51 protein-coding genes, 1 pseudogene and 1 other annotated feature are annotated in these 55,467 nt (G+C 43.7%); of the genes and pseudogenes, 18 read left to right on the top strand and 34 right to left on the bottom strand.

The annotated features are described in order from the left end of the window. A partial coding sequence (locus EJA10_RS19455; protein WP_142999690.1) for a LysR family transcriptional regulator occupies nucleotides 1–126 on the bottom strand: 126 nt, incomplete at its 3' end. Between the two features lie 138 nt (nucleotides 127–264). Here EJA10_RS19455 and EJA10_RS19450 point away from each other — a divergent pair. Beyond that, nucleotides 265–1,551: an NCS2 family permease gene (locus tag EJA10_RS19450; protein ID WP_125481695.1), complete on the top strand. Its 1,287-nt coding sequence runs from the start codon at nucleotides 265–267 to the stop codon at nucleotides 1,549–1,551. A gap of 36 nt (nucleotides 1,552–1,587) precedes the next feature. Here EJA10_RS19450 and EJA10_RS19445 read toward each other — a convergent pair whose 3' ends face one another. Together EJA10_RS19445 and acnA are read right to left on the bottom strand one after the other, a co-directional pair. Next, nucleotides 1,588–2,145: a hypothetical protein gene (locus EJA10_RS19445; RefSeq protein ID WP_125481694.1), complete on the bottom strand. Its 558-nt coding sequence runs from the start codon at nucleotides 2,143–2,145 to the stop codon at nucleotides 1,588–1,590. A 362-nt stretch (nucleotides 2,146–2,507) separates the two neighbouring features. Further along, nucleotides 2,508–5,216, bottom strand: coding sequence for an aconitate hydratase AcnA (gene acnA, locus EJA10_RS19440; RefSeq protein ID WP_125481693.1), 2,709 nt, complete (start codon nucleotides 5,214–5,216; stop codon nucleotides 2,508–2,510). A 332-nt stretch (nucleotides 5,217–5,548) separates the two neighbouring features. Here acnA and sspO point away from each other — a divergent pair, with 332 nt between their 5' ends. Further along, entirely contained in the window at nucleotides 5,549–5,698 is a 150-nt protein-coding gene (gene sspO / locus EJA10_RS19435) for a small acid-soluble spore protein O (RefSeq protein ID WP_125481692.1), read from the top strand. Between the two features lie 158 nt (nucleotides 5,699–5,856). Here the strand turns inward: sspO and EJA10_RS19430 are convergent, their stop codons facing one another. After that, a complete protein-coding gene (locus tag EJA10_RS19430) occupies nucleotides 5,857–6,114 on the bottom strand; it encodes a hypothetical protein (protein ID WP_125481691.1) in 258 nt (85 codons plus the stop codon). A 114-nt stretch (nucleotides 6,115–6,228) separates the two neighbouring features. Here EJA10_RS19430 and EJA10_RS19425 point away from each other — a divergent pair, with 114 nt between their 5' ends. Further along, nucleotides 6,229–6,372 carry a small acid-soluble spore protein P gene (locus EJA10_RS19425; protein WP_023614207.1) on the top strand — a complete coding sequence of 48 codons (144 nt, stop codon included), beginning with the start codon at nucleotides 6,229–6,231 and terminating at the stop codon, nucleotides 6,370–6,372. A gap of 37 nt (nucleotides 6,373–6,409) precedes the next feature. Here EJA10_RS19425 and selA read toward each other — a convergent pair whose 3' ends face one another. Together selA and EJA10_RS24030 are read right to left on the bottom strand one after the other, a co-directional pair. Then, nucleotides 6,410–7,816: an L-seryl-tRNA(Sec) selenium transferase gene (gene selA, locus EJA10_RS19420; RefSeq protein ID WP_125481690.1), complete on the bottom strand. Its 1,407-nt coding sequence runs from the start codon at nucleotides 7,814–7,816 to the stop codon at nucleotides 6,410–6,412. A gap of 108 nt (nucleotides 7,817–7,924) precedes the next feature. Continuing rightward, a pseudogene (locus EJA10_RS24030) lies at nucleotides 7,925–8,113 on the bottom strand (Rdx family protein); the annotation flags it as partial. A gap of 223 nt (nucleotides 8,114–8,336) precedes the next feature. Here EJA10_RS24030 and selD point away from each other — a divergent pair. Beyond that, a complete protein-coding gene (gene selD / locus EJA10_RS19410; RefSeq protein ID WP_211340605.1) occupies nucleotides 8,337–9,356 on the top strand; it encodes a selenide, water dikinase SelD in 1,020 nt (339 codons plus the stop codon). Between the two features lie 29 nt (nucleotides 9,357–9,385). Here the strand turns inward: selD and EJA10_RS19405 are convergent, their stop codons facing one another. Then, the gene (locus tag EJA10_RS19405) at nucleotides 9,386–10,330 is read right to left on the bottom strand and encodes an L-threonine 3-dehydrogenase (protein WP_125481688.1); all 945 of its coding nucleotides are present in this window, start codon (nucleotides 10,328–10,330) and stop codon (nucleotides 9,386–9,388) included. Between the two features lie 98 nt (nucleotides 10,331–10,428). After that, nucleotides 10,429–11,619, bottom strand: coding sequence for a glycine C-acetyltransferase (locus EJA10_RS19400; RefSeq protein ID WP_125481687.1), 1,191 nt, complete (start codon nucleotides 11,617–11,619; stop codon nucleotides 10,429–10,431). A 382-nt stretch (nucleotides 11,620–12,001) separates the two neighbouring features. Between EJA10_RS19400 and arcA the strand changes: the two genes are divergently transcribed. Further along, nucleotides 12,002–13,234, top strand: coding sequence for an arginine deiminase (gene arcA / locus EJA10_RS19395; RefSeq protein WP_125481686.1), 1,233 nt, complete (start codon nucleotides 12,002–12,004; stop codon nucleotides 13,232–13,234). Between the two features lie 46 nt (nucleotides 13,235–13,280). On the opposite strand, the gene EJA10_RS19390 is transcribed toward arcA, so the two are convergent. The 4 genes from EJA10_RS19390 to EJA10_RS19375 form a co-directional block, all read right to left on the bottom strand. Beyond that, nucleotides 13,281–13,562: an AbrB/MazE/SpoVT family DNA-binding domain-containing protein gene (locus EJA10_RS19390; protein WP_125481685.1), complete on the bottom strand. Its 282-nt coding sequence runs from the start codon at nucleotides 13,560–13,562 to the stop codon at nucleotides 13,281–13,283. 354 nt (nucleotides 13,563–13,916) lie between these two features. Next, nucleotides 13,917–15,347, bottom strand: a complete 1,431-nt coding sequence (proS, locus tag EJA10_RS19385) for a proline--tRNA ligase (RefSeq protein ID WP_125481684.1) — start codon at nucleotides 15,345–15,347, stop codon at nucleotides 13,917–13,919. Nucleotides 15,348–15,394: 47 nt separating this feature from the next. Continuing rightward, nucleotides 15,395–15,605 (bottom strand) — a binding site (T-box leader). 36 nt (nucleotides 15,606–15,641) lie between these two features. Then, a complete protein-coding gene (locus EJA10_RS23540; RefSeq protein WP_125481683.1) occupies nucleotides 15,642–15,884 on the bottom strand; it encodes a hypothetical protein in 243 nt (80 codons plus the stop codon). Nucleotides 15,885–16,036: 152 nt separating this feature from the next. After that, nucleotides 16,037–17,440 (bottom strand): LVIVD repeat-containing protein, encoded by a 1,404-nt coding sequence (locus EJA10_RS19375; RefSeq protein WP_125481682.1) that lies wholly within the window; start codon nucleotides 17,438–17,440, stop codon nucleotides 16,037–16,039. Nucleotides 17,441–17,739: 299 nt separating this feature from the next. On the opposite strand from EJA10_RS19375, the gene abc-f reads away from it, so the two are divergent. The 5 genes from abc-f (at nucleotide 17,740) to EJA10_RS23835 (ending at nucleotide 22,731) form a co-directional block, all read left to right on the top strand. After that, entirely contained in the window at nucleotides 17,740–19,293 is a 1,554-nt protein-coding gene (abc-f, locus tag EJA10_RS19370; RefSeq protein ID WP_125481681.1) for a ribosomal protection-like ABC-F family protein, read from the top strand. A gap of 187 nt (nucleotides 19,294–19,480) precedes the next feature. Further along, the gene (locus tag EJA10_RS19365) at nucleotides 19,481–20,341 is read left to right on the top strand and encodes a putative selenate ABC transporter substrate-binding protein (protein ID WP_125481680.1); all 861 of its coding nucleotides are present in this window, start codon (nucleotides 19,481–19,483) and stop codon (nucleotides 20,339–20,341) included. A gap of 8 nt (nucleotides 20,342–20,349) precedes the next feature. After that, nucleotides 20,350–21,096 (top strand): phosphonate ABC transporter ATP-binding protein, encoded by a 747-nt coding sequence (locus EJA10_RS19360; RefSeq protein ID WP_125481679.1) that lies wholly within the window; start codon nucleotides 20,350–20,352, stop codon nucleotides 21,094–21,096. A gap of 1 nt (nucleotide 21,097) precedes the next feature. Then, nucleotides 21,098–21,898, top strand: a complete 801-nt coding sequence (locus tag EJA10_RS23840) for a PhnE/PtxC family ABC transporter permease (protein ID WP_170169197.1) — start codon at nucleotides 21,098–21,100, stop codon at nucleotides 21,896–21,898. After that, nucleotides 21,895–22,731, top strand: coding sequence for a PhnE/PtxC family ABC transporter permease (locus tag EJA10_RS23835; RefSeq protein WP_125481677.1), 837 nt, complete (start codon nucleotides 21,895–21,897; stop codon nucleotides 22,729–22,731). The genes EJA10_RS23840 and EJA10_RS23835 overlap by 4 nt, the downstream gene beginning before the upstream one ends. Before the next feature lie 41 nt (nucleotides 22,732–22,772). Here EJA10_RS23835 and EJA10_RS19345 read toward each other — a convergent pair whose 3' ends face one another. Then, the gene (locus EJA10_RS19345) at nucleotides 22,773–23,195 is read right to left on the bottom strand and encodes a hypothetical protein (RefSeq protein WP_125481676.1); all 423 of its coding nucleotides are present in this window, start codon (nucleotides 23,193–23,195) and stop codon (nucleotides 22,773–22,775) included. Between the two features lie 122 nt (nucleotides 23,196–23,317). Further along, on the bottom strand, nucleotides 23,318–23,464 hold the full coding sequence (locus EJA10_RS23535) for a hypothetical protein (RefSeq protein WP_170169196.1): 147 nt from the start codon (nucleotides 23,462–23,464) through the stop codon (nucleotides 23,318–23,320). A gap of 213 nt (nucleotides 23,465–23,677) precedes the next feature. Here EJA10_RS23535 and EJA10_RS19340 point away from each other — a divergent pair, with 213 nt between their 5' ends. Next, a complete protein-coding gene (locus EJA10_RS19340; protein ID WP_125481675.1) occupies nucleotides 23,678–24,763 on the top strand; it encodes an AI-2E family transporter in 1,086 nt (361 codons plus the stop codon). 42 nt (nucleotides 24,764–24,805) lie between these two features. Here EJA10_RS19340 and EJA10_RS19335 read toward each other — a convergent pair whose 3' ends face one another. Further along, nucleotides 24,806–25,534, bottom strand: coding sequence for an esterase/lipase family protein (locus EJA10_RS19335; protein ID WP_125481674.1), 729 nt, complete (start codon nucleotides 25,532–25,534; stop codon nucleotides 24,806–24,808). 176 nt (nucleotides 25,535–25,710) lie between these two features. On the opposite strand from EJA10_RS19335, the gene EJA10_RS19330 reads away from it, so the two are divergent. Continuing rightward, nucleotides 25,711–26,205 carry a YhcN/YlaJ family sporulation lipoprotein gene (locus EJA10_RS19330; RefSeq protein ID WP_125481673.1) on the top strand — a complete coding sequence of 165 codons (495 nt, stop codon included), beginning with the start codon at nucleotides 25,711–25,713 and terminating at the stop codon, nucleotides 26,203–26,205. A gap of 73 nt (nucleotides 26,206–26,278) precedes the next feature. Here the strand turns inward: EJA10_RS19330 and EJA10_RS19325 are convergent, their stop codons facing one another. Together EJA10_RS19325 and EJA10_RS19320 are read right to left on the bottom strand one after the other, a co-directional pair. Beyond that, the gene (locus EJA10_RS19325; RefSeq protein ID WP_125481672.1) at nucleotides 26,279–26,824 is read right to left on the bottom strand and encodes an HD domain-containing protein; all 546 of its coding nucleotides are present in this window, start codon (nucleotides 26,822–26,824) and stop codon (nucleotides 26,279–26,281) included. Nucleotides 26,825–27,048: 224 nt separating this feature from the next. Continuing rightward, nucleotides 27,049–30,513 carry a hypothetical protein gene (locus EJA10_RS19320; protein WP_125481671.1) on the bottom strand — a complete coding sequence of 1,155 codons (3,465 nt, stop codon included), beginning with the start codon at nucleotides 30,511–30,513 and terminating at the stop codon, nucleotides 27,049–27,051. 183 nt (nucleotides 30,514–30,696) lie between these two features. On the opposite strand from EJA10_RS19320, the gene EJA10_RS19315 reads away from it, so the two are divergent. Further along, the gene (locus EJA10_RS19315) at nucleotides 30,697–31,059 is read left to right on the top strand and encodes a hypothetical protein (RefSeq protein ID WP_125481670.1); all 363 of its coding nucleotides are present in this window, start codon (nucleotides 30,697–30,699) and stop codon (nucleotides 31,057–31,059) included. A 608-nt stretch (nucleotides 31,060–31,667) separates the two neighbouring features. Here the strand turns inward: EJA10_RS19315 and EJA10_RS19310 are convergent. The 15 genes from EJA10_RS19310 to EJA10_RS19240 form a co-directional block, all read right to left on the bottom strand. Beyond that, nucleotides 31,668–32,339, bottom strand: a complete 672-nt coding sequence (locus tag EJA10_RS19310) for a GNAT family N-acetyltransferase (RefSeq protein ID WP_125481669.1) — start codon at nucleotides 32,337–32,339, stop codon at nucleotides 31,668–31,670. Nucleotides 32,340–32,359: 20 nt separating this feature from the next. Beyond that, on the bottom strand, nucleotides 32,360–33,232 hold the full coding sequence (locus EJA10_RS19305; RefSeq protein WP_125481668.1) for a carbon-nitrogen hydrolase family protein: 873 nt from the start codon (nucleotides 33,230–33,232) through the stop codon (nucleotides 32,360–32,362). Between the two features lie 191 nt (nucleotides 33,233–33,423). Then, nucleotides 33,424–35,451 (bottom strand): sensor domain-containing diguanylate cyclase, encoded by a 2,028-nt coding sequence (locus EJA10_RS19300; RefSeq protein WP_170169195.1) that lies wholly within the window; start codon nucleotides 35,449–35,451, stop codon nucleotides 33,424–33,426. A gap of 164 nt (nucleotides 35,452–35,615) precedes the next feature. Continuing rightward, entirely contained in the window at nucleotides 35,616–36,422 is an 807-nt protein-coding gene (locus EJA10_RS19295; protein ID WP_170169194.1) for a serine hydrolase, read from the bottom strand. Nucleotides 36,423–36,431: 9 nt separating this feature from the next. After that, a complete protein-coding gene (locus tag EJA10_RS19290; RefSeq protein ID WP_125481665.1) occupies nucleotides 36,432–37,442 on the bottom strand; it encodes an ABC transporter ATP-binding protein in 1,011 nt (336 codons plus the stop codon). A 2-nt stretch (nucleotides 37,443–37,444) separates the two neighbouring features. Beyond that, nucleotides 37,445–38,374 carry a C40 family peptidase gene (locus EJA10_RS19285; protein ID WP_125481664.1) on the bottom strand — a complete coding sequence of 310 codons (930 nt, stop codon included), beginning with the start codon at nucleotides 38,372–38,374 and terminating at the stop codon, nucleotides 37,445–37,447. After that, nucleotides 38,361–39,467, bottom strand: coding sequence for a dipeptide epimerase (locus EJA10_RS19280; protein WP_125481663.1), 1,107 nt, complete (start codon nucleotides 39,465–39,467; stop codon nucleotides 38,361–38,363). Before EJA10_RS19280 ends, EJA10_RS19285 begins: the two co-directional genes overlap by 14 nt. Before the next feature lie 19 nt (nucleotides 39,468–39,486). Further along, a complete protein-coding gene (locus tag EJA10_RS19275) occupies nucleotides 39,487–40,407 on the bottom strand; it encodes a S66 peptidase family protein (protein ID WP_125481662.1) in 921 nt (306 codons plus the stop codon). Between the two features lie 163 nt (nucleotides 40,408–40,570). Then, nucleotides 40,571–42,190, bottom strand: coding sequence for a peptide ABC transporter substrate-binding protein (locus tag EJA10_RS19270; protein ID WP_125481698.1), 1,620 nt, complete (start codon nucleotides 42,188–42,190; stop codon nucleotides 40,571–40,573). 216 nt (nucleotides 42,191–42,406) lie between these two features. Then, nucleotides 42,407–43,402 (bottom strand): ABC transporter ATP-binding protein, encoded by a 996-nt coding sequence (locus tag EJA10_RS19265; RefSeq protein WP_125481661.1) that lies wholly within the window; start codon nucleotides 43,400–43,402, stop codon nucleotides 42,407–42,409. Nucleotides 43,403–43,407: 5 nt separating this feature from the next. Next, nucleotides 43,408–44,361: an ABC transporter permease gene (locus tag EJA10_RS19260; RefSeq protein WP_125481697.1), complete on the bottom strand. Its 954-nt coding sequence runs from the start codon at nucleotides 44,359–44,361 to the stop codon at nucleotides 43,408–43,410. Beyond that, nucleotides 44,361–45,293, bottom strand: a complete 933-nt coding sequence (locus EJA10_RS19255; RefSeq protein ID WP_125481660.1) for an ABC transporter permease — start codon at nucleotides 45,291–45,293, stop codon at nucleotides 44,361–44,363. The genes EJA10_RS19260 and EJA10_RS19255 overlap by 1 nt, the downstream gene beginning before the upstream one ends. A gap of 56 nt (nucleotides 45,294–45,349) precedes the next feature. Next, nucleotides 45,350–46,174, bottom strand: a complete 825-nt coding sequence (locus EJA10_RS19250) for a M55 family metallopeptidase (protein ID WP_125481659.1) — start codon at nucleotides 46,172–46,174, stop codon at nucleotides 45,350–45,352. Nucleotides 46,175–46,438: 264 nt separating this feature from the next. Beyond that, nucleotides 46,439–47,065, bottom strand: coding sequence for an NUDIX hydrolase (locus EJA10_RS19245; protein WP_125481658.1), 627 nt, complete (start codon nucleotides 47,063–47,065; stop codon nucleotides 46,439–46,441). 162 nt (nucleotides 47,066–47,227) lie between these two features. After that, complete coding sequence (locus tag EJA10_RS19240; RefSeq protein ID WP_125481657.1) at nucleotides 47,228–47,380, bottom strand: lmo0937 family membrane protein; 153 nt, start codon at nucleotides 47,378–47,380, stop codon at nucleotides 47,228–47,230. A 157-nt stretch (nucleotides 47,381–47,537) separates the two neighbouring features. Between EJA10_RS19240 and EJA10_RS19235 the strand changes: the two genes are divergently transcribed. The 3 genes from EJA10_RS19235 (at nucleotide 47,538) to EJA10_RS19225 (ending at nucleotide 50,373) form a co-directional block, all read left to right on the top strand. Continuing rightward, nucleotides 47,538–48,326 (top strand): Cof-type HAD-IIB family hydrolase, encoded by a 789-nt coding sequence (locus EJA10_RS19235; RefSeq protein ID WP_125481656.1) that lies wholly within the window; start codon nucleotides 47,538–47,540, stop codon nucleotides 48,324–48,326. 176 nt (nucleotides 48,327–48,502) lie between these two features. After that, nucleotides 48,503–49,105, top strand: a complete 603-nt coding sequence (locus EJA10_RS19230) for a helix-turn-helix transcriptional regulator (RefSeq protein ID WP_125481655.1) — start codon at nucleotides 48,503–48,505, stop codon at nucleotides 49,103–49,105. An 11-nt stretch (nucleotides 49,106–49,116) separates the two neighbouring features. Further along, complete coding sequence (locus tag EJA10_RS19225; RefSeq protein WP_125481654.1) at nucleotides 49,117–50,373, top strand: MFS transporter; 1,257 nt, start codon at nucleotides 49,117–49,119, stop codon at nucleotides 50,371–50,373. Between the two features lie 42 nt (nucleotides 50,374–50,415). Here the strand turns inward: EJA10_RS19225 and aspA are convergent, their stop codons facing one another. Then, on the bottom strand, nucleotides 50,416–51,840 hold the full coding sequence (gene aspA / locus EJA10_RS19220; protein ID WP_125481653.1) for an aspartate ammonia-lyase: 1,425 nt from the start codon (nucleotides 51,838–51,840) through the stop codon (nucleotides 50,416–50,418). Nucleotides 51,841–52,163: 323 nt separating this feature from the next. Between aspA and EJA10_RS19215 the strand changes: the two genes are divergently transcribed. Both EJA10_RS19215 and EJA10_RS19210 read left to right on the top strand, forming a co-directional pair. Next, nucleotides 52,164–53,462, top strand: coding sequence for a MerR family transcriptional regulator (locus tag EJA10_RS19215; RefSeq protein ID WP_170169193.1), 1,299 nt, complete (start codon nucleotides 52,164–52,166; stop codon nucleotides 53,460–53,462). Nucleotides 53,463–53,583: 121 nt separating this feature from the next. After that, nucleotides 53,584–54,504 carry a glycerophosphodiester phosphodiesterase gene (locus EJA10_RS19210; protein WP_125481651.1) on the top strand — a complete coding sequence of 307 codons (921 nt, stop codon included), beginning with the start codon at nucleotides 53,584–53,586 and terminating at the stop codon, nucleotides 54,502–54,504. Nucleotides 54,505–54,759: 255 nt separating this feature from the next. Here EJA10_RS19210 and EJA10_RS19205 read toward each other — a convergent pair whose 3' ends face one another. Then, a complete protein-coding gene (locus tag EJA10_RS19205) occupies nucleotides 54,760–55,350 on the bottom strand; it encodes a nucleotidyltransferase family protein (protein WP_246017879.1) in 591 nt (196 codons plus the stop codon). Between the last annotated feature and the right edge of the window lie 117 nt (nucleotides 55,351–55,467).

Raw genomic sequence — 55,467 nt, 5'->3', positions numbered from 1 at the left:
CTCTTCTTCCATTTGTTTCAACTGCAGGCTTAACGGCGGCTGGGACATATGCAGTTTATTGGCCGCGGCAGTTATATTCTTTTCTTCAGCGATTGCGATAAAATATCGCAGTTGTCTAACATCCATGATTTCTCCTGTATTTAAAAAAAGTATGATTTATATATAAATTATATATTTTATATATACCAAATGTCTATGGTACGATATTTTCATTCGTTTTAAATACGGAAAAATTTATCTGTAACAGAGAGAGAGGAGATAAAAATGGATAAATTGTTTCAACTAAGTGCTCATAATACAACAATCGGGAGAGAATTGTCCGCTGGACTGATATCTTATATAACAGTGGTTTATATCATCATCGTCAACGCGACAATCCTTTCAGCAGCAGGCATCCCGCTTGAAGCTGGAATAATCGCTACAATACTGACTGTATTCCTGGGCTGTTTGCTGATGGGATTTTGGAGCAATACGCCAATACTCGTGATTCCTGGTATGGGGCTTAACGCCATGTTTACATATACCATTGTCCAATCGGGGGGATTTGCATGGCAGGAAGCCCTTGCCATGGTATTTGTATCCGGAATTCTTTTTATGATCCTGGCGTTTACGCCTATCGCGAAAACCATTGTCGCATCAATACCTGATTCTTTGAAAGAAGCAATCACGGTCGGAATCGGTATTTTGTTGATCTTGATCGGCTTTGATAACAGTGGAATCATTACCAGCTCTGAGCATACGCTTCTGGCGGTTGGAAACCTGAGCAGTTCAACAGCACTCATCACATTGGTCGGTTTGATTGTTACAGTGATTTTGTTTCTGAAAAATATCCCTGGCAATCTATTGCTTAGCATCATATTTACAGCCATTCTTTCAATCGTGTTTGGAGATTTTGAGGGCAATGGATTTTCGTGGAGCATGCCTTCCTTTACTGAGTACACTTCAGTATTCGGTCAGCTGTCCTTTGCGCAGGCAGGCAACTTCGTTTTCTGGCTGACAGCATTTTCGCTCGCTATGGTCGTTATTTTTGAAAACATTGGCTTGATCCACGGACATACGAAAATGCTGAACCAGACGCAAAAGAATAAAAAAGCTCTCCAGGCAAATGCAATCTCCGTCGCAACTGCCGGAATCTTTGGAACAAGCCCTACCGTTTCATCAATTGAAAGTGCTGCCGGAATCGCTGCCGGCGGACGTACAGGTTTGACCAGTATTTTTACAGGCATCCTGTTTCTTGCGTCCCTCGTTTTAATCCCGGTAATCAAAATAGTCCCTGAAAGTGCAGTATCGCCGGTACTGATCTTGATTGGCGTATTGATGCTCCAGAATATCACCAACATTAAGCTGGATGATTTACTGGAGAGCTTTCCAGCTCTGCTGATCATCGTGCTGATTCCATTGACTTACAGCATAGCTGACGGGATGGCCATCGGTTTCATCCTCTACCCGCTTATGAAGCTGTTGATGGGAGAAGGCCGTGAAATCCAGCCGGCGCTGTATATGATTGCCTTGTTATTCCTGGGCAATTTCGTACTTCAGTATGCTTTATAATGAAAAAATAAACAGCCTTGGTTTCCCAAGGCTGTTTTAATGTGCTTTTTTCAGTACATGCGTTGTTGGCTGAGTATTGATGTTAGGAATAAACTTTGCTGCTTCCTTCAGCAAATGAATTTGTGCAGCCTGGGCCTGATCAACAGTTCCCATGCCATGCATCTTTAAGGACCGTTCCAGCACGAGCATCGGTTCTGCTCCATTCGCATAATAGAGGCTCTCCCCTGTTCCAGGATAATAGGACTCAAGAGGTTTCGAGTTGGATACGATGTGATATTGCGCTTCACCTTCCAGGGAGTAACCCGCAATCACTGCTTCAAATCCGCGTCCGCTTTCATAAAAGTTGAATCCTTTATTTATTATGGATGACTGAATCGACTCTGCAATTTCTTTTAAAGTAAAACCTTGCTTAACCAGCGTGTCAGCAGCAGTCATGGCCATGCAGGCATATTCCTCATCCCCCGCAAAGGCAATAAAGGCGGTATCTGGAATGATTTCTTTAAACCTGACATAATCCCCCATCATTTGCTGATTTCCGAAATCCGTGACCACCGAAATAAAATCTTCTCTAGCGACAATAGATACAAGGCTCATAGAGTTCACTCCTTCGGTTCCATATACCTTAAACATACCCTTTTTACAAGATTTTTCAATAGGAGAAGCTGTCGATTCATAGGAAGTTTACTCGATGTTTGTAGTTCTGGACGTGCATTGGGTTAAAACCATTGCCATCAGCGGAAAATTCGAGCTTGAATCTAACTTTAATAGACATTTCTGAGAGTTGAGCAAGAGAAACTGTCTAATAAACCCGCTTTAATAGAAATTCCAATATGAGTTGCACCTTCAATGTCTAATAACCCTTCTTCAATTCCCACCAGGGGCCTAAAGGATTCCTATTTACATAGAAACAAAGCAAAAACCCCCTGATAAGGACCAGGGGGATTCTGTATCTAAGATTACGCTTTTAATTTGTCGCGAAGAACCATTTGCAGGATTCCGCCGTGACGATAGTAGTCGATTTCTACTTCTGAATCGAAACGTACAAGAGCTTCGAAAGTTTTCTTGTTGCCTTCTTCGTCAGTAGCTGTCACAGTGATGATGTCGCGTGGGCGGACATTTTCATCGATCTGGACATCGAATGATTCTCTGCCTGTCAGGCCAAGAGTCTCAGCGTTTTCACCAGCTTTGAATTGAAGTGGCAGTACGCCCATCAATACAAGGTTTGAACGGTGGATACGCTCGAAGCTTTCGGCGATAACAGTCTTGATTCCTAATAGGTTAGTACCCTTTGCAGCCCAGTCACGGGATGATCCCATTCCGTAGTCTTTTCCTGCAATAACCATTAAGCCTGTGCCCTGCTCTTTGTACTTCATGCAAGCATCAAAGATGGACATGACTTCGTTCGTTGGCCAGTAAGTCGTGAAGCCGCCTTCTGTGCCAGGAGCGATTTGGTTGCGGATACGGATGTTAGCAAATGTTCCTCGCATCATGACTTCGTGGTTACCACGGCGTGAACCGTAAGAGTTGAAGTCACGTGGCTCTACACCCTTTTCACGCAGGTATTTTCCAGCTGGTGTGTCTTTTCCGATCGCACCTGCAGGAGAAATATGGTCAGTTGTGACAGAATCACCGAACTTACCAACAATACGCAAGTTGTTCAATGGAGCAACTTCCCCAGCCTCTGGAGTCAAGCCTTCAAAGAATGGTGGGTTTGCGATATATGTTGAATCCTCATCGAAAGTGTAAAGCGGATCGCTGTTTGTTTGGATCTCGTTCCACTTTTCGTTGTCAGTGAATACAGTTTCGTACTCTCTGCGGAATAGCTCTGGAGTTACTACGCGGTGAACGACTTCGTTCACTTCTGCAGTTGATGGCCAGATATCCTTGAAGAATACATCGTTGCCATCTTTATCTTTTCCGATTGGGTCATTCTGAAGATCGATGTCCACTGTACCAGCAAGTGCGTAAGCAACAACTAGAGGCGGTGAAGCCAGGTAGTTTGCTTTTACAAGCGGATGGATACGTCCTTCGAAGTTACGGTTACCGGAAAGAACAGAAGTAACTAGAAGATCGCTTTCAGCAACAGACTTTTCAATTTCAGGCTTCAATGGACCGGAGTTACCGATACATGTTGTACAACCATAACCAACCAGATTGAAACCAAGAGTTTCAAGGTAAGGAAGCAATTCTGAATCGCGAAGGTATCCAGTTACAACCTTTGAACCAGGTGCTAATGAAGTCTTAACGAACTTAGGAACTTCCATTCCCAGCTCAACCGCTTTTTTAGCAACAAGGCCCGCACCTACAAGTACGTATGGATTGGATGTATTTGTACAGCTAGTGATCGCTGCTATCGCGATAGCACCAGTTTTCATTGTAGTTTTATCGCCATTTGCGAACTCAACAACAGCTTCTTTTTGGATTTCCTTTTTGCCAAGGCCGAATCCCTGGTTTCCTGCAGGAGCAGTCAATGCTTCCTGGAAGGATTTCTGCATTGCAGAAAGCGGAATCAAATCCTGCGGACGCTTAGGACCAGAAAGGTTTGCTTCGATTTCAGAAAGATTGATTTCTACTACATCAGTATAAACTGGCTCTAATGAAGGATCGAAGAATAATCCGTTTTCCTTGCAGTATGCCTCAACCACTTTAATGTGGTCTTCAGAGCGGCCAGTTAAACGCATGTAATCCAATGCTTCTCCATCTACTGGGAAGAATCCGCATGTAGCGCCGTATTCTGGAGCCATGTTGGCAACAGTCGCACGGTCAGCAAGCGGAAGTGTCACTACGCCAGGTCCGAAGAACTCAACGAATTTACCAACAACGCCTTTGCTGCGAAGAACCTGAGTCACTTTAAGTGCAAGGTCAGTTGCAGTAGAGCCGTTAGGCATATCGCCTACTAATTTAACACCTACTACTTCTGGTACTGGGAAGTATGATGGCTGGCCAAGCATTCCAGCTTCTGCTTCGATACCGCCTACGCCCCATCCAAGAACGCCAATACCGTTGATCATTGTAGTATGAGAGTCAGTACCTACTAATGAATCTGGGAATGTTTCGAATTCACCATCTGCATTTTCTACAGCGTGGACAACGCTTGCAAGGTACTCAAGGTTCACCTGGTGAACGATACCTGTTGCCGGCGGAACAGCGCGGTAGTTGTCGAATGATTTCTGTGCCCAGCTTAAGAACTGGTAACGTTCAGCATTACGTTCGAATTCAAGTTCCATGTTCACATTAAGTGAGTCTGGAGTTCCGTATTTATCAACCTGTACAGAGTGGTCAATAACTAGATCAACCGGCTTTTCAGGATTGATTTTGTCTGGGTCTCCACCCATGTCAGCCATTGCTTTCCTTAGGGAAGCAAGGTCAACGACTGCTGGTACACCAGTAAAGTCCTGAAGAATGACACGTGAAGGCTTGAAAGGCACATCCACTTCTTTTACTTCGCTGGTTCCCCATTTTGCTAGATTTTCAACATGCTCTTTTGTGATTACAAAGCCATCATGCTGGCGAAGCACGGATTCAAGCAATACCTTAACAGAGTAAGGCAGTTTTGATACATTGCCGATTCCAGCCTTTTCTAATGCTGCCAGGCTATAGTAATGATAGCGTTTCCCGTCAACTTCAAATGAACTGCGGGCGTTAAAAACATCTTGGTTTGACATATGTTTACCCCCTTCTTCTACGTAAACATCATAAACTAAATATAAGTAATTGTCGAAAAGTTTGAATCTTGTATCCCATCCTAACTTTTCTCACAATTTCATATTAATATAACCTTGTATATAAGTAAATAACAAGAAAGTTATTGTATATGATAAGTTTTGCTTATGATAAATACTATCGCCATGATTAAAACAACCTAAATGCGTTTTTTGGAGTCTTTAAAATCAGCCGGAATAAACTTTTCTTTGTACTAATACTATTTTACGAAAATGAAAATCCCGGATTGTTATCCTGATTATAGGTAAAAATATGACGGATGGAGGTGAAATCTGTGGTAAAAAGAAAAGCAAATCATGTCATTCCCGGAGCAAATGCAGCAAAAGCACAGGGAAATGGTGCAGGCTATAATGAAGAGATGGCGAATGAGCCGCTAACAGAAGTGGAAAAGCAGGACAATAAAAAGCGGAAGAAGAATCAATAATTAAGGCCCTTTTTGTAACCCTATTGTTTAACGAGCAGCATTAAAACAGCTCTGAAGCCTACCAGGAACTGCGGTAAAGTGTTAATATGCGAAAAGCGTATATCAATTTTTGTATGGCCCTAATTCAAAGAGCGGAAGGTCACCCTTCCGCTCTTTTGCTATTCCATATTGACTTCATTGACAATGCTGCGCAAATCCTGCTGGAATCTTTCAAGCTGGGCACGCTGATGTTCTGAGGCGTTTTCAAGAGCGTTCTCGATTTGCTGGAATGCTTCATTCACTTCGTTTTTAAGGTGCTTAAGCTGGTGTCCGTAGCTGGCGCTGTCCCTGACAATCTCGGCATACAGCCCCTGTGCATCTTCAAATCCTTGCTGTGCTGCCTGGAAGGCTTGCTGTTTATCTTTATGGTAAGGCATGTGTGATTTCCTCCTGGTGTAATCAATCTATACCGTTAAATTGCTCAGTTGTATCAAAATTATTCGGTATAAATTCGCGTTAAATTCTAATCCTATACTCAGGAGGGATGAGCAATGAACAAAAATGATTCCAAGGATATGCGCAAAAACGCTCCTAAAGGAGATCAGGACAGTCAGCCGGCACCACTAAGCGGATCAAAAAAGGTAAAGAACCGTAACCATACCCGCCAAAAACATAATTCACACCATGATATGTAAAGAGAAAGGGCTGCCATTCATCTGGCCAGCCCTTTAATTATATTAGTGACAAAGCTTCCAGCAGATTATTCTCCTCTTCAGCTGTTACAGTTCTTAAATCGATGTGAATCTCTTCCTTTTGAATCCTAACGATAATGGCTGGTGAATATTCTGTCCTCAGCTTCCTGGCAATGTGTTCAGCGCTAACACTCGGGTGTTTTAACGCTGCAATGTAAGTCGGCAGCTGCACATCTGGCATTGTTCCCCCGCCTACCTGGCTCGTCCCCTTCATGATGGTTGCCAGTAAGGGTCCTTCCAATGTATTCACTTTATCCACAAAAAGCTGCGTTCTGCTTTCCAGCTCATCTAATGGAACAAGTAAATCCCTTAGTGTTGGTATGTTCAGGCGGCCGTTTTCACCTTTAAGGTATTCCATAAGTGTGCCTTCCAAAGCCGCCAAAGTCATTTTATCGACCCTGACAACTCGAGCCAGCTGGTGCTTTTTCAGTTGGTCGATCAGTTCTTTTTTTCCTGCTATAATTCCGGCCTGTGGGCCTCCAAGCAGCTTGTCTCCGCTAAAGGACACGATGTTTGCTCCCATTTCCAGCACTTCGCTGACCACAGGTTCGTCTCCTATTCCATGCTTTCTGTAATCATAGAGCACGCCGCTACCAAGGTCTTCGTAAAAAACGACATGTCCATGCTCGTTGGATAACCGCGCCAGGTCCTCGGTTTCCACCGTTTTGGAGAATCCATAAATTTTAAAATTGCTGGTGTGCACCTTCAAAATCATCGCCGTATCGTTATTGATCGCATTCTTGTAATCATGCAGATGGGTCTTGTTCGTTGTCCCTACTTCTACCAATTTCGCTCCGCTCTCTTCCATAATGGAAGAAATTCTGAATGAACCACCGATTTCGACTAGCTGGCCTCTTGAAACAATGACCTCCTTGTTCTTTCCCAGCGCGCTCAGGATCAGGAACACGGCAGCGGCGTTATTGTTCACCACCATCGCTGCCTCGGCGCCTGTGACCTCCCTTATGATGGCCTCCACATGGCTATGGCGGGATCCCCGTTCTCCCTCTTTAAGCTTATATTCCAGGTTGGAATAATTCATCGCAGTTTCAACAACATGTTTGATCGCATTATCACTCAAACGGGCCCTTCCAAGGTTTGTGTGGAGAATGGTGCCGGTTGCATTGATGGCTCTCTTCAATGTATAGTCCAAACGTTCAGTGGACATGGAATCAGCCAGCATGAACAGATGTCCGATAAATGCATCCGATCCCGGCTCCGGACCTTCCCAATTGCCGGCGAGGAACTCTTTTCTCAACTGATTCAGTACATTTTTCAACACTTCCGTCATATAGTCAGCATCTGCAGCATGCTTTTCAAGTAAATCTGCATACCTTCTATCCTTCTGCAATTCGTGAACCGCAGGAAGCAGCCTTAATAAATGTTTCATATCAATCTCCCCCACAACATCGTGCATTGGTTCATTATAACATTATTTCTCTCCCTGATTTTTTTCAAAACTGTGAATTAAAAAAAGCCCAGCTTTTTTAGCCGGGCATTAATTCATTGCTTCTATTTGTTTAATAATATCCTCAGTGTCAGGAAAAACACCTGTATCCAGTTTGGAGTATAGAAGCTGTCCGTTTACTGTTACTTCAAAAGCACCTTTCGAAGCAGGGATAAGCTCCATCTTTTCAATCTGGCTGCGAAAATGAGAAAATAACTCCTCCGCGAAACTCGCGGCTTTTGGTGCGTAGTTTCATTGCATGCAAAACTGTACGTGTACTTGAACCTTTTCCATTAGAAACTCCCCTTTGTAAAGCTGTATGTATGTATTTACTATCATTTTAGTGTAAAGTCTTTTTTCATGCAAATAATAGAAGCTTAAGGATGATTTTCAAAATGAGAAAGAGTATACTTCTGTTGAGGTGATCAAGTTGAATGAACATGAAAAAATCCGTTTGACATCGATGTCAACAAAAGCTGGCTGAGGATGCAAAATCAGTCCTGAGGACTTGACGCAAGTTTTGCGTCTATTACCAGAACAGCAGCCAGTACCTGAGCTGCTGGTTGGCCACGAGACATCCGATGATGCGGGTGTATATAAACTTACAGAAGATATAGCCATTATCCAAACCATCGATTACTTTACTCCAATCGTGGACGATCCATACATGTTTGGACAGATTGCGGCTGCCAATGCCTTAAGTGATGTGTATGCAATGGGCGGCGAACCGAAGACTGTGCTGAATATCGTGGGGTATCCGGTTAAAAAACTTGGTCCTGATATGCTTGCCGAAATTTTGCGGGGTGCTGGAGACAAGGTCAAGGAAGCCGGTGCCGTCACAGTAGGCGGTCATTCAATCGATGATCAGGAGCCGAAATTCGGGTTATCCGTAACCGGCCTTGCACATCCGGATGCTATCTGGAAAAACATTGGCGCTGTTCCAGGCGATCTTCTGGTAATTTCAAAACCAATCGGAGTCGGCATCTTGACGACAGGAATCAAGCGCGGTGCGATAACGGCTGAACAGGAGCAGGAAGTAACCGAAACAATGGCATTGTTGAACAAATCAGCAGCAGATGCGCTAAAAGGCTTTACCCCGCACGCTGTGACAGATGTAACCGGGTTCGGGCTGCTAGGACACGGAAGTGAAATTGCACGCGGCAGCAATGTCAGCTTTGAAATTTCCCTATCTCAAGTACCGGTACTTGAAGGTACCTTTGAACTTGCGGCAAAAGGTGTAGTGCCTGGGGGCTCCAAGTCCAACCATAAATGGCTGGAGGATGATGTGGTTTATGAGGACCTGTCTGTTGAAGAGCAGTTAGTTCTATGTGACGCTATTACTTCAGGAGGACTTCTCGTATCCCTGCCTGAACAAGAAGCAGAGCAATATGTTCAGGCTTTGAAAGCAAAAGGACTTCAACACGCTGCCATTATTGGCAAGGTAACGGAAAAGAAAGATAAATTAATCTATGTAAAAAGGTGAAATCATGATGATTTCACCTTTTTACATGTTTACAGTTTTGCTTTTAACTTCTCAAGCATATCCACTGTCATGCTTGAAAGATCATAGTTAGCCTTAAAACCCCACTCTTCAGCTGCAACTGATGTATCAATTGAATTTGGCCAGCTGTCCGCGATTGCCTGCCGGACAGGATCCACATCATAAGCGATTTCAAAACCAGGGATATGCTTTTTGATTTCTGCAGCAAGCTCCTCCGGATCAAAGCTCATTGCTGTGACATTGAATGCATTGCGGTGGATCAGCTTTGACGGATCTGCTTCCATCAGGTTGACGATCGCATCAAGTGCATCAGGCATATACATCATGTCCATGTATGTGCCCTTATCAATGTATGAAGTATATTTCCCATTCTTGATTGCTTCGTAATAGATTTCAACTGCGTAATCCGTCGTTCCGCCGCCTGGAGGTGTAACATAGGAAATCAAGCCAGGAAATCTGACTCCTCTTGTGTCAACACCAAAACGGTGGTAGTAGTAGTCGGCTAGCATCTCGCCAGCAACTTTGTTGACGCCATACATCGTTGTCGGGCGCTGGATTGTATCCTGTGGTGTATTGTCCTTAGGAGTGTTTGGACCAAATGCTCCAATAGAACTCGGTGTGAAGAATTGCAGGTTCAACTCTCTTGCTGTTTCCAGCGCATTCATTAAACCGCCCATATTCAGGTTCCAGGCAAACACAGGCTTGGATTCAGCTGTGGCAGACAGCAATGCAGCCATGTGCATGATCGTATCGACATTGTATTTTTTCGAAAGCTCCATCATTTTATTTGCATCCATAACATCAAGAAGCTCAAAAGGACCGTTGTTGGCAGCTTCTGTATCCGTCTTCCTGATGTCTGTTGCGATGACATTATCCTGGCCGTACATTTCACGAAGTTTAACTGTCAATTCTGAGCCGATCTGGCCGAGTGCGCCAGTAATCAAAATTTTCTTCATTATGTATTCCTCCTGCTTGATCCTTAAAAAGGGTGCCGGACTGGGTTACAAACCGGCACCTTCTTGTTTTTAAATAAAGCTCTTAAGCGAAAACTGGATTAAATAATCCCTAATTCTTTGCCCGCTTTTTCATAAATAGATAAAGCTTTGTCGAGCATTTCTTTCGTATGGGCAGCGGAAGGCATATTCCTGACACGGCCTGTTCCGCGCGGCACTGTTGGGAATACGATTGACTTAGCGTATACGCCTTCTTCATATAGGCGCTTGCTGAATTCCTGGGTCTTTACTTCATCACCAATGATACATGGAGTGATTGGCGTTTCAGAATGACCAATGTCAAAGCCAAGCTTTTCCAATCCATCTTTCAAGTAGTTAGCATTTTCCCACAGGCGCTGGTTGAGTTCAGTGCTGTCAGAGAGAATTTCAATAGCTTTAATACTTGCTGCAACATCTGCAGGAGTGAGAGAAGTAGAAAATAGGAACGGACGGCTTCTTACCTTCAGCCAGTCTATCAGGCTTTGCTTTCCAGCTACATATCCTCCTACTACTCCAATTGCTTTCGATAATGTCCCGATTTGAAAATCGACCTTATCAGATAATCCGAAGTGCTTGACAGTACCTGCTCCCTCACCGAGTACGCCTGAGCCATGAGCATCGTCCACGTATGTAATCAGGTCGAACTCCTCGGCGATTTCGACGATTTCAGGCAGCTTTGCAATGTCTCCGTCCATTGAGAAGACACCGTCTGTAATCACCATGATTTTATTGTACTGACCGGATTCCTTCGCTTCCTTTGCTTTCGCTCTCAGGTCTTCCATATCTGAATGATTGAAACGAATGATCTTGGCGCGTGAAAGGCGGCAGCCATCGATGATGGAAGCATGGTTTAATTCATCTGACAGGATCGCATCGTTTTTATCCATTACAGCTGAAATGGCGGCCATATTGCACATGAAGCCTGATTGGTAGGCAATTGCCGCCTCCGTCTTCTTGAATTTTGCCAGCTTTTCTTCAAGCTCAAGGTGCAGCTTGAGTGTACCGTTAATAGTACGTACAGCCCCTGCTCCTACACCGAATTTAGCGATGGCTTCATCAGCAGCTTGCTTTAATCTTTCATCAGTAGCAAGCCCCAGGTAGTTGTTGGAAGAAAGATTGACCATTTCCTTGCCATTGATTGTAATGACTGGTCCATTTGGGCTTTCTAGCGGGTCGATTACATTATATAAACCCTTCCCTTTTAAGTCTTCGAGGTTCTCATTTAAAAATTGATCCAATACTTTGCTAGACATCGAAAATCCCCTTTCTGCCGTTTTCAGGCATGTCATTATAATGGATACAACTGTCTTTTCTGAGAGGACAATTTTCATCCTTGTTCGGTTATAACTCAACGTTCATAAATAATACTTTACCATATTTCTTTTTTTTGTACACCTATGAAGGACAGAAAACGCTTACTTTTTTGCGTGTATAGTTTCCCCTATTTGCAGAAAAATTGGTCGGAAAATATCTATATTTCAAGAAAACAGGTTTGGTTGACTTTTATAGGGTATAGAAAAGGGAGCCAGTCTGCCGGCAAGCAGGCTTGGCGGGGGAAGTGAATTTCGAAGTTTTACATAATGATCACTCCCTCCTAATTCAAAGAAACAGAGACTGAAACGGGAGGCTGCCTATATGAAATATCCATTGAATGTCACGTCGGAAATCGGTGAACTGAAAACAGTTGTGCTCCACAGGCCGGGCAAGGAGGTCGAGAACCTGACACCTAAATATCTGGAACGGCTTCTATTTGATGATATCCCTTACCTGCCGGCTGTGCAGCGTGAGCATGATTATTTTGCCGAGGTCCTTAGGAACCGTGGCGTCGAAGTGCTTTATCTGGAAAAACTGATGGAAGAAGCTTTGAGTTCAGATGAGCTGCGCACCAGGTTTATCGATCAAGTATTAAATGAAAGCAAACGCAATCTGAATGGATCAAGGGATACGGTTGAAGAGTACCTCCATTCTTTCTCAACAGATGAAATGATCCGCAAAGTAATGTCAGGTGTCCTTAAATCTGAAATTGAACCAGAGAAAAAGGTTCATTTGCATGAGCTCCTGGATGATTATTATCCATTCTTCCTTGACCCAATGCCAAACCTGTATTTTACTAGAGATCCCGCAGCCGTGATCGGAGATGGAGTCTCCCTTAATAAAATGTGCGAAGGTGCAAGGAAACGTGAATCGCTCTTCATGGACTTTATCATGAATCACCATCCCAGATTCGCAAGACATGATATTCCCCATTGGTATGATCGCGATGAGTACTATCCATTGGAAGGCGGCGACGAGCTTGTCCTCAGTCCAGAAGTTATTGCTATTGGGGTAAGTGCCAGAACATCAGCCCAGGCGATTGAAAAACTGGCCAAGCGTATCTTCTCCCGCAATGACATTATAAAAAAAGTAGTAGCTGTCGAAATCCCTAAACTCAGAGCTTACATGCATCTGGATACCGTTTTTACAATGGTTGACCATGAGAAGTTCACGATTCATCATGGAATCGAAGGACCAAATGGCAAGATGAAAATATATATTCTTGAAAAAGGCAATGACCCGGATCGGCTCCAAATATCCGAGCGCTCGAACTTGACCGAAACATTAAAGGAAGTTCTTAACTTACAGGAGCTTGTTTTAATCCCATGCGGCGGCGGCCACGAAATTGCTGCTGCTCGTGAGCAATGGAATGACGGGTCCAATACATTGGCGATTGCTCCAGGAGTGGTGGTAACGTATGACCGCAACTATGTATCCAATGACTTGCTGCGGAAAAACGGCGTGGAAGTAATCGAAATTCCGAGCTCTGAACTTTCCAGAGGACGCGGCGGTCCGCGCTGCATGAGCATGCCGATTTACCGCAAAGACCTATAAATGAGAAAAAGCAGTCCTCAGCTGAGGACTGCTTAATTTGAGTATTCTAGTTGGTTGCTAGATAGCTTTGCAATTCTTTGATCAGCTGCTCTGCGCCTTCCCTGCTTAAAATGATTTTTCCATCAGCAATTGACATATTATCGTTGCTGATCGTCCCGGTAATAAGGCAAGTCAGGTCAGGCTGGTACTTCTTCAGGATGATCATATCCTCATCAACAAAGATCTCAAGCGGATCATTTTCTCCAATGCTCAGCTTTTTCCTCAGCTCCATCGGGATTACCACCCTGCCCAACTGATCGGTCTTTCTGACAATTCCTGTCGCCTTCATATTTGCATCCTCCCCTATAGAATGAAATGGGATTTTGGATGACTGTTCTCAGAATGGATTCTAGCCCAATACAATTATAGCAAAACCAGGAATGATTTTACATTTTAATTGTGTAGATTTCGTTGTATTTGACAGGTAACCAATAGGGCTTATAAGTGCTCGCATTTTTCTTTATGTGGACTATTAGGGAACCCAATAGGGCCTATAATGGTTTATATTTTCCTGAACATGGCTTTTAGTGTATCCAATAGAAGGTTTATCTCATTGTTCTTCCGGAAAAAGGTCTTTCTGCTGTAATCTTTTCAATAAAAAAAGCTATCTCAAAAGGGTACCTTTCGAGATAGCCTGTGTTTGTTAGTAAGCTTTTGCCCAAAGGACCATCTTCTCAACTTCTTTTCCGCAGCAGACGCACTTCTCTCCTACTTTTTCCTGTTCGAAAGGAATGCATCTGGAGGTGGCGGATGTTTCTTCTTTAATCTGATCCTCGCATGCTCTGTCGCCACACCACATGGCTTTTATAAAACCTGTTTTATGTTCGAGAATAGTTTTGAATTCTTCAAGATTCAAAGCGATGCTGGTTTTAGCTTCACGATGGTTTTTGGCTTTTTCGTAAAGGCTGTGCTGGATGTCATCCAGCAATTCTGGAAGTTTTCTTTCTAAATCTGCCAGCGGTACAAAGATTTTTTCTCCAGTATCGCGTCGGGCAAGGACGACCTGGCCTTTTTCGATATCTTTAGGTCCTACCTCAAGTCTTACTGGTATACCCTTCATTTCATATTCATTGAATTTCCAGCCAGGCTTTTTATCACTTGCGTCGATGCCAACGCGAGCGATATTCGATAACTTGGTTTTCAACTCATAGGCAAAATCAAGCACACCTTCCTTGTGCTGTGCGACCGGAACGATCATTACCTGTGTTTGTGCGGCTTTCGGAGGAATGACGAGCCCTCTGTCATCTCCGTGTACCATGATCATCGCGCCAATGACGCGGGTGGTGAATCCCCAGGAGGTTTGCTGCACATATTGGAGTTGTCCGTCCTTATCGGTGTACTGAATTCCAAAGGCTTTAGCGAAGCCATCGCCAAGATGATGCGAAGTACCAGTCTGAAGGGCTTTGCCGTCATGCATCAGACTTTCGATGGTATAGGTTAGCTTTGCTCCTGCGAATTTTTCTTTCTCTGTTTTTTGTCCCTGGACAACAGGAATAGCGAGGATGTTTTCACAAACATCTGCATATACCTTCAACATCTTGACCGTTTCTTCAAGTGCTTCTTCGTCTGTAGCATGGCATGTGTGTCCCTCCTGCCACAGGAACTCCAGTGTCCTCAGGAATGGACGGGTGGTCTTTTCCCAGCGCACGACATTTGCCCACTGATTATATAGCTTAGGAAGATCGCGATAAGAATGGATGATGTTTTTATAATGCTCACAGAAAAGAACTTCTGAGGTTGGCCTGACAACAAGTCTCTCTGCCAGTTCTTCAGAGCCTCCGTGGGTGACCCAGGCTACTTCAGGGGCAAACCCTTCAATATGGTCCTTCTCTTTTTGGAGCAAGCTTTCCGGTATGAAAAGCGGCATATAGACGTTCTCGTGCCCTGTTTCCTTGATGCGGCTGTCGAGTTCATTTCTGATATTTTCCCATAGGGAGTATCCGTACGGACGGATAATCATCGAACCTCTTACGCTTGAATAATCGATTAAATCTGCTTTTGTCACTACGTCGGTATACCATTGGGCGAAATCTTCATCCATGGATGTTATTTCTTTTACAAATTCCTTTGCCATTTCCACACCTCTATTCTGTTTTTTAAACACAAAAAGGCCTTGATCCCAAAAGGGGCCAAGGCCTGGCGGTACCACCCTAATTCATAAAGCATGCTTTACACTCTGCATGATAACGGAATTGATCCGCCGTGATCTTCAAAATATCCGATCCGGGACTCAGAGGCAGGTTCAAATGGCTGCCAATAGGAACCTTTCAGCTTTGAGTTCCTTCTCTGTTAATGGCTATTCCATTTTACTGATCCTCATCAACGTCAGTATTATTTTTGATGATTATAAATAGAAACAAACAGGATGTCAATTTTTATTTTCGTATTGGACATTTTTACTCAAATAAACCTTTTCTGCTACGTACCCTGTCCCCAGCCCTATAATCACCGGTAAAAGTGACCTGGATTCGGAATAGAAGCCTGTAGGTGTCTCATTGTATTTTTGGTGGAAAATCAAGATGTCGATGTTAAAAAGGTAGCCTATGAGGTAAAGAAGTCCAGCAACTGATACGAATGTTCCAGAGGCTACGGTAAAACGATTGTGCTTCATTTTATCATCCAATCTATCATATGTAAGTATCTTCCTCTTAGTATAATAGAAGGGTTTCATATTCTCAACAGTCAGAAAATAGGTTGATTGGGAAACCGCAATGGTTTTCGGAAAAAACAGAAAAGCACGCATTCTGCGTGCTTTCCAAATTTCTATTCTACACCCTGGTTCGCGAGGCCTTTGCTGTTGTTTTTCAGAAGGACCTTCAAACCTGAGCCCATATCTGATGCCAGGACATAATTTCGGTCAACAAAGACTCCCCATACATTTGAATTTTCCGGTATATACTGTCCGGTTTGTACTGGGTTGGCTGGATCGGTGATATCAACAGCATAGACGCCGCCCGCATAATGAGACAGGTACAGGGTATTGCCATGCACCTTAGGGTCATGGACTGTGTTGGCAAAGGTGTTGCCGTTTTCAATGTTATCGACCAAGTCAGTCTTGAACTCACTTAGCAGTTTAGGGTTGGTTTTATCCTTGATGTCAAAGATTCTCGTATAGCCGTAAGATTCCTCAAAACCTTCTTTTACCGGTACATAGACTTCCCTTGTCTCGATCAGGACGGTTCCGCCTTTTGCCAGTGCAGCTGAGTGGGCAGATCCCTGTTGACTGGATGCGTATTCAGTGCGGCCAAGGTACTGAGGATTTTCCGGATTGCTGATATCAAAAATGACAGTGCCAAGGTCCCACATAGAGACATACGCATACTTTCCTGTCTCATCGACCATTGTGCTATGGTTGAATACTGGGCGTACCTTTCCATCTGGTGAGTTCCAGTGGTATCCGTTGAAATTTTCCGGAATCTCTTCAAGACTGCGCGGATCGAATTCCCATAGTTTTTGAGGGTTCGATGGATCGCTGACATCCACCACCTGGAAATCCTTTTCTTCTCCGTGGCTGTAATAGTCTGCGTACGGGTTAGCGGCAAGGACGATGGCACGGTTGCCCTGCATCGTTAAATAGAGTTCATGTGTTCCGCTGGTCTTTTTTGTGACTTCATAGAATCCAAGCTTCTTTGGATTTGCTGGATTAGTTACGTCATATAGCAGGAAACCACCTTTTGAATCGGAGTTATTACGGTCAAGCTGCTGGACGCTTACGACCGCAAGATCCCCTTTGAATGATGGGGTATTGACGCTTTTTACAATCACTTTTTCCTGCCAGGTTCCAGGAATATCGTTATTTGCGAAAACGGCCACCTCTTGAGGATTAGCCGGATCCTTCATATCGAATACTCGAACCCCGCCATTTCCGCCATTTCTTGTGTGGGTTCCCAGGTAGGCATAACCTTTATGCGCATAGACATCTGCAAAGCTGTTTTGCTTTCCGTCAGCCCTTACTGTGTTCATCTCAGGAGTGGCAGCTTCATGTAAAAATTGAAGATTTTTGCTGCCTTCCATTAAAGGGACGGCAACATTGCTATAACCTGCCCTCTCACCCTTTTCAATATTGACATCTCCGAGTTCGTCGTGTGCGAAGACATTGAAAGGAATGGTCGAGACAGTCAGTGCACCTGCAAGTACTAAACTTGATAACAAACGCTTTTTCTTCATTTTTAAACCCTCCTACTATGTATTGGTTAAAACTATAGCAGAGGTGAAAACCTATCATCAATTAATATTAAGTATATTTTGTAAATTCAGTAAATTTATCCTAAAACTGTTTTTTCCTTTCTGTATCCATGGTAACTGTTTCGGGATTCGAAATAGGTAAATATCCATATGCTCCTGTCCGCCATTTTCATATCATCCAGTCAAGAAAAAACCTAGTCGAAACATCGAGATTTTAGTATGATTATGAAATGTGATTGATTTCAATGTGTTTAAAATAGATTTGAAGCGAGGAACGTAAAATGAGTTTATTGAATGTAGAAAATTTGAGCCACACTTTTGGGGATCGTACCCTCTTTAAAGATGTTTCCTTCCGCCTGCTTGCAGAGGACCATGTTGGCCTTGTTGGCGCGAACGGAGTTGGAAAGTCAACATTAATGAATATCATTACCGGCGAGCTGATCCATGATTCCGGTAAGGTTGAATGGACATCGGGAGTAGAGTATGGATATTTGGATCAGCATACAGTTCTTACGCCTGGGAAAACCATTCGTGATGTCCTGCGAGATGCCTTCCTTCCTCTTTTTAAAAAAGAAGAAGAACTAAATGAAGTAACAGGAAAAATGGCAGAAGCCACTCCCGAAGAGCTTGAAGTACTGCTCGAGCAAATGGCAGAAATTCAGGATGCCCTTGATGCAGGCGGCTTTTATTCCCTGGATATCGAGGTAGAAGAAGCAGCGCGCGGTCTTGGGTTAGACGCAATTGGCATCGATCGCGATGTTTCGGCACTGAGCGGCGGACAGCGTACGAAGGTGTTGCTTGCCAAGCTATTGCTTGAAAAGCCCAAGGTCCTCCTTCTGGACGAGCCAACAAACTACCTGGATGTTGAGCATATTCAGTGGCTGAGCAGATACCTGAAGGAATATCCTTATGCATTTATCCTGATTTCTCACGATACGGAGTTTATGAATCAGGTTTCCAATGTCATTTTCCAATTGGAGTTCTCTAAATTGACACGTTATACGGCCACCTATGAAAAATTCCTTGAATTGGCGGAGATCAACAAGAACCAGCATATCAACGCCTACGAAAAGCAACAGGAATTTATTAAGAAGCAAGAAGACTTCATTGCAAAGAATAAGGCGCGCTATTCAACTACTGGACGAGCAAAAAGCCGTCAGAAACAGCTGGATAGAATGGAGCGGATCGACAGGCCGGAAACAGCACTCAAGCCGACCTTCGAGTTCAAGGAATCCCGTGCAAGCAGCCGTTATGTTTTTGAAGGAACGGATTTTGAAATTGGATATACTCACCCGCTGCTTCCAAAAATGTCGATCACGATCGAACGCGGTGAAAAGATCGCGATTGTCGGAATGAATGGGGTCGGTAAATCGACTTTGTTGAAAACGATGCTCGGCAAGATTCCAGCCCTAAGCGGCAAGATCGAGCGTGGTGACTTCCTCTTCCCTTCATACTTTGAGCAGGAAGTAAAAGCAGGAAGCATCACGCCGATTGAAGATGTATGGAACGAATTCCCGAACCTTGATCAGCATCAGGTCCGCGCTGCACTAGCTCGAAGCGGCCTGAAAAATGAACATATATCCCGCCCGCTTAATCAGCTGAGCGGTGGTGAACAGGCAAAAGTACGTCTCACCAAGCTGCTGATGCACGAGAGCAACTGGCTGTTATTCGACGAACCGACGAATCACCTTGACATTACGGCAAAAGCCGAATTGAAACGTGCTCTGAAAGCTTATAAGGGCACCATCGTCCTTGTCAGCCACGAACCTGACTTTTACGAAGACTGGGTGACCAAGGTCTGGAATGTGGAAGAGTGGGCCGGTAAATCACAATAAACAATCAGCAACCTGCCTCAAATACGTTGGCAGGTTGTTTTCTTTCTGCATACTATCTTACGGTGTAACGCTGCTTGATTCCTGAAACAAAAAATATAGAAATATCGATTAAAGGGTATTGAGTTATCTTCGTATTATTGATAAATTTTATAGAGTCCATAAAATTTATTTATATAGGAGATTTAAAATGAAAAAGATTATTGTATTTATAAGTATACTATTCATCCTTACTCTTACGGCATGTTCTGGAAGTCAAGATGATAAGGCAGAAACGACAACCATAAAAATTGGCGCAATCCCTGACCAGAATGCAGCTGACTTAAACAGGAGCATGGAGGATTTTGCGAAGGACCTGGGAGAAAAGACAGGATTCAAAGTGGAATACGTCCCTTCTGTTGACTATTCTGCTCTGGTTACTGCTTTTGAGCGCGGCGAAATCCAGCTGGCCTGGTTTGGAGGCCTTACTGGTGTCCAGGCAAGAAACCTGGTCCCTGAAGCGGAAGCTTTCGCTCAGAGACCGATTGATGAAAAATTCAAATCCGTCTTTATTGCCCAAAGTGATCTTGATATTGATAGTCTGGAAGGTTTAAAAGGAAAATCGTTCACCTTCGGAAGTGAAAGTTCAACTTCAGGCCACTTGATGCCCCGCTATTTCATGATGGAAGCCGGCGTGGATCCTGACCAGGAACTTGATGGAAAACCAAACTACTCCGGTTCCCATGATAAAACTTATAAGCTGGTTGAATCTGGTGCGTTCCAGACGGGAGCGCTGAATATCTCTGTATGGGAAGCTGCTGTTAAGGAAGGCAAAGTGGATGAAACGAAAGTAAAAGTGTTCTACACTACCCCTGAATATTTTGATTATAACTGGACGGTCAATAAGGTTGATGAAGAAACGAAGGCAAAATTAAAAGAAGCGATTCTTTCCATGACTTCAGAAGACAATGAAATTATGGAATTGCTTCAAACGGATAAATTCATAGAAACGAAGAATGAGAATTATGAAGCGATCGAAAAGGTTGCAAAGGAACTTAAGATTATCAAGTAGGTGTAACGATGGCCGAAATTATAAATGTCAACAGAATATCGAAAAACTATGAGCGGAAGATAGCATTATCTTCCCTTTCTTTTACTGTGGAAAAAGGTGAACTAGTAGCGCTGATCGGTCCAAGCGGTGCCGGGAAGACAACGCTGCTGAATATGTTGGGTGCTATATTTCCTCCAGATCAGGGAGAAATCGTGATCAGCGGAAAGCAGATAGCAGAGATGACGGATCAGAAAAAACGGGCAAAAAAAATAGGCATGATCAGACAGCAGTTTGACCTGGTCGGTGAGCTTCCAGTTATCCATAATGTCCTTGCGGGAAGGCTTTCTGATTGGGGGGTAATGAAATCATTGGTTTCCCTGCTGATACCGCAGGATAAGGATTATGCTACAGCAGCTCTTGATCGAGTTGGCTTGAAGGATAAGCTTTATGAGCGCACCTCTAAACTCTCAGGCGGCGAACAGCAAAGGGTCGCGCTTGCACGCCTCCTTGTCCAGAGTCCGGAAATTGTCCTGGCTGATGAACCAGTTGCATCCCTGGATCCTGCTCGTGCTGAAGATGTCCTCGAACTATTGGTCAACATTGCTTCTGAAGAGAAACAGACATTGATTGCAAGTCTGCATTCTGTTGAATATGCCAGGAAATACTTCGATCGGTTGATCGCGCTTAAAAATGGTGAGCTCTTTTTCGACCTCCCTTCTTCTTCGGTGAGTGACGACCATATAAAACGTCTATACAGCTTGAAGGAGCATTCGTAATATGGAGAGAAACTGGATGAGTTTTGAGCTGCATAAGCGAAAAATCCTCTCGCTGATTTTAGGGCTGGCGTTCGCTGCAAGCCTGTTTTCTGTTGAGTGGAACAGCGAATTAATCCATAACGGAGGATTAACTACCGCAAAACAAATTGGGCTGGCATTTTTTACCCCAGATTTATCAGGTGAAATCCTGATCCTTGCCCTTGAATCAAGCTGGACGACTCTTTCATATGCTGCTGCCGGCATGAGTCTGGCATTAATAATCGCATTTTTCTTTGGAGTTGCCGCTTCAGGTGTGATGGTTTCGGGAGAAAAAAATAAAAGGCTTATCAAGCCCTTTTTTCGGAGCCAGCTAGGCTTCATGAGGGCCATACACGAGCTAGTCTGGGCCTGGCTCTTCGTCGCATCGATCGGCCTTTCCCCTTTTGCGGCGATCTTCGCTCTAGCCATCCCCTATGGAGGGATACTTGGCAGGATTTTTGCTGATATGCTTGAGGACGTACCGCAGGAACCGATTAGAGCTTTGGAAGCTGCTGGAGCTTCGAAGCTTCAGGCTTTGTGGTATGGATACCTGCCGATGGTAAGGGCCAGCATTACGAGCTATGCAATGTACCGATTTGAATGTGCCGTCCGTTCCTCAGCGATCATGAGTTTTGTAGGAATTGGCGGGCTCGGTTACCAGATCCAGCTGAGCCTGGATGACCTGCACTATGATGAAGTCTGGACCTTCGTGTTCTTTTTAATCATTCTTGTCATCCTGATCGATGCCTGGAGCAATCAATTAAGAAAGAGGCTGATCCAATGAAAAAGCGAAAACTGAACTTTGTGACGGCCTCAGTTTATGCACTCATCCTTCTTGCTGCAGGATCATGGCTGTCTATATTTACAGTCGAAAATGCAAATTTGTCCACGCTGTTTTCGCAATCAAACCTCATGTATGCAAGCAAATTTTTCAATGGGCTTTTTGGTATAGGTGAGGAAAATCCTGCTTTTTTCAACGCGGAAAGCTGGGGAAATGCCTGGGCACTTACGATGGAGACATTGGTCATGAGCATCATGGCAACGGGATTTGCGACAATCTGTGCCCTATTGACAGTTGTACCGGCCGCACGCAATGTCGCTGACGGTTCTCTGACACTGGTAAAAAAATGGCATGGCAGGATTTCATTTGGCTTCATAAGAGGAGGTTATATCTTCTCACGTGCTGTTCCTGAACTTGTCTGGGCGATGATCATCATCTTTATCTTTAAGCCCGGTATCCTGCCAGGAGCAATTGCGCTTGCTCTCCATAATTTTGGTATCCTCGGAAAGCTTTGCGCTGAGGTGATAGAGGATCTTGACTCACGCCCGATCCGCAATCTTGCATCAAGCGGGGCAGGCAGAGTGCAAATTTTGTTGTATGGTGTGCTCCCAGCAGCCCTTCCCCGCTTTTTGACCTATATCCTGTATCGCTGGGAAGTAATCATGAGAACCACGATTGTGGTAGGGTTTGTTGGTGCTGGCGGACTCGGTCAGCAATTCAAGCTCAGCATGAGTTTCTTCCATTACACGGACATTACCCTGCTGCTATTTTTCTATCTGATTCTCGTTTTCGCTGCCGATTTTATATCGGAAAAAGCGAGATACTTCATAAAATAAATCCGGCCAGTATTTGGGCCGGATTTTTCTGTGTGTCCTCATTATAGAATGTCGATATTGTCCAAGCCATTTTCCAGGAAGTATTTTTCATAGCGTGCCTTCAGCTGGAACAGGCGATTGATCTTTTCTTCAATGGTAGCATTGATATTCACTTCACGCTTCAGGTCAATAGTGGCGAGCTTGTGTGTCAGCTGGTCCCAAAATACTTCTTCCTCGTACTCATCAATAATGGCTTCGACCGTTTCTTTCAGGTTTTCTGATAAATAATAGTATTCTTCCTCTCGATCGTAGTAAATCTCATCGGCGGCTTCGAATTCGTTAGCCAGAGAAAAAATATATTGTTCCAGATCCTCTGCTTTGCTTACCAGATCCTGATCAGCCTCTGTAAGGCCAAGCGGCCAATTGCCAAGCTGCAGCAATTTTACCAGTGTCAGATACTGTTCCCTTGAAAGGTCAATTCCCATATAACCCTCCCCTTTCATATGCTTGTTTCATGTATATGACGGAAGCAGTGGTGAATGACCTATTATGTATGAAAATAAAACGGCAAGCCCTGATGTTAAGGCTTGCCGGGTCTATAAAGGAATCAAGAAGAAATGTTGATTGCTTCTCCTATTAACTGAATATCTTTATAAATCTCGCTTTTCAATTCCTCGTCCTTACATTGTGAGTATTCATCAAATAACCGCCCTAGTTCCTTAATAAACAGTAAATGCTCCTCGACTGCAACCATACAGAAACCCCTTTACACAGAAGATGACCAGTGGCAATTGATGTATAATTCTAATTCTGTTGACCAGAATATTTACCCTTTACATGCCGTTTGAAACTACCAATTTTTATAATGATATGTCTAGTGTGTCCACAATATGACAACCATCATTGTTTAGTCATCTTCCCTTTAAGGTAAGTAATAGGAAAAGACAATCTGTAGGGGGTTTAGGGAATGTGGTTTCACCGGCCATTTTTTAAATATGCGACAGGAGCAATCCTGATCCTTATCATTATCTTTCTTTTTGGTAAAATAGATTACTTTGTCTGGCCTCTTCAAAACTTCATTATTGCGATATTTTTTCCTGTCCTGATTTCTGGGCTTGTTTATTATTTATTGAGGAAGCCGGTAAGATGGCTAAATCGATTCATGCCAAAAATGATTAGCATTCTGATTATCTTTGTACTTGGAACTGGATTATTAAGTGGCTTTTTCTATTTTGCGGGTTCGATCGTCATCGAGCAAATCAGCGGTCTAACCGAAAACTTCCCTGAAAAAGCAGATGAAATAACAAAGGAATCCGAAGAAGTCATCGATAAAAACGATCTCGGTTTTATAAATGCCGATGAAATTAAGCAGAGGGCGCTCAATTATCTCAGCAGGGTATCACAAAACCTGGGAGAAAATATCATCACCGTCATAACAGTCATCACCAGCGTAGCCACAGTGCTTGTTGTCGTACCATTTCTGGTCTTTTTCTTCCTGAAAGACGATGAAAAATTGAGGCCCTATATTCTGAGGTGGGTGCCTGATGAGCACCAGCAGGAAGGAAACAGGATCCTTAAAGATATCGACCAGACCCTGTTCACCTATGTAACAGGCCAATTCATCATTGCGCTTGTCGATGGAACGCTAATGTATATCGGTTATAAAATCATCGGGCTTGATTATGCACTTATTCTCGCAATTTTTACGATGTTCCTGACAGTTGTTCCGTTTCTTGGACCGCTCATTGGTGTGCTTCCTGCATTGTTCGTTGCACTGGCAACTGGCCCGATGATGATGGTAAAGGTACTGATCGTCCTTGTCGTTGTCCAGCAGCTGGAAGGAAATCTCGTCACGCCTCAGGTAATGGGTAAAAAGCTCAATATCCACCCGATTACGGTCATCCTGCTGCTGATTGCCGCAGGTTCCATATATGGCTTCATCGGAATCCTGATTGCGATCCCACTCTATTCTGTCATAAAAATCATCATTAAAGATGTTTGGAAATTTTATAAGCTCCGAGAGAACCGAAAAAGCATCAATACCGGAAAATGAGTTCAAAAAGACGGCCAGCATTACAGCTGGCCGTCTTTTTGATCAATTTGTATTCTTCCCGCCATCCTGGAGACCGTTCAGGATCAATGGCCTGACAGAGGCATCTGTCAGAAGTCCGCTGTGGCTTACCCCGCTGATTTCCAGGTTATCAGCACCTGCGATGATTGAACTGGTATATGGAGTTATGACGGTATCAGCACTGCTGTAAATGGATGTATACTGGATGATCGAAGCAGGATCAATGCCATTCGGGGTTTCATCAGGGTTATTCAAATTATTAAGGAAGCTGCTACCTGGCACCATCTCACGTCCTCCATCCGTCCATAATCCAAAGTAAGATGAATTAGTGCCGTGATGAGGAGATCCGAGTGTGATCACATCATCGACTGTCTTTGCACCGTCCAGATGTTTGATATAGTAGCGAGTGCTTAAACCGCCCATACTATGAGCGATGATATCCACTTTTGCTGCTTTGGTCTGACGAAGGACATTTTTAATGAAGGATTGCAATTCATATGCGTTATTCACATTGCTTCCCGTAGTATTGGAATACTGAATTGCATACAGGTAATTTGATGGCCACCCCTGATTGACCAGCCATTGTTTCATATTATCAAAGCTGGAAGAGGAGCCTGTAAATCCATGAACAAAAATAACAGGGTCTTTCTCCGAGGTGATTGGCACCCTCTTTGCTGCAGATGCTGGTGAAATAAATGTAAACACAACTAAAAGGAAAACCGCTATACTTAATAAACCTCTTAACTTTTTCATCGCAACCCTCCTAAATTTTCAATCTATAAATTTTATGACCCCTTTTTTATAAAATTCCTTAGACTTTTACTCTTTCAAATGCCCTTTTGCCCACTACTCCGATATGGAAAATTTTGAATAAATCTCCTTTGTTTGGGACATTCTATTCACGAGTTAAAAAATAGGAGGATGTGCCAATGAAGAAGTTCAGCCTATTGCTGCTATTTACAGTCCTTGTTTTCACAGGGTGCAATACTTACAGAGATGAAGGTGCGCAAGTTAATCGGGTGAATGATCAAGGAATCCAGATCCAGAATGTTAACGAAGAGCATCGGTTCAATTCCTATAATCAAACCTATCGGATGCATGTTGACAATAATCTCGAGGAACAGGTTGAAATGCTTGGAGAAGTTCAAAGTGCCACAATCATAACGGTTCAACGAAAAGCATATGTAGCGGTGGTACTTGAAAATGGGGATACAGACAATGTTTCAGGTGAAGTAAAACGTAAAATTGCAGAGCAAATTCGTTCGATTGATGAAAGCATCAGCGAAGTATATATTTCTTCAAATGCCGATTTTGCAGTAGAAATGCAGGACTATCGCGATCAGCTTCAAAGCGGCAGACCGATTGTGGGATTGACGGAGAAATTCAATACAACAATCGAAAGAAGTTTTCCTCAAGCAAGATAAGAGGGAAATGAATTAAAAAAAACGGAAAGGTACCGGATTCACTCATTCGTTGCCCTTCCGTTTTTTGTTTTTATTATTTCATTCTACTGTAATCTGGTTCATTCTTTTTCCTCAGTTCTTCATCAATCATGCTGTCGAGCCGGATAATGCTCTTTCTGGCTCGTTCTTCATCGATTTTTCGGTAATGATGATTACCTCCTTCTTCCTTGTCTTTTTCGTCTGCCCATTTTACTACCTGCTGCAGCGGGGTGCGGACGATATCATTTGAAGGTAAAAAGGAGTCAGTGTGGAAAAGGATTGCCAGTGAAGTGGCTTTCGCCTGGACGGGGTTTTCTCCGAGTCTGATTAAAAGTTTATGGGCTCTTTCTGCGCCTTTAATTGGATGGATATCGTTTTTCCGGTAGAGCTCATAATCCCATTTGCCGTTCCTGTACCATGTAAAATGGCCAATATCATGGAGAAATCCTGCTTTTGCAGCAATATCAACATCGACATTATGCTCCTTGGCGAGGTGAAAAGCGTGGTAGGCCACAGCAATGGCATGGGCCATCCCGGACCGCTTCAAGTATTTCTGGGCAATATGGTGTTCGTATAGATCCAAAAGTGTAACATCCCTCATAACCTACCCTCCTTAGCTAGTATATTTCTTCCCTTATTTTTATGAATGGTAACAGATTTTGCATAAAAATGCATCTAATTTTTGCTTACTGTTTAACTTGTCCGAATTCCATTCACTATATATAATGCAGATCTGGATCGAGGGGTTCCTTTTAGATTCAACCTATTTAGGATGAAAAATGTATAAAAAGCCGGCAAGAGTGTCTACACCCTTGCCGGCTTATATTAATTCCAATTTTTCAGTTTGAGTATCAGCTTCTCTTTTAATCTGACGAAGAAAGTTTTTTCTCCCTTGGCCCCTTTCTGTTTATTCCATTCGTTAAAGCTGGCGACACCGATTAAAATCGAGCCGGCGATTAACAGATAACCCCACCAAGGGAGATTTCCCCAGAATGGACGGGTCTGTAGAAGGACGTTCAGGAGCAATACTCCAGCGCCTACGAAGAAATAAGCTTTCACTCTCAGCCACATGCCTGCAAGCATGGAGATCAGGGATAGAGATCCCAGAATCAATGCGTCATAGACGGTATTGCTCGCAAGTCCATCCTGAATGAGCAGAAGTGAAACAATGACCAGTACAGCCCATTGGATATAGCCGGTGATTTTTGCTTGTTTCCCTTTAAACATAAAGCGCAGAAAAATCACAAGAACAACGAACGGAAGAATATATACCTCCCTTTCCCATATTAGAGGGATTGTAATTTGCCCGACTGCTGCGTAATACGGTAAGAGCAAATATGCACCTGCGATAAAACGAATAGCTTCAATTCCCTTGCCGTGCACCCTTCTGCTCTGTACCCATAAACCGGCTGACACCAGCAATCCATGGACGATTTGTGCCCAGAATGTTTCCATAGCCAGTGGCAGGAGGGACAGGAAGAAGATGAATCCGGTGACTGTATAGGCGTCAAGACTGCGAATGCCATATGCCCCGCCTTTTTCCCAAAGATTTTGATAGACATATCTGCCTACACATAGGAGCAGCACACCGAGACTGGCAAGGAGCAGGATATCCCAGACTGCTTCCATCCTTTCCTGGAAGATGATCTGCTGGGTGCCGTAGTAAAACAGGATTAACGGTACGATGGCCAGCAGATCCCACTTAATGCGATGAAGCAAAATCAGTAAGGCAGTGGCGTAACCTGAAGTAAATCCAAATAGAGCCCAGCTGTACGGATATACCAGAAGGAAAGTTGCGATTCCTATAAATGAAAATGGTACCAGGAAGTACAGCGTTCTTTGCCTGAAAGCTGCTGAAGATTTATACCAGAAAGCTGCAATCAATAGACTGGACGTGAGGAACGCGTAGTGCCCCAGGTCCTGACTGTATAGATGGATGATCGCTGTCTTTACTACAAGGAACATGGCTATGAACGCAGCGTATAATAAGGACTTTATCTTCCATTCTTTTTTTACGAAGAAAAGATTGGATCCATAAACGATCATGGCAATCAAAAAGGTCCAAATCGCTTTCTCCTGGTACATAATGAACGTCAGCAATAGGGTTGGTGCCATGTAAACGTGAGCAACCCACGCGAAACTATTCGAGAGTTCTCGATCCTTTCGAACCAATACTGCCGCTGCTCCAAGAAGCAGCCAACCACCAGCCGGGAAAAGGATGGCCTCTGCAAAGGAGGTGAATGGAACAATTTCCTCATTGATTGAATCGATTGTAATTAGGTACCATGCCAGGCTGATAACTCCTGCCGTATAGGCCACCGTGCTCGCCTTTGTAGTCTTATAAAGCAGCAAAGACATCAGGATCCCGCCAAGCCAAATGAGTGATTCTCCATAAATATTAGGAACCGGCGCAGTAAAAGTAAAGAACAAACTGGATGCGTAGAAACCGTGAGAAATATAAAATGTTTTATGGGCTAGCTCGTTTTCCTTTCGATTAGAAAGAATTTTACTCAATCCTAATAGAACCACACCCGCAATCGCGAAACTGCCCGGCAATCCTAAAAAATGATGATAGTGTTCAGATAGGATATTCAATTCCTCACCAAGTGAGGCTACCGATAAACCAAGAGAAACAGGTGCTGCCCATTGACCGGCCATTGGCAGAAGCGCCCTTTTTTCCACCCTGGTCATTATGAAGAAAGTGAAGCTGGTCAGAAGGAACATCAGCCCTAGTTCCCACCATCCGAATGAGGCGAAAGCAACAAGGACCATAAACAGCATGATGGCCATTCCAACGTCCCGTGAGCTTGTTCGGATCACTTGAAGAAATTTCGGTTTTACCTGCCAGCTCCCACCCATGAATAAAGTAAATCCGATAAAGAAAATCGGTAAATAGAGATTCTCGATGTATAGCCAATTTCCAATTTGCAATACGGCTTCAAACAGTGCTGAAGCAAGGAAAATCGGACTCAGGTACCGGAAAATCAACTTACTGTTCACATTCGCCAGATAGAGGAAGTTCGCTGCAATGATCAGGTAAGCTGCAAACAAAGTAAATGATGGAGTCCCTGAACGTAACATCATCCCTTCAGCTGTAATGTAGACAAAAGCTAAGCCAGAAACAGCTGCACTGGTGAACTGGAAAGATTTTTTCAAGGAATATTGATCATCAATCAACTTAGGAAGCAGCACAAACACAAAACCAAGAAGTGAATAGCCTATTATGCTTGCTTCGGGAAAGCTTAAATTTTCGAGAATTTGATATGAGCCATATACAAACATTCCACTGAACACAAAGTGATACTCTTTACGGCCATCAATAAAAACCATGGCAAGGTAGACAACCGCGGTCAGAATTAAATTGAAACCATTGAAAATAGCATTTTCATAAAAGAACAGTAGTAATAAAGTGGATAAAACCAGATTCGCCTGTGAATAGATGGCAAGCTCCTTTGCAAACAGCGGATGCTGGCCTATCTTCTTCAGGTAGTGATATAAAGTGATGAGCAGCGTATTGAATAAAATCAGCCCCAGATAAAAACCATCAGATTCCAAACCGAATGTCCTTAGTAAGTAAGCAGCACTCACTGTAGATGCGATATAGGTAAACCAGACAAATAAACGGGACGAAAGCTTTCTGGCGAGCAAAATATAGATAGGAATCAACACAGAACTGCTGATTGTTCCTAATATGAATCTGCCCTCTCCGTAAAATGACAAAACGGGTCCAAGCAATTCGAACCATCCGAGCGATAAAGTGAAAATGGGCAAGAACAAGCTTCCCAGGACAACAAAAGCAAAAGCGGTCTTTTCAATTTTTAAAACCCTGTAGCTCACAAAAGCGAGTCCGTAAAATAATGCAGACACGAGCGCGATAGATCCTGCCTTCATCCAGGAAGCCATCGTTTCCCAATTGCTCGTAGCTACAAACAAGCCGCCGATCAGCAGCATGATTACTCCGATATTCAGAGACCAGGAAATATTCCGTTCGCGAATTTCCTCAGCAGACTTCTTTGGCCGGACCTTAACAGGCTGCGGCTGTGTGCTGACTGGTATTTGTGCCGGCACGGGCGCGGGCGTTTTACTTGCTGACACCTGCTCCGTTTTTTCAACCTGTTGCTGCCTCTGATTTTCGATTTTTTCCTTTTCGTGAAGAAGGTCATTGAAGTATTCGTTATGAGCTTCAGAAACAGTATTATATTCCTGTTTGCTGATATATCCTCTTTCCTTTAAATGATAAAGCTCATTGCGGAAAACTCTTCTTTTTTCTTCATTAGGAGTGAAATCCATATCTATCCCCCTGTTCCTCTTCTATCCATTTTAACCTTTTAGTGTAATTTTACACTATATATTTAAAATTTCAATAATGAAATTGTATTTTCCTCCAGCGAAGTTTCGACAAAAATCTATTTTCAGAGAGGGAACGACCCTTTATAATAAGAGAGATATTTTTAAATGATTAGAGGTTATTGTATGGCAGACTTTATGTGGTTGATGTATCTAGGGTTTATGGGAACAACAGCGATTTGGTTCTTGATTAAGGGCAAATATAAAAACAAGATCACCAAGCTGGATTTTATCATTTCGATCATTACGTGGCTGGGCCTGTTCGGCTATGTAACGGATACGGAAATGCTGACCCCGCTGGTTTGGAAAATCGTCTTTTTTGGGGGACTTCTCTGGGATGTCGTATTTACGATATTCTTTGCTGAACGATTTGCGGATGATTTCGGCTTTGAAGATGAAGGTTACGAGCCGATGCCACTAGCAGCAAAACTAAGCGGTCTGATTTTCATTGCACCATTATATTATGGAATATTTCGATACGCCTTCTAGCTTCTTCACTTTTATCAGCAGCATCAATTAAACGGCAAATGCCGTTTTTTTTATTTGATTGCCCTTTTGTGTGAGATTTAAGGTTTGGTGTCTATCAGCCCTTCCGCTGAAGCCGATGTTTTGATGAATATTCTCGCTTGATGAGTGGATCACTACGAAACGACCATTTTCACTACGAAATAACGGATCATCACTACGAAAACACTGCTTTTCACTACTAAATTCACCGGATACACTACGAAAACTGCCATTTGACTACTTTTTCCGTATTATGGAAGAATGTAGAGAGATTTATTTGTCAGAAGAGACCACCTGACCCTCCCAAAATAATACTGGATCGAATATCAGCTGTCCCAGTCTTTCTAACACTATGCAAATCTTATCTTAGAATAACATTGCTGTTTTTTAGTATAATATCTTGATAATTCAGTGCCTGATTTACAATCAGACAGCATTAAAAACGGCTCTTTTAGCACCAGGTACTAATATCTCTGCTGTGTGTCTTCTCTGTGCGGACACCTAGTCCGTTTTTCCTGGTCCCCCTTTTTCGTGAAGTATTTTAAAGCAAAAAAACAACAGTATCAAAATGATACTGCTGCTTCTGCATATTATAGAGGCAGTAATGCCACCGTCTCTTTTCGTTTAAGAGCTTCAATCATGCTTAGCCACTTCTCTGGTTTATTCTCTAACACTGAATAATAAGTAGTCAGGAAATCAGCAATCAGCGCTGCAGGCAATTCTGCTGTGTTCTCATCTGTCGGCATGAAGCATAAATCAAGTCCTTCAACAGCTTGACCGTCATTTTCCCAAGAAGGATGGACATAATCAAGGTCGAGTTTTCTGTAGCCCAGATGGGAGAGAACTTCCCGGCGTACGTAAGGGTCCATTGTTTTAACTCCGCCAAAATCATGGTCTGTTTTGCGGTATGGGTCATAAATTTCAGCGAACATGCCGAACAGTTCAACGCCCTGTTCAACTGCCAGGGACTGCAGGTCTTCCATTCTTTTGGTGGCAAGGAAACGGCCGAGGCTAAGTCCAGGTTTGCCCACTATCGTAAAGTCAGTCATTGCGATATTCCAATCAGGATAGTATCGATATTCGGTAACTCCTACCACTTCATCTTCTTGCACTGCCACGAACACCCGAATACCCGGGTCTTCCAGCGGCTCTTTCCAGAGGTCGAATTCCAGGACTTCTTCTGGAGGAAACACTTCCTTCATTAAGTTATGAAGCTTGGAGAAAAGTGGATCTTCAATACTGTTTACACGAATATATTCCATGACGAATGCTCCTTATCGAGTTAGATTTTTTCTGCTTCTTCCCAATCAGGGTAAAGGTCAGTTCGGCGATCACGCCAGGTGGTGACTGAACCTCGTTCACGCACTTCATACAGAAGCTCCAGGTCAAGGTCTGCGGTTACAACCATATCGTGATTCAACTCGCCTTCTACCTGCAGTCCTTTTGGCGGGAATGGGATGTCATTTGGAGTGATGACAGCTGCCTGCCCGAAGTTTGCACGCATGAAATCGACCGTTGGCAATGCACCTACTGTTCCGGTCAGAACAACATATACCTGGTTTTCAATTGCACGGGCATGGCTTGTATAGCGAACCCGGTGGAATCCGTGACGGTCATCCGTACAGGACGGGACAAAAATGACGTCCGCACCTTTGGCCTTTGCCATTCTGACAATCTCAGGGAACTCTATATCATAGCAAGTTAAAAGAGCGATTCTGCCCTTGTCTGTATCAAATACCCGGAAATCCTCTCCGGCACTCATATTCCATTCATTTACTTCCGTTGGGGTGATGTGAAGTTTTGCTTGTTCAACAATCCTGCCATCCGGATAAAACATATGAGCCACATTATATAATTTGCCTTCCCTGGCAATAACATGTGTACCGCCGATGATATGCATGCCAGTCTCAAGGGCAAAATTCTGGAAAAGGTTCAAATATTGCTCCGTAAAGCCCGGAAGCTCGTTGATGGTCAGCTTTGTCCCTTGCTCACTGCCGATCGACAGCAATTGCGTCGTGAAAAACTCCGGAAACAATACAAATTCGGAACCGTATTCCTGAGCTGTTTTGACATAATGCTCACATTGCTGTGCAAACTCCTCGAAAGAGCGGATTGTGTGTAAATGGTATTGGACAGCAGAAACTCTCATTTTCATCTCCATTCCCCCTGAATCTATCAATAAATTTTCATCTCGAAATCAAATTTTCGGAAATACGAAAATCATTATAAAACATTTTGATACTTATGGATATATTTTTTGTGAAAAATAGGCGTTTCTTTTTTAAAAAATGCTTGAACTTTCTCTTCACCCTGTAAAATAGAAAAAGAGCGAGAAACCTCGCTCTATTACAATCTCTTGCTGATTTCAATTCGATTCCGTCCACTTTGCTTTGCCTTGTAAAGAGCACGATCAGCAAACTCCATGATTTTCTTTATTTTCACTTCACCTGCAGGAGTCATACTGGATAGTCCGACGCTTATTGTTACATTGTCGCTGACTGGTGAAAGTTCATGTTGGAGATTCAGGGCATGAATCTCCAACATGAATTCTTCAACCAGCATAAATGCTTTATCCGAATCCGTATTGGGCAGAACAACTGCAAACTCTTCTCCGCCGTATCTAGCTGCAAAATATCCTCTTTCATGGAAGAAATCTTCAAGGGTTCTGGCCACTGCTTTTAGACATTCATCTCCCTGGATATGTCCATAGGAATCATTGTATTCTTTAAAAAAATCGATATCCATTAACAGTAGAGTGATTGGTGTTTCCTGCTTGCGGGCGAAAGTCCATTCTGTTTTAAGGAATTCATCAAACGCCCGCCTGTTGTAAATCTCCGTCAGTCCATCGAGGGAGGAAAGTTTTTTCAGAAGTAAATTGCTTTCCCTCAACTGGTTCTCTATCGTCCTCCGTGCAGTGATATCCCTTGTTGAGAACATCATTCCCGATGGCTTTCCGGATTTGTCTCTTAAAGGCCTGACAGTTGTTTCGGCCCAGATATATTCGCCATTCTTATGGAGCATCCTGTAGCTGAAAGTGACAATGGACCGGAAATTCTGTGGATCACCATACTCTCCCAAAAGAGTCTTTCGATCATCAGGATGGAGCATCTCATAAATTTTGGTTCCGATTAAATCTTCGTTCCTGTAACCCAGGATTCTCTTGCTGGCCGGTGAGATATAGAGGATTATACCGGCTGAAGAAAGCCGTCCAATCATGTCGGAAGAATTCTCAGCAATGAATCGGTATTGTTCTTCGCTTTCCCGGAGCGCCCTTTCCATGTTTTTTCGTTTTGTTATTTCCTTAATCACGGTTAATACCGCTTCATGACCTTGGTAAGGAATCAGGGAAGTGGAAACCTCGACATCAATCTGTCCCCTATCTTTCTGTAATTTTTCCTCAAAGCTGATGACGGTTTTATCACTTAAGTCAATCTTCGATGCGATGTTTGGATATTCCTTGAAGAATGCAGTCATAGGTTGGCCTATGATTTCTTGAGACATGACGCCAAATAAGCTTTCGGCTGGCGGATTGGCATAGATAATTCTGTTGAATTGAGAGAGCAGGATCGCATTTGGTGCGAGTTCAACAAGTGTCCGATATTGCTCCTCTCGTTCCTTAAGCTGATTGGATAGCTTTTGTACTTCTGAGATATCTGTATAAACAGCAAGGTAGTGGGCAAGGTGGCCTTCTCTATTCAGGATCGAATAAATATTCACCTTCATCAGGTAATGGCTGCCATCCCTCTTTTTATTCCAAAGTTCGCCTTCCCAGTATCCTTTGCTGGTAATAGACTCCCACATTCTCTTGTAAAAGGTCAATGTATAACTTTGTGACTTCCACATCCGGGGGTTATTGCCGACCACATTTTCTTTCGCAAAGCCCGTCACTCGAGAAAACGAGTCACTCACTGTGAGGATCATTCCTCCAGGATTGGTGATGATGATGCCTTTGTTGGCGTTCAGGATCAGCGAACCATGCTGATCCTGGTTCTTATCCCCTCTATCGAAAGGGGTAATGAACCTTAATGAGGTTTTCACTGAACTTTCCCCGTTAAAGACAGTGTTCATGGATTTCACCTGTAAATCCATCGGTACACCATTAATCGAAAATTTCATTATCGTTGCCGGCATTTCAATGCCTTGTTTAATTGTATTGATTCTCCCGGCGACCATTTCTTGATCGGTCTCATGAAGGAACGAAAAGATAGACTTGCCAATCAGCTCGCTCGGATCCTTAAAACCAAGTAATTGCGCTCCGCCATCATCAATACTTAAAATAATCGAGTCTTTATGTATACAAACGAAGTAGGGTGCAAGAGTATTCTTTGCTATATCGGCAGGTGCAAAATCTGGAGTGCTTTCCTTAACCGTCATGTTTCGTCTCCTTGGTTGCTTCATAAATATTATAATCATTCTAATTCTAATGATTTTTGGTTTTAAGGTAAATAAATATTCTTTGTCTATTTTGTGGCCCAGGCTAACTTTCAACTAAGCTATCAGGATGCTAGCAAGGGATAACAAGATGTTATCGAAAGCTATCAAATTTGCTTGGTCCTTGTCATATCTCTGCAAATAAAGTCATTGATATGCTTTCCGATTTGTCGGATCGTTGTCCTTCCTGCTTCTGGATCATTCAACTGATCAATCAATATTGCAACGTGAATCTGAGTCTTTTCATCGAAAATAAATCCGCAATCATGTTCCACTCCAGGGAGCTCTCCTGTTTTATTTCCTGCTTCAATCCGTGGTTCGTCCAGGCAGGCTCTAAGCTTATCCTTTAATTGCTGTTGTTTCAGCAGCGTTTGGAATATGCCTTTTGAGTGGTTGGTCAGAGTAGAACCTGCCGTCCCTTCTTTTAGGCATGCAACTGTATCACGGGCGGTAGTAAAATTGTCGTTGCCATTTTTAATGGCATTAAAGTCCAGCATTTTTCGCTTGAGGACAGTTTGATCCATTCCCAGCAGCGCGATTTTTGAATTGATTTCCCCCATCCCGATTTCATCGATCACAAGATTTGTCGCGGTATTATCAGAAACAATGATCATTAGGGCCAGCAGGTCTTGAACGGAAAGTTGATCAACCATTAACACCTGTAATACACCGGTATCGCCGACTTCATCTGTTTCTCTGATCGGAACCAATTTTTTTAGTGACAAAACGCCCTTATCCACTAGCCTTAACGCTGCGTAAAGGATCGGGAGTTTTATTAAGCTTGCAGACTGATAAACATGATTGCTGTTAAACTCAATGATCTCTCCGTTTATCTCCATAAACAAACTCGCCCGGCCTTTACACCTGGCGAGTTCATCCAATAAGAGTTCTTTTAGTTCATCGATTTTCATCATAAGCATCCCTTATCTGATATTCACGAGCATTTCTTTTTCTTTGTTTCCTGGTAAATCGTCGTTATATAGATGGCATGCAACGAAGTGGTCCTGGTCGATTTCCTGCCAGACAGGCTTTTTCTGTGCACATATATCCATGGCATGCTGGCACCTTGTCCTGAAGACGCATCCGCTAGGAGGATCCATCGGGCTTGGCAATTCACCTTTCAAGATGATGCGCTCCCTCTTGTCTTCTACATCTGGATCCGGAATCGGGATAGCAGAAAGTAAAGCCTGTGTATAAGGATGCAGCGGTTTTTTATACAGCTGGCTGCTTGCGGTCAACTCGACGATGTGGCCTAAATACATAACGCCAATCCGATTGCTGATCTGTTTGACCATTGACAGGTCATGGGCGATGAAAAGGTACGTCAATCCCTTCTCCTTCTGAAGCCTCTTCAGCAGGTTTACGACCTGAGCTTGGACAGAAACGTCAAGCGCGGAGATCGGTTCATCTGCGATGATGAAATCAGGGTCGAGTGCAAGTGCCCTGGCGATCCCAATTCTTTGGCGCTGCCCGCCACTGAACTCATGAGGATACCGATTGGCATGATCTCGGTTAAGGCCAACATCCTCAAGCAACTGATAGATTCTTTCCTTACGCTCTTTTTTGTCCCGGTAAATACCATGTACATCCATTGGCTCAGAAAGGATTTCCTTTACTGTAGAGCGGGGATTTAACGAAGCGTACGGGTCCTGGAAGATCATCTGCATTTGTTTGTGGAATTGGAATCTTTCTTTCTCTGATAGCGAATGCACGTCTTTCCCATTAAAAATCACTTCGCCGTCAGTTCGGTCATATAGGCCGATCATCGTCCTCCCTGCCGTGGACTTTCCGCAGCCGGACTCGCCGACGAGCCCGAAAGTTTCCCCTTTAAAGATGTCAAATGAGATACCATCTACTGCTTTTAATCTTTCGTTCTTTCCCATTGAGAAATGTTTTTTTAAATCTCTTACTCTGAGTAAAACGTCTTTTTCCATTGTTATTCCTCCGTATCCATCCAGTAGCGTCTTGCTGCACAGAGTTCCTTTTCGTAAATTGTCCCTTCCAGTGCTATGATCTCGATATTTTTGCCGGTATTCGGTGAGTGGAGAAGCTTGCCGTCTCCATAATAGATCCCGACATGATGGATTCGCCCTTTTCCTTCTTCATAAGCGAAGAACAAGAGGTCACCTGGCTGGACATCGGCTAGCGGCACACTTTGACCGGCTGCCGCCTGCTCATGGGCATCCCTGGGGATGATGTAGCCGTTTGCGCGACACATATTGTAGCTGAAACCAGAGCAGTCATACCCATAACTGCTCATCCCGCCCCATAGATATGGCAAGCCTAAGAATTGCTCACCGGCTTTCACGATTGCCGTTCCATTCTGTTTAGGCATTTCCTTTTCCGATGGAATGACCATGACATCTTCAGCTCTCAAAATCCCAATTCCTGTTGGGGTTTTTACCCGAATGCGATCGACGATGTCTTCAACGACCGGAAGCAATGTCTGGTAGCTCAGCTCCAGCAGCTTCTCGTTTTTCTCGTTATAAAGCAGTGCTTTCTTTGCCGTGATGACTGCGGCGGGACCATGCTTGATGTACCAATCCGACTGTTGAATCAGCTGAGCCTTCGGGAGCCAGCCGGGATATCCGCGCTTGTCTTTTACTGAGGGCTGGTCAGGAACAACAACATATGCCCATCCTTCTTTTTCATCGAGAATGAGTACTTCCTGTCCAAAGAGAACCTGTGATTGGACAAGATTGTCATCGCATAATTGCAGTCTTGGTTCGTATGTAAGCTTTTCGAGCCACGCATCTAAATTTACTGTGCCAGAGACACCCTCAGTGTCAATCTCCCTTGCTGAATCGTGGGAAGTCCATAAAGTGGCAACAGGCACATTAATGAGCCAGATATTATTGCTTTCCATTGAAAACTCCTCCTTCTATATGGACCTTTTCTATACCCAGTCCTGCTTGGTCCGGAAGTGTGATTTTTCTTCCATTATACGTTATGCCACCAGAAATCGCTTCCTCTGCAAGCATGAGAGGTGCATCGAAATCGAAACGGGTGATATTTTTCTTGCTGGCAGCGAAATGGGCGGCGGCTGTAATGCCCAGACGAGTTTCAATCATGCTTCCAACCATGCACTCGATTCCTGCTGTTTCTGCCATCTGATTGATGATTTGGGCCTGGTGAATGCCTCCTGATTTCATCAATTTAATATTGATCAAATCAGCACACCTTCTCCTTATTACTTCAAATGCCTGTTTAGGTGTAAATACACTTTCATCTGCCATGATCAATGTATCAACTGAGTCTGTGACCTGCTTAAGACCATCTAGGTCATCTGCCTTGACGGGCTGCTCGACCAGTTCAATATCAAGACTGAGGTCCTCCATTTTCCTGATCGCCCGGACTGCGTCCTTCGGTTTCCAGCCCTGGTTGGCATCCAGCCGGATTTTTATCTCACTTCCAATTCGCGTTCGGATTGCCTGGATTCTAGTAATATCCTCAGCAATTTCCCCAATCCCTACCTTGATTTTCAGGACATTGAATCCATTGTTAACATAGTTTGCAGCATCATCAGCCATTTCCTGAGGACTGTTGACACTTACAGTGAAGTCGGTTTCGATTTCGTTTCGATATCCGCCCAGGAATTGATAAAGTGGGAGACCGCACTGTTGTGACAGGCAATCATACAAAGCCATATCCACTGCGGCTTTTGCACTGGAATTGTTCACCAGGATGGTTTTAAGACCCTGGAACAAAGTTTCATAGTTTAGCAGACTCTTTTTTAATAAGAACGGTTTGATGACTTCGGTGATGGCTGCTTCGATGCTTGCTAGGCTGTCTCCGGTAATGACCAATGTGGGAGGGGCTTCACCCCATCCTGTTATCCCGTTGTCACAAGTAATTTTCACGATGATCGCTTCTGCGACTGTAACGGTTCGAAGTGCGGTTTTGAATGGTTTTGTCAAAGGAACCGCTGTCCGGAATGTCTGGATATTTTCAATGATCATGGACGTTCCCCCTGTTCTCCTATTGAACACCCGGTTCAATGATAAGTGATTTTATTTGTGTATCCATTTTTGCAGTCGCCCCTAATGGGACGGCAATATGGGGAGAGCAATGCCCCATTTTGAACCCTTTCATTGCCGGCCTGCCGGCAAGCTGGATATAATGCTCGATGACTTCATCCAGCGATAAGGACAATTCCCTTTCAGGCACGCAGTTATTGAAATCCCCAACCAAAATGCCTGAAGCTACCTGAAGCTTGCCCGCCATATACAGCTGGTTCAGCATCCTGTCCACTGCACGAGGTTCTTCATTGATATCTTCAATCAATAATATCTTCCCTTTTGTCTCTATTTCATAAGGTGTGCCCATTGAACTGGAGAGCAGCGAAAGGTTACCTCCTGCTAATACTCCTTCAGCCTGGCCAGGGATGATTTCTTCTATTTCAGAGAGGCTGGTGTCATAGGCAATTATGGTCGGTTCAAATAGTTGCTGGAATGTGTTTTTTGATATTTGATCCGCACCTTCTTTGCCAATATCCGATGCCAGCATGGGGCCATGGAAAGTAACAAGATTTGCATGCTGTCTGAACGTGGTATGCAAAAAAGTAATATCACTGTAGCCCCAGAAAATCTTTGGGTGTTTCCTAATGGTTTCATAGTCGATTGACCCTGCAATGCGGGCTGTTCCATAACCGCCGCCTGCACAGATGATCCCTTTGACCTCGTCGTCCTTGAACATGTCGTGGATGTCCGTTAATCGATCCTGGTCTTTTCCGGACAGGTAACCATATTCAGCATACAGAGATTTACCTAATTTATAGTTCAATCCCAAATCTTCGATGAACTTTAGGCCGCGTTTCAAATTCTCTTTATTGGGAGGGCTTGCAGGGGCAATGATTCCGATTGTATCTCCTTTTTGCAGTCGGTTGGGTTTGATGGTCATGATGAGTCAGCTCCTTAACAGTGATTGAATGAGGAAAAGGTTTGCAGTGATTGATTGGCTGGAAAGTACTTTCCTGTAATATGTATATTTTTGTGGGGTATGTACTAGTAAAAAAGAGGTGTTCCAAGATGAACACCTCTTTCTTTGGAAACAGAGAAATATATTAATTCTTGTCTGCCCACTTCAGTTCAAGGTAACCAACTGGGTGACGGACAATGCCAGTTACAGCTTCATTTTGAAGGTATACCTGGTTGTAGAAATGCACTGTGAAGATTGGTGCTTCTTCGAATAGAATCTTTTCAGCTTCATACATCAATTCAAAACGCTTGGTTTCGTCAGATTCGTTCTTCGCTTGTTTGATCAGCTCATCATACTTCGGATTTCCCCATCCAGTACGGTTCATGGAATGGCCAGTCTGGAAGTTTTCAAGGAAGTTGATCGGGTCTGCATAGTCAGCAAGGAATGAACTGCGGGAAAGCTGGTGCTTCAATGCTTTCTGTTCTTCAGCAAATACATTCCATTCCATGTTGGCGAGCTTGACTTCTACGCCAAGGCTCTCCTTGAACATTTGCTGTAATGTTTCAGCGATTTTCTTGTGAACATCGCTAGTGCTGTATGTCAGCGTAACTTCAGGAAGTTCTGTATAACCCTCTTCTTCCATTCCCTTTTTAAGCAGGGCCTTTGCTTCCTCTACATCAGTCTTATTGAAATCGCCATTTACTTCACGGAAATCTTTGCCGGATGGATCCTTGAATCCAGGAGAAACAAAACCATATGCGGCTTCTTCCTTATTCTTTGTTACAAAGTCGACGATCTTTTGCTGGTCAACAGCAAGTGCAAATGCTTTACGAATGTTAACATTCTGGAACGGTTCTTTTGTAACATTGAAGCGGTAGAAATAATCTCCTGCCTGGTCTTCAACCTGAACCTTGCCTTCCTTGAAAAGCTTGTCGCTTAATTCTGCTGGCACGTCAGAGACATCAAGGTCTCCAGTCTGGTACATCTGGTATTCGGTGTTTGTGTCATCGACGATAGCCCATTCGACACGGTCAAGCTTTACGTTTTTAGCATCCCAGTACTGATCGTTCTTTTCCATGACAAACTTTGTGTCATGCTCCCAGCTGGTTAAATTGAACGGGCCATTTCCAACGAAAGAATCTGCTTCAGCGAACCATTCCGGATTTTCCTTCGCAACCTTTTCGTTGATCGGGAAGAAAGCCGGATTCGCAATGACACTTAGGAAATAAGCCTGCGGGCTTGTCAAAGTAACTTCGAAAGTCTTATCGTCTACTGCTTTTACCTTCACGTTGTCAGCTGAGCCTTCTCCGCTGTTGAATTCCTCTCCGCCTTCGATGAAATAGCCAAGGAACGCAGCTGCAGAACCTGTAGCAGGATCTAATAAACGTTTCCATGCGAATACAAAATCATTCGCTGTTACAGCGTCGCCATTGGACCATTTTGCATCTTCACGAATGTGGAAAGTATACGTTTTCCCATCTTCAGAAACATCCCATTTCTCAGCAGTTGCCTCTTCAGGCTGATGGTCTGCATTCAGGCGAGTAAGACCTTCCATCAGGTTGTTCAAAGCGCTCCAGGAAGCAGAATCAAATCCGATTGGCGGGTCAAAGGAGGTTGGCTCCTGTCCGTTGTTAAGGTATAGGACCTTTTCTCCCCCGTCGCCTTTTTCCCCGTTACTGTTTCCTTCTGTCTTTTTGCCGGCACTCTCATTCGCGGTACAAGCCGCAAGCGTGAAAACTAGCATTGCTGCCATCAGCATGGTCATGAACTTCTTCACTCTGTTTCCCCCTTATGTAAAATTTTATTAGGTTTGCCGCATAGAATGTTGCTTTCTGTCGGAGCTCTTGCTGCTTTCAGAGGTTTTGTAGCAATAATCCAGCCAGCTACTTGCCTCGATAGCTTAAGTACTCGGATTAATAAGCAACAAATTTCTGCGGCAAAAACTATATATCAAAAAGGCAAAAGCCTGATTGAACACTATTTACCTGCTTGCAAGCAATTTTTTGGCCCTCTCATCCTGGAGCCAGCAGTCTACGCCATGACTGTCCGATAGGGTGGTTTTTTCAGGATAAACCCGGTCACAAACCTCCATCGCATACGGGCAGCGGGCAGTGAAAGGACAACCAACTGGCGGAGAGAATAAATCAGGTGGTGTGCCTCCGATTGGGACCAAATCAGCCCCGTCGACATCAAGACGCGGAACTGAGTTCAGCAGACCCTTCGTATAAGGATGCTGAGGTTGATAGAATATTTCTCTTCTCGTTCCAGTCTCAACGATTTTGCCTGCATACATGACGGCAATCCTGTCTGCCACCTGGGCAACCACACCAAGGTCATGCGTGATGAGAATAATTGAAACTCCTGTCTTTTTCTGAATGTCACGGAACAATTCGAGAATCTGCGCTTGAATCGTCACGTCCAGTGCAGTCGTCGGCTCATCTGCAATCAGTACTTCTGGCTGGCAAACCAATGCCATCGCAATGACAATCCTTTGTCTCATTCCGCCGCTGAACTGGTGAGGATATTGCTTCAAGCGGATATGCGGACTGGGGATTCCAACAAGATCAAGCATCTCAACTGCTATTTTTTTTGCCTGTTCCCTGGATACCTTCATATGCTGCAGAATGCCTTCGGTCAGTTGGTCGCCGACCATCAATGTAGGATTCAAGGCAGTCATTGGATCCTGGAAAATCATTGAGATATCTGATCCGCGGATTTTTCGCATCTCCTGATCTCTTAATTTCGTCAGATCCTTTCCCTTAAAAATAATTGAGCCGCCATCAAACTTGCCGGGAGGTTCAGGGATCAGTCTCATAATGCTTTGGGATGTCACGCTTTTGCCGCAGCCTGATTCTCCTACAATCGCAAGAGTTTCTCCTTTATGTAAATCAAAAGTGACACCGCGGACTGCCTTCACCTCACCGCCGTATGTCTTGAATGAAACATGAAGGTCTTTTACTTCAAGTACTTTTTCCATGATGCTTACCTCCTTAGCTTCGGATCAAGTGCATCCTGAAGCCCATCCCCTAATACGTTAAACGAAAACATGGTCATTGAGATGAAAAATGCCGGGAAAAACAGCCTCCACCAATCACCAGACAGAATGACCGGCAGCGCGTCACTTGCCATCGATCCCCAGCTGGCCAGCGGTGCCTGGATACCCAGTCCCAGGAAGCTTAGGAATGCCTCTGCGAAAATGGCTGATGGAACGGAAAGTGTCATCTGGACAATGATTGGCCCCATCGTATTAGGAAGCAGGTTCTTGCGGATGATCCGCCCTGTTTTCGTTCCAAATGTTTTGGAAGCCAACACAAATTCATAGTTCTTGATTTGGAGGACCTGTCCGCGGACGATCCTCGCCATGCCGATCCAGCCAGTTATAGTCAATGCGAATATGATGGTTGCCAGGCTCGGTCCCATGACAACACTGATCAGGATGACAACAAGCAGGTATGGCAGGCCGTAAAGAACCTCGATGACTCTCATCATGTAATGGTCTGTCCTTCCGCCTCGATAGCCTGCGATACCGCCATAAATGACTCCAATCAGAAAATCAATCAGCGCCGCTGCTATCCCTACAAATAAGGAGATGCGCGCGCCATACCATGTTCTTGTGAAAACATCCCGGCCTAATTCGTCTGTACCGAACCAATGCTCACTTGATGGAGGAAGGTTTTGATTGACCAAATCCTGATGGTCCACCGTATGAGGTGAAATGATCGGCCCGAAGATCGCCATGAATGTCAAAAAAGATAAAAAGAATAAACCCATCATTGCAAGCTTGTTTTTCAGGAGTCGTCTCCAGGCGTCCTGCCAATAAGACAGGCTTGGGCGGACTACAGCTTCTGCTTCAGAGTCGTTTTTTTGAATCGGAACAAACCAATCATCAGGTACCGGCGATTGTGTTTGTTGTTCCTGGTGTTTTCGCAGAGCCATCATTTCCCCTCCTTCTTGTGCAGCTTGATCCTTGGGTCGAGAATACCGTATGCCAGGTCAACAAGGAAAAGCATGACGATCAACATGGTACTGTAAAAGATTGTGGTGCCCATGATAACCGGATAATCACGCTGGTTGATGCTTTCCACAAAGTATTTGCCCATCCCCGGAATCGCGAAGATTTTCTCTATGACAAATGTTCCTGTCAGGATGCTTGCTGCCAGTGAACCCAGGATGGTAACGACAGGCAGCAGGGCATTTTTCAGAGCGTGTTTAAAGACGATTTTGACCGGTGACAACCCTTTTGCTTTAGCCGTCCTGATGTAATCCTGGGTGAGGACCTCCATCATGCTCGCCCTTGTAAGACGGGCGATGATGGCCATCGGTCCAGTTGCCAGTGCAAGTGTCGGCAGGATCATATGCTTTGGACTGGCCCATGTGGCAGGCGGGAGGAGTCCCCAGGTGACAGCCAACTGCTGGATCAATAGAGTTGCAAGGACAAAGTTTGGCACGGATATGCCGACAACAGCGATGGTCATTGCGAGGTAATCGATGATGCCGTTATGCCTTAATGCTGCGATAATGCCCAGGAGTATCCCGGAGAAAATCGCAACAATCAGCGTGACCATTCCCAACTCGAACGAGACAGGGAATCCTCTTCCCAGCATTTCATTGACCGTCTGGGATGACTTTTTTATTGATGGGCCAAAATCGAAGGTGGCCACAGATTTAAGGTATAAGAAATATTGTACATAAAGTGGTTCATCCAGATGGTAATAACTTTCCAGGTTCTTTTGGACAGCTTCACTTGTCGCCCGTTCTTCGTTAAAAGGCGAGCCAGGGATCGAATGCATCAGGAAAAATGTCAGCGTGATGATGACAAGAAGCGTTACTGCCATCGAACCGAGCCTTTTGATTATGTATTGGAGCATTGGCTCACATCCTTATCAAGTCTTTTTTGTGAATTCATACGGTGCTGGACAAATGCTCAGGAAAAGGTCGTCCTCATTGCCAGCTCGGTCATCACAAGCATAGCTTGATAGGCTACTAGAATGTCTTTAGCCTGATAGCGGACAATCGTGGTCCCTTCTTCAATTTCTGTACCAGGCATCAGGTTTGCCCACTCTGCCTGTCCATAGTTTGCGAACTCGATCCTAAGAACCGGATGGTCAGGTGGAGTAAGCGGTTTCACTTTTTCGAGATTTTTTATGGCGTATTCCGTTTTTTCAGCAAGGAGTTCGCCCGCTTTTGATGGCGTCAGTGATTTTGCTGCGGATCGTGAAATCGATTCTTTGACAACTGCAGTGGTAATGTTCGGTATAAGTGCCTCGGCTTCACGGGCAGCTCCGTCGTCTCCAGCTACCATGATGACAGGTACACCAAAATAACCCGCGACATACGCGTTGAAGCCTAGCTCCCCTATTTGAACGTCGTTTATGTACATATGCCTTACTCCGAAAATCATTGAATGGGACATCACTCCGCTCATTGAAGCCCTTGAATGGTACCCGACGAATACGGCTCCAGAAAAGCTTGAATCAAGTCCCTGGACCATTGAAAACGGCTTTACATCTCCTGTGATCAACTGCGTTTCTGGATGAAGGTCCTCAATCAGCAGGTTGTTCATTTTTGAGTGACTGTCATTCACAATCACTTCGTTGCAGCCAGTTTCAAAAGCTTTCGTAATGACATAATTCGCTTCCTGAGTCATGATTTTGCGACTGCGTTCATAATTGTGTTTACCTGAATCGACATGTGTATGGTCGACTAGACCGGTGATTCCTTCCATGTCCACTGATAAATATAATTTCATTTTGACCCAACTTTCTTTGATAATTATCTTAAAATTATAAATAATAAATCTTCCATCCGCAACCATTTCTCCTAGAAATTTCAGTTTGTGTATCTAAATAGTAGATTTGTCACTAGGAGGAAATGCCTTCATAAAATTATTAAGAGAATAATAATTTTTAAGGTTGTGTACGATACAATTGGAAATGAATTGGATTTACTCTTGCCGTGTGGAGTTATGAACCGTTTTCTTAAAATAATGCTACAATACAAAAAAGCGCTGAATTCAGCGCTTCTCCTCACGATCCATTAATTCAATGAAATGGGTTAAAACCCTTGCAGTCAGACCCCAGATCACTTTGCCGTTTGAACGATAAAAATACTCGTTCATGGTCCGGGTCTGCCAATTGTAATTTTCACCGCCAATAATCAGGTCGAAAGGAAATCCATCCTCTGGTTCCACCTGGAAATTGATTTTATAGGTGTCAGGCTGATTTTTCCTGAAGAACGATAATGGAACAGTGAATACCTCCCCCACTTCGTCAGCATTCGGTTTAATGGAATCCAAATTTTTTATTGTACCAGCAAATGGATAAATAATCGTTCCGAAAGCAGAAACCATAAAGTCGAGCGGGAAAACATCATAAATGTCGCTTTCCATTATGCCCAGCTCCTCCGAAGTTTCCCTGACTGCCGCTTTTAGGGGGTCCTCCCCTTTTTCAATTTTCCCGCCCGGAAAGCAGACCTCACCAGGCTGCCTTCTTAATGTCAGTGATCGTACTTCGAATAAAATATGGACTTCTTGATTCACTTCCACCAGCGGCAGAAGAACAGAAAATTTAATGAATTGTTCGTGGCCAAGGATTGAGGGTGTACGCCCCAATAAAGATTTTGAGATCTGGTTAATATTCATTATTGGACTTCCACACTCCTGTTTTAGTATGTATTCCATTTTATTACGAACTTGCTGAGAAAAGAAAGGAAATGACTTTTTTAGCCCCAAAGGATGATTAAGATTATAATACTGTACCAAACCAAACAAAAAGCAGCGGCTTAAGTGCCGCTGCCTGTTTTCCTATTTTGGTCCGGTTGCCCGTCCTTTTATGGCATTATATGCAATCAGGATTATGCCAATCACGAGCAGAATGTGAATGATTCCTCCAGCGATTTCGAATACAAGTCCAAGTACCCATAAAACAAGCAATATTGCTGCGATTGTCCACAACATAAGGAACATCTCCCTTCCTTGAAATCTTACTTAAAGTGTACCCTGTTGCTTAAATAGATAAACAAGCAATCCTTTTCTTTTGCAAACTCAAATGTTTGATAACTTTCTGAGTGTTATGTCAAACTAATTAATAATCAACTTTGGACAGGAGCTTGAAATGAAAGAATATAATATTTTATTTTTAGATATTGATGGAACGATTCTAAAACCAGATGATACAATCGAGAATTCAACCAAAGCAGCGATTGCTGAGATGAAAAGACAGGAGATTGAAGTCGTCCTCGCTACCGGCAGACCCATCCATGAAATAGCTGATCTTGGAGAAGAACCCCAGATTTCCTCATTCATCGGTTACAATGGTGCGCTCGGGATTTATGAAGGGGAAACCATTTTTGCTGAAGCAATGAATGCAGAGGATGTCAGATACATTCTCGATGTAGCCAAACAGAATGGCGATGAAGTGGTCTTGTATACCAATAATAAGAATTACTTGACTGATCTGGAATCTGAATTAGTCAAAAGCTTTCTTCATCAATTCCATTTAACACAGAATGCCATTTTTACGGAAAAGGTCATCAATGATATTCTTGGGTTGACCATCATCACCACAGGGAAATTGGGGCATGAACGATATCAATTTAGTTCGGGAATCCACCTATCACAAGTTAATGTCGAAGGAATGCAACATTGTTTCGATGTGATCAGGGACAGGGTCAATAAAGGCGTCGGTGTGGAATTATTATTGAAAAAGCTGGGGATCGAACGTGAAAGCTCGATTGCGTTTGGAGATGGAATGAACGATAAAGAAATGCTAGCCTATGTGGGTGTAGGATTTGCAATGGGCAATGCTCATCCAGAACTCTTCCAGCATGCAAGTCATAAAACAACCAGTGTTATGGATTCGGGAATTTATAATGGATTAAAGTCGCTGGGATTAATAGGATGAAAAAACGGAACTCCAAGAGTTCCGTTTTTTTTATTGCAATCAGCGCACATGATTGCCTTGCCTCTTCCAGGGAATGCCGTGCGAATCTTGACGAAGGAAATATTTTGACAATTCCATTGAACCAACATATCATTATGATATATCAAGTTGATATATCATTCAGGGAGGCATTTTACATGTCAATTGAGCATTCGATACTGGCTGTTATTAGCTTTCAACCAAGTACAGGATATGACATCAAGGGAGAATTTGAGCATAAAGCAGCAGGTTTGTATTGGGGTCTAAGCTATGGGAGCCTTTATCCCAAGCTGAAAAAGCTAGAGGAAGAAGGATTTATTGTAACGATCGAGTCAGAATCTGAGGGCAGAAGGAAAAAATTATATGAACTTACTGCGAAAGGTTGGGAGGAATTAGATTCATGGCTTTCCAAAAACCCTGCTCCTCCTTCTATCAAGGATGAACTGTTCATGAAGATGGCAGCCTGGCACCGTGAAATGGATCTTAACCTCCTTTCTGACCATATAAAGGAAAGACGTAAAGAAGCTGTTGAGCTCTTAGACTATATCAGGAAATGGAAACAAAATAATACTTCGTTTATTAACGATGTGGGCATGCTTGCAATCAGATATGCAGAATTAAAGCTGGAAGCGGAATTGCAATGGGCAGATGAATCAATCCTGGCAATTGAGAATGATGAAATGCCTGCCGGTCAGGACCCTTATAACCTTGGAGAAAAGCAGCTTGAACGAAGAAGGATGGCATGGAAGAAAGATCATTAGGAGGCTGGATCATGAAGGCTGGAATGTTCAAACCATTGAAGAACAAGGCATATCGTTCGCTTTTCGGTGCCCAGGTATTTTCCGATCTTGGCAACTGGCTTGATTTTGTTGCCATTCAAGTCATCGTCGCCTATCATTGGGGACTCGGTGAAACAGCAATCGCATCAGTCATTATCGTGATGGGCATCCCTTGGGTCATCATTGGGCCTCTTACGAGTGTCTTTGTCGACAAGCTACCAAAAAAATTCCTGATGATTACCTGTCTGGTGTTAAGAATCGTTTTCGTAGCCGGGCTGTTCTTCGCACCAAACTTATACGTGATGCTGTTATTTATCTTCCTGAAATCCACTGTTGCCGCCCTATACGATCCAGCCAGGCAAAGTGCCATCAGGCATACCGTTCCTGAGGAAGAGCTTCCTGAGGCGGTGACTTTAAGCCAGCTTTCTGTTAACACGATGAAAATTGTCGGCCCTGCCCTCGGTGGAGGACTGATTGCCCTTTATGGAGTAAAAAGCCCATTTCTGTTTGAAGCAATGGGATTCCTTATTGCTATATTCTTTTTAATAGCCCTGCCAAAAATTGAAACAGATACGGAAAGCCAGCATGCATCCTCGAGAAAAGGCACCTATTTCATGGACCTGTCTGAAGGGGTCCGGCATATCTTTTCCACGGGAGTATTAAAGACAGCGATCATCCTCTCTTCCATCGCCTTTTTCATCATCTTTCTTTATGATGGATTGTTTGTCTTTGTGGCACAAAATCTGCGCTTTGAGCAGGAAGAGTTTGGTTGGCTTGTCAGTTCAGTCGGATTTGGAAGTGTGGTTGGTGCCCTGCTCCTTGGCAGATGGACTGACTGGAAAAATAAACCGATTCATTTAATGGCGGGAGCGTCCCTCTTAAGCGGCCTCCTCATCGTTTTGATTGGTTTGGGCTCAAAAGGATTGTTCGACCTGCCCAAACCGGGTTGGATGGCTGGCGCTTTTCTGCTGGGTCTCCTTGCATCTGCTGAAGGAGTCCCATATGGATATGTTCTTCAATCCGAAACACCAAAACAAATGATGGGCAGAGTTTCTGCTGCCGCTACTTCTTTGCAAACATTCTCGATGCTCGGTGCCCCGGCTGCAGGTGCTGTCCTTGCAAGGTGGATTGGCGTTTCATGGGTGCTGATCGGTGCCGGAATAGCGACCTTTATCCTGGGCAGTACTGTACTTCTGCTCCGCTCAAAGCAAAGTGGTAAAAACGCAAGCCTCAACAGTTTTAGCGGTTAAACGCAAAAGAGCCATTGTCGACGACAGCGGCTCTTTTTAGCATTAGTCCTTATTCAATAGTTCTTCCCCGGCGATTCCCGGATTAGTCATTTCATAAGGGTTTAAGATCAGGTCAAGCTCTTCTTCTGTCAGTACGTCATAGGCAAGGCATAGTTCCCGGACGGACTTCCCTGTCAGGATCGCTTCTCTTGCAATCCTCGAAACCGCTTCATATCCCAAGTGTGGGTTGACAGCGGTAATGATGCCTACGCTCTGCTCAACATCCTTTTCTGTTTTTTCTTTATTGGCTTCAATACCGGCCAGGCAATGGTCTGTGAATACTTTAAAGCCATTGTTCATAATGCTGATCGATTGGATCAAATTGAAAACGAGCACAGGTTCCATGACATTCAGTTCCAGTTGTCCAGCTTCAGATGCCAGGCAAATTGTATGGTCATTTCCAATCACCTGGAACGCTACTTGGTTAATTACCTCAGGCATGACCGGATTCACTTTTCCTGGCATAATGGATGAACCAGGCTGTCTCGCAGGCAGGGAAATTTCATTGAATCCAACACGAGGTCCTGAAGCCATCAAACGCAAGTCATTTGCAATCTTGGACATATTCATCATGCAAACCTTCAAGGCAGCAGAAACCGTTGTGTATGCATCTGTATTTTGGGTGGCGTCCACTAGATGCTCCGCATTCCTTAAAGGATAACCGCTGATTTCAGATAGGTGTCGGACAACATTCTTGATATATTTCGGATTGGCATTAAGCCCAGTACCTACGGCAGTCGCACCCATATTCACTTCAAAAAGATGCTCGCGGGTATGCTTGATTCGCTCTATATCCCTTTCAACCACTCTGGTGTACGCTTCAAATTCCTGGCCCAGGCGAATTGGCACAGCATCCTGAAGGTGTGTCCTTCCCATTTTAATTACGGCATCGAATTCCCTGGATTTTTGGGAAAAAACATTTTTCATAACCTGCATTGTGTCCAGCAGCTTATCCAGCAATGAAAGCACAGATAAGTGAATGGCGGTAGGGAATGCATCATTTGTTGATTGAGCCATATTCACATGAGAATTAGGGCTCAAGGTAAAATAATCGCCTTTTTTCTCCCCCATCAATTCCAGTGCTCGGTTGGCAATCACTTCATTCGTGTTCATATTGATGGATGTTCCTGCTCCGCCCTGGATTGGATCAACGATGAACTGGTCATGCCACATGCCTTCAATGATTTCATCTGCTGCTTTTACAATCATTTCCCCTATACCGGCATAAAGCCTTCCAGTTTCCATATTTGCAAGCGCCGCAGCCTTCTTGACCATTGCCATTGCCTTGATCAGTTCGCTATGTATTCTATAACCAGTTATCGGGAAGTTTTCGACCGCCCTCAAAGTTTGTATCCCGTAATAGGCGTCTTCCAAGACCTCTTTTGTTCCAAGGAAATCCTTCTCAATCCGGACTTTTAACTCTGACATTCCTTACCCCTCCGTAAAAGCTGAAATTGTTAGTCGAAAATAGTGAGAATATGTAGTAAGGGCAAACGATCTTCGACATTCTTTTCCTCATGTTCCCTTCAGTAAATAATGACTACATGACTATTGTAAATCAAATCTGGAAAATCATCACGATAAATCCTATTTTGTTTTTGTCTATATGCGAACATTGTATGATTTCAAGTTGATATGGTGAATCTTCACTACTTTTGATAGCTTTTGTCAGCATGCAGGAAAACAGGAATACCAATGCTGAATTGTATCTGTACACCCTTTTTCAAAAACCAAAACAGAAAGGAATGTACATGATGACAGACACGCAATTCATGAAGGCATATACGATTAAAGAGGTGTCAAAGAAAATTAGTGTTCCATCCGGTACAATCAGACAATGGGAAAAAGATCTTGCTGGCCTTTTAATCGTTCCGCGTACGAAACAAGGTGCCAGATTTTATACAGATTTTGAAATCGATCTTTTAATGAAAATCAAACAAATGCGTGATAAAAACCTGAGCAAGGAAATGATCAAGGACCTCTTGCAAAGGCATATGGATAGCGCCCCTGCATCCGTAGCTTTGATGAATGAGAACAGCCTGACGGCAGAACCTCTATCCCCTGCCGTTCCGGAACACCAGGAGGGCTACGAAGCTTTTATGGTGGCCATGGAGCAGTATAAGGAAGCGCTGATTGCTGAAGTCAAGTCGGAGATCAGGAACGGAATTCGCAAGGAGGTACTGGAGGAAGTCAAAAAAGAGATTTCCAGGGGAACTTTCACCACAGTAAAAACGATTTCCGATTCAATCTATAAATCAGGTGAACGAACAACAGAACAAATCATGATGTTGTCGGATACGGTCTCCAAGACATCAGAGGAAAATACCGAAAAGCTAGGGACAATCACGACAGAGCTTTCGACTGTTTCGAAAGGCACTTCCGAATTGAAGCTCAGCTTAGCGAAAGCTTCCAAAGGAACGAATGAAATGATAACTAAGCTCTCGGACAGCGTTTCCAAAGCGTCTGTAGGGACAACCGAGAAGATTGCGCAGCTTTCAGAAAATATCCAGAAGACCACTAAAGGAACAACAGATAAGCTGGCAAAGCTGACGGAAAGTGTTTCGAAGGTTTCGAAGGGTACTTCCGAAAAAATCACTGCTCTTTCCGGCAGCCTTTCGAATGTTTCAAAAGGTACCTCCGAGAAAATTACTTCGTTGACAAACAGCCTGACAAAGAATTCGAAAGGCACGAATGAAAAGCTGGGTAAGCTGGAAAGTTCAGTTGAGAAACTCTCATCTGGAACCAGCAAGGAATTGTCTATTCTGGCAAAAAAGCTGAATGAAACAACGGAGACCGTTGCTGAGGAGTTTAAAATCCTGGCAGACTACGTTTCCAATAGTCGGGAAAGCACGAACCAGGAACTCTCCAATTTAAATGAAGTCATCAATCAGGAGAGAGAATTCTTTGTACGGACCCTTGAAAAAGAACGAGAAGAATTTCGCCATGAAATCAGACAGCGGGACGAAACATTCAAGCATATGGTCGACAGTTTCAGGGAAACAGCAGCCGCAAAACAAACCAGACGCAACTGGTGGAAAATATGGAAATAGCAAAGCTTCTTTCTGTCATATATCCTGAAAAGATGTAAATAATATTCACACTCAAACATAACGTCATAGAGGAATCTCCCGCTAGTAACTGCCTGGTTTGACATGAGAGGAGACTGTTCAAATGAAAGGTTTAAGCAGAAAGATAGCATTTGCTGGAGCCTTCCTGATCCTGATTTGCAATTCAGCTGTGCATGCGTTTGCTGCTGGCGCCCTCGGGAAGGTACCTCCTGCTGTCTTTAATATTTCACATCGCGGAGCTTCGGGCTACGCTCCTGAACATACTCTTGCGTCATATGATATGGGTCAGCGTATGCAAGGCGATTTTATTGAAATCGATCTTCAAATGACAAAGGACGGAGAACTGGTTGCTTTACATGACGAAAGTCTGGACAGGACCACAAATGGAAAAGGATTGGTAAAAGAGTTAAACGTGGCCGATTTAAAGAAGCTCGATGCGGGCTCTTGGTTTAACGAAGCATATCCTGAAAGGGCCAAGCTTGAATATATGGGTCTTCAGGTCCCCACCCTTCCTGAGATACTCGAACGTTTCGGCACTGACGCTAAATTTTTTATCGAGACGAAGTCACCAGAAGATTATCCGGGAATGGAAGAAAAGCTTATAGAAACCTTGTATGAGTACAATCTTATTGGGGACCAGCTTCCTTTTGACAAAATAATGATTCAATCTTTTAGCGTGGAGAGCCTGAAGAAGATTCATGAAATGGACGATTCAATTCCGCTAATCCAGCTGTTGTCCTATTACTCCCCTGCCGTCATCACTGATTTGGAAATAGATAAAATTAAGGAGTATGCTTCTGGAGTCGGGATGCATTTCACCTCTATCAGCCCTGGTTATGTTAAAAAAGTAAAGGATTCAGGCTTGCTTGTGATCCCCTATACAGTTAATGAAAAAGAAGACATGATCATGCTGCTGGACTGGGGCGTTTCAGGCATGTTCACGAATTATCCTGACAGATTGGCGGATGTAATCAAACTTCGAACCGGCAAAGGGTCGATCAATACAGAGACCGCTGGGAGTTAAATGGCTAAAGTGAAAAAAAGCTGCCGGAGGGCAGCTTTTTTGATTCCGATCCAATGATTGATGATTAAGAGAAAAGTTTCTGTAAGCCTGATTTGAGCTGTGATGGCCGAAAAGGTCCAGTAAGAAGATTCTATAACCCCAATTCATGTAGTGATAACCGAAAGGGTCGTATAGAAAGACCCGCTGTATAAGCACAGTCATCATATAGGATGCCAATTGAAAACACTGTCTCTAATCACATCTTTATCAGTAACTTTATTCTAACTCAACTTTTAGGCCATTCCAGACTGATTCCCAATTCTTTGTCTTAACCCGATTTGAAAAAATCTTCATTAAATGTTCTGATGACTTGAAATATGGCGTGGGCTTTATCTTCAATTTTACGACATCTTCTATACCGTGTGGTGCGATAAGCTTTAAGCTTCCGTCTGGATTCAATGTGATCCCTAATGCGGTCGCTGTCTCGGGGAATTTTGAAATGGCATCTGCAGAAGATACATATGGTGGGATGTTATTGACCTGATGCATCCTTGCCTGGTTTTTTACTGACCATGGAATCCCTGGGTGAAGGTCCGACAGGATGGTTTCAAATCTCTTTTCCTCAGATTCATCCATTACATTTACATCATGGAAAATTACATCAACATCCGACAAAACCGTACGCTTGTCGAAATCAAGAATTACATCCCAAATCTTCGATCGCACAAACCCGGCGCAAACACACCAGTCATTTAACTTCAGTGTTGATGCGGTATTAATAATGTCCATCATCCACAGATCGTTTTTGATTAAATCCAGGATGTCTTGTTCCGAAGTGATCGTCATTTTTTTAAGCTGTTTTCGCATTGATTACTGCCCTTTCGTATAACATAAGAAATTTTGTTCGCTTTCTTACGGGTTCTCTATCAGATTTTGTCCGAAGTCCTGCCTCTTCGGACATTTTCACAGCTCCTCCACCGGATT

It is taken from the genome of Mesobacillus subterraneus (assembly GCF_003937825.1).
Classification (GTDB): domain Bacteria; phylum Bacillota; class Bacilli; order Bacillales; family Cytobacillaceae; genus Mesobacillus; species Mesobacillus subterraneus.
Note: the sequence above shows the minus strand (reverse complement) of the source record. Positions and strands in the feature narration are given on the sequence as shown.

What these genes read in the sequence shown, in the direction of transcription:
- EJA10_RS19215 (WP_170169193.1), top strand. Translation starts at nt 52,164, where the DNA reads ATGATGACAGACACGCAATTCATGAAGGCATATACGATTAAAGAGGTG.
- EJA10_RS19310 (WP_125481669.1), bottom strand. Translation starts at nt 32,339, where the DNA reads ATGGAATATATTCGTGTAAACAGTATTGAAGATCCACTTTTCTCCAAG.
- arcA (WP_125481686.1), top strand. Translation starts at nt 12,002, where the DNA reads ATGAAATATCCATTGAATGTCACGTCGGAAATCGGTGAACTGAAAACA.
- proS (WP_125481684.1), bottom strand. Translation starts at nt 15,347, where the DNA reads ATGGCAAAGGAATTTGTAAAAGAAATAACATCCATGGATGAAGATTTC.
- EJA10_RS19305 (WP_125481668.1), bottom strand. Translation starts at nt 33,232, where the DNA reads ATGAAAATGAGAGTTTCTGCTGTCCAATACCATTTACACACAATCCGC.
- EJA10_RS19320 (WP_125481671.1), bottom strand. Translation starts at nt 30,513, where the DNA reads ATGGATTTCACTCCTAATGAAGAAAAAAGAAGAGTTTTCCGCAATGAG.
- EJA10_RS19265 (WP_125481661.1), bottom strand. Translation starts at nt 43,402, where the DNA reads ATGGAAAAAGTACTTGAAGTAAAAGACCTTCATGTTTCATTCAAGACA.
- EJA10_RS19390 (WP_125481685.1), bottom strand. Translation starts at nt 13,562, where the DNA reads ATGAAGGCGACAGGAATTGTCAGAAAGACCGATCAGTTGGGCAGGGTG.
- EJA10_RS19280 (WP_125481663.1), bottom strand. Translation starts at nt 39,467, where the DNA reads ATGATCATTGAAAATATCCAGACATTCCGGACAGCGGTTCCTTTGACA.
- selA (WP_125481690.1), bottom strand. Translation starts at nt 7,816, where the DNA reads ATGAAACATTTATTAAGGCTGCTTCCTGCGGTTCACGAATTGCAGAAG.
- EJA10_RS19245 (WP_125481658.1), bottom strand. Translation starts at nt 47,065, where the DNA reads ATGAATATTAACCAGATCTCAAAATCTTTATTGGGGCGTACACCCTCA.
- EJA10_RS19230 (WP_125481655.1), top strand. Translation starts at nt 48,503, where the DNA reads ATGTCAATTGAGCATTCGATACTGGCTGTTATTAGCTTTCAACCAAGT.
- EJA10_RS19430 (WP_125481691.1), bottom strand. Translation starts at nt 6,114, where the DNA reads ATGCCTTACCATAAAGATAAACAGCAAGCCTTCCAGGCAGCACAGCAA.
- EJA10_RS19270 (WP_125481698.1), bottom strand. Translation starts at nt 42,190, where the DNA reads ATGACCATGCTGATGGCAGCAATGCTAGTTTTCACGCTTGCGGCTTGT.
- EJA10_RS19260 (WP_125481697.1), bottom strand. Translation starts at nt 44,361, where the DNA reads ATGGCTCTGCGAAAACACCAGGAACAACAAACACAATCGCCGGTACCT.
- EJA10_RS19445 (WP_125481694.1), bottom strand. Translation starts at nt 2,145, where the DNA reads ATGAGCCTTGTATCTATTGTCGCTAGAGAAGATTTTATTTCGGTGGTC.
- EJA10_RS19405 (WP_125481688.1), bottom strand. Translation starts at nt 10,330, where the DNA reads ATGAAGAAAATTTTGATTACTGGCGCACTCGGCCAGATCGGCTCAGAA.
- EJA10_RS19360 (WP_125481679.1), top strand. Translation starts at nt 20,350, where the DNA reads ATGGCCGAAATTATAAATGTCAACAGAATATCGAAAAACTATGAGCGG.
- EJA10_RS19425 (WP_023614207.1), top strand. Translation starts at nt 6,229, where the DNA reads ATGAACAAAAATGATTCCAAGGATATGCGCAAAAACGCTCCTAAAGGA.
- EJA10_RS19315 (WP_125481670.1), top strand. Translation starts at nt 30,697, where the DNA reads ATGGCAGACTTTATGTGGTTGATGTATCTAGGGTTTATGGGAACAACA.
- EJA10_RS19335 (WP_125481674.1), bottom strand. Translation starts at nt 25,534, where the DNA reads ATGAAAAAGTTAAGAGGTTTATTAAGTATAGCGGTTTTCCTTTTAGTT.
- EJA10_RS19340 (WP_125481675.1), top strand. Translation starts at nt 23,678, where the DNA reads ATGTGGTTTCACCGGCCATTTTTTAAATATGCGACAGGAGCAATCCTG.
- EJA10_RS19375 (WP_125481682.1), bottom strand. Translation starts at nt 17,440, where the DNA reads ATGAAGAAAAAGCGTTTGTTATCAAGTTTAGTACTTGCAGGTGCACTG.
- aspA (WP_125481653.1), bottom strand. Translation starts at nt 51,840, where the DNA reads ATGTCAGAGTTAAAAGTCCGGATTGAGAAGGATTTCCTTGGAACAAAA.
- EJA10_RS19275 (WP_125481662.1), bottom strand. Translation starts at nt 40,407, where the DNA reads ATGACCATCAAACCCAACCGACTGCAAAAAGGAGATACAATCGGAATC.
- EJA10_RS19235 (WP_125481656.1), top strand. Translation starts at nt 47,538, where the DNA reads ATGAAAGAATATAATATTTTATTTTTAGATATTGATGGAACGATTCTA.
- EJA10_RS19330 (WP_125481673.1), top strand. Translation starts at nt 25,711, where the DNA reads ATGAAGAAGTTCAGCCTATTGCTGCTATTTACAGTCCTTGTTTTCACA.
- EJA10_RS19345 (WP_125481676.1), bottom strand. Translation starts at nt 23,195, where the DNA reads ATGGGAATTGACCTTTCAAGGGAACAGTATCTGACACTGGTAAAATTG.
- abc-f (WP_125481681.1), top strand. Translation starts at nt 17,740, where the DNA reads ATGAGTTTATTGAATGTAGAAAATTTGAGCCACACTTTTGGGGATCGT.
- EJA10_RS19300 (WP_170169195.1), bottom strand. Translation starts at nt 35,451, where the DNA reads ATGACGGTTAAGGAAAGCACTCCAGATTTTGCACCTGCCGATATAGCA.
- EJA10_RS19290 (WP_125481665.1), bottom strand. Translation starts at nt 37,442, where the DNA reads ATGGAAAAAGACGTTTTACTCAGAGTAAGAGATTTAAAAAAACATTTC.
- EJA10_RS23535 (WP_170169196.1), bottom strand. Translation starts at nt 23,464, where the DNA reads ATGGTTGCAGTCGAGGAGCATTTACTGTTTATTAAGGAACTAGGGCGG.
- EJA10_RS19400 (WP_125481687.1), bottom strand. Translation starts at nt 11,619, where the DNA reads ATGTCTAGCAAAGTATTGGATCAATTTTTAAATGAGAACCTCGAAGAC.
- EJA10_RS19250 (WP_125481659.1), bottom strand. Translation starts at nt 46,174, where the DNA reads ATGAAATTATATTTATCAGTGGACATGGAAGGAATCACCGGTCTAGTC.
- acnA (WP_125481693.1), bottom strand. Translation starts at nt 5,216, where the DNA reads ATGTCAAACCAAGATGTTTTTAACGCCCGCAGTTCATTTGAAGTTGAC.
- EJA10_RS19210 (WP_125481651.1), top strand. Translation starts at nt 53,584, where the DNA reads ATGAAAGGTTTAAGCAGAAAGATAGCATTTGCTGGAGCCTTCCTGATC.
- EJA10_RS23540 (WP_125481683.1), bottom strand. Translation starts at nt 15,884, where the DNA reads ATGAAGCACAATCGTTTTACCGTAGCCTCTGGAACATTCGTATCAGTT.
- EJA10_RS19450 (WP_125481695.1), top strand. Translation starts at nt 265, where the DNA reads ATGGATAAATTGTTTCAACTAAGTGCTCATAATACAACAATCGGGAGA.
- EJA10_RS19325 (WP_125481672.1), bottom strand. Translation starts at nt 26,824, where the DNA reads ATGAGGGATGTTACACTTTTGGATCTATACGAACACCATATTGCCCAG.
- EJA10_RS23840 (WP_170169197.1), top strand. Translation starts at nt 21,098, where the DNA reads ATGGAGAGAAACTGGATGAGTTTTGAGCTGCATAAGCGAAAAATCCTC.
- EJA10_RS19365 (WP_125481680.1), top strand. Translation starts at nt 19,481, where the DNA reads ATGAAAAAGATTATTGTATTTATAAGTATACTATTCATCCTTACTCTT.
- EJA10_RS23835 (WP_125481677.1), top strand. Translation starts at nt 21,895, where the DNA reads ATGAAAAAGCGAAAACTGAACTTTGTGACGGCCTCAGTTTATGCACTC.
- EJA10_RS19285 (WP_125481664.1), bottom strand. Translation starts at nt 38,374, where the DNA reads ATGGAAAGCAATAATATCTGGCTCATTAATGTGCCTGTTGCCACTTTA.
- EJA10_RS19205 (WP_246017879.1), bottom strand. Translation starts at nt 55,350, where the DNA reads ATGCGAAAACAGCTTAAAAAAATGACGATCACTTCGGAACAAGACATC.
- EJA10_RS19225 (WP_125481654.1), top strand. Translation starts at nt 49,117, where the DNA reads ATGAAGGCTGGAATGTTCAAACCATTGAAGAACAAGGCATATCGTTCG.
- EJA10_RS19240 (WP_125481657.1), bottom strand. Translation starts at nt 47,380, where the DNA reads ATGTTGTGGACAATCGCAGCAATATTGCTTGTTTTATGGGTACTTGGA.
- EJA10_RS19295 (WP_170169194.1), bottom strand. Translation starts at nt 36,422, where the DNA reads ATGATGAAAATCGATGAACTAAAAGAACTCTTATTGGATGAACTCGCC.
- EJA10_RS19255 (WP_125481660.1), bottom strand. Translation starts at nt 45,293, where the DNA reads ATGCTCCAATACATAATCAAAAGGCTCGGTTCGATGGCAGTAACGCTT.